Annotated in this window: 50 protein-coding genes (1 of these 50 running past the window's edge); 18 read left to right on the top strand and 32 right to left on the bottom strand. The window is 61.7% G+C overall.

Annotated features, from left to right (window positions below):
• The 3 genes from phaZ to CAF90_RS21425 all read left to right on the top strand — a co-directional run.
• Positions 1-33, top strand: partial view of a poly(3-hydroxyalkanoate) depolymerase gene (gene phaZ / locus CAF90_RS21435; RefSeq protein WP_007952412.1) — the 3' end only. 822 nt of this gene lie to the left of the window's left edge; the window shows 33 of its 855 coding nt (coding positions 823-855); its start codon lies beyond the left edge, outside the window; the stop codon is at positions 31-33.
• Between the two features lie 153 nt (positions 34-186).
• Entirely contained in the window at positions 187-1,869 is a 1,683-nt protein-coding gene (gene phaC, locus CAF90_RS21430) for a class II poly(R)-hydroxyalkanoic acid synthase (protein WP_085608406.1), read from the top strand.
• Between the two features lie 28 nt (positions 1,870-1,897).
• Complete coding sequence (locus CAF90_RS21425; RefSeq protein WP_085608405.1) at positions 1,898-2,518, top strand: TetR/AcrR family transcriptional regulator; 621 nt, start codon at positions 1,898-1,900, stop codon at positions 2,516-2,518.
• Positions 2,519-2,587: 69 nt separating this feature from the next.
• Here the strand turns inward: CAF90_RS21425 and CAF90_RS21420 are convergent, their stop codons facing one another.
• From CAF90_RS21420 to CAF90_RS21410, 3 genes are all read right to left on the bottom strand, one after another.
• On the bottom strand, positions 2,588-3,454 hold the full coding sequence (locus CAF90_RS21420) for a phasin family protein (RefSeq protein WP_085608404.1): 867 nt from the start codon (positions 3,452-3,454) through the stop codon (positions 2,588-2,590).
• A gap of 10 nt (positions 3,455-3,464) precedes the next feature.
• A complete protein-coding gene (locus CAF90_RS21415; protein WP_007952416.1) occupies positions 3,465-3,887 on the bottom strand; it encodes a phasin family protein in 423 nt (140 codons plus the stop codon).
• Positions 3,888-4,145: 258 nt separating this feature from the next.
• The gene (locus CAF90_RS21410) at positions 4,146-4,421 is read right to left on the bottom strand and encodes a polyhydroxyalkanoic acid system family protein (RefSeq protein WP_007952417.1); all 276 of its coding nucleotides are present in this window, start codon (positions 4,419-4,421) and stop codon (positions 4,146-4,148) included.
• Positions 4,422-4,586: 165 nt separating this feature from the next.
• Between CAF90_RS21410 and ubiE the strand changes: the two genes are divergently transcribed.
• The 10 genes from ubiE to CAF90_RS21360 all read left to right on the top strand — a co-directional run bounded on the left by ubiE (position 4,587) and on the right by CAF90_RS21360 (position 12,646).
• Positions 4,587-5,357 (top strand): bifunctional demethylmenaquinone methyltransferase/2-methoxy-6-polyprenyl-1,4-benzoquinol methylase UbiE, encoded by a 771-nt coding sequence (gene ubiE / locus CAF90_RS21405; protein WP_007952418.1) that lies wholly within the window; start codon positions 4,587-4,589, stop codon positions 5,355-5,357.
• Positions 5,357-5,980, top strand: coding sequence for an SCP2 domain-containing protein (locus CAF90_RS21400; protein WP_007952419.1), 624 nt, complete (start codon positions 5,357-5,359; stop codon positions 5,978-5,980). Before ubiE ends, CAF90_RS21400 begins: the two co-directional genes overlap by 1 nt.
• On the top strand, positions 5,977-7,581 hold the full coding sequence (gene ubiB / locus CAF90_RS21395; RefSeq protein WP_007952420.1) for a ubiquinone biosynthesis regulatory protein kinase UbiB: 1,605 nt from the start codon (positions 5,977-5,979) through the stop codon (positions 7,579-7,581). The genes CAF90_RS21400 and ubiB overlap by 4 nt, the downstream gene beginning before the upstream one ends.
• 80 nt (positions 7,582-7,661) lie before the next feature.
• On the top strand, positions 7,662-8,063 hold the full coding sequence (hisI, locus tag CAF90_RS21390; protein ID WP_007909357.1) for a phosphoribosyl-AMP cyclohydrolase: 402 nt from the start codon (positions 7,662-7,664) through the stop codon (positions 8,061-8,063).
• Positions 8,056-8,388: a phosphoribosyl-ATP diphosphatase gene (locus tag CAF90_RS21385; protein WP_007952422.1), complete on the top strand. Its 333-nt coding sequence runs from the start codon at positions 8,056-8,058 to the stop codon at positions 8,386-8,388. Before hisI ends, CAF90_RS21385 begins: the two co-directional genes overlap by 8 nt.
• Before the next feature lie 25 nt (positions 8,389-8,413).
• Positions 8,414-8,692, top strand: coding sequence for a twin-arginine translocase TatA/TatE family subunit (locus tag CAF90_RS21380; RefSeq protein WP_007952423.1), 279 nt, complete (start codon positions 8,414-8,416; stop codon positions 8,690-8,692).
• A gap of 10 nt (positions 8,693-8,702) precedes the next feature.
• Positions 8,703-9,149, top strand: coding sequence for a Sec-independent protein translocase protein TatB (gene tatB, locus CAF90_RS21375; protein WP_085608403.1), 447 nt, complete (start codon positions 8,703-8,705; stop codon positions 9,147-9,149).
• Positions 9,146-9,934, top strand: coding sequence for a twin-arginine translocase subunit TatC (gene tatC, locus CAF90_RS21370; RefSeq protein ID WP_085608402.1), 789 nt, complete (start codon positions 9,146-9,148; stop codon positions 9,932-9,934). The genes tatB and tatC overlap by 4 nt, the downstream gene beginning before the upstream one ends.
• Positions 9,931-10,638: a 16S rRNA (uracil(1498)-N(3))-methyltransferase gene (locus CAF90_RS21365; protein WP_085608401.1), complete on the top strand. Its 708-nt coding sequence runs from the start codon at positions 9,931-9,933 to the stop codon at positions 10,636-10,638. Before tatC ends, CAF90_RS21365 begins: the two co-directional genes overlap by 4 nt.
• A 91-nt stretch (positions 10,639-10,729) precedes the next feature.
• A complete protein-coding gene (locus CAF90_RS21360) occupies positions 10,730-12,646 on the top strand; it encodes a methyl-accepting chemotaxis protein (protein WP_085608400.1) in 1,917 nt (638 codons plus the stop codon).
• Positions 12,647-12,813: 167 nt separating this feature from the next.
• Here CAF90_RS21360 and CAF90_RS21355 read toward each other — a convergent pair whose 3' ends face one another.
• From CAF90_RS21355 to hutC, 20 genes are all read right to left on the bottom strand, one after another.
• Complete coding sequence (locus tag CAF90_RS21355) at positions 12,814-13,548, bottom strand: amino acid ABC transporter ATP-binding protein (protein ID WP_085608399.1); 735 nt, start codon at positions 13,546-13,548, stop codon at positions 12,814-12,816.
• On the bottom strand, positions 13,541-14,500 hold the full coding sequence (locus CAF90_RS21350; RefSeq protein ID WP_007952431.1) for an amino acid ABC transporter permease: 960 nt from the start codon (positions 14,498-14,500) through the stop codon (positions 13,541-13,543). The genes CAF90_RS21355 and CAF90_RS21350 overlap by 8 nt, the downstream gene beginning before the upstream one ends.
• A 141-nt stretch (positions 14,501-14,641) precedes the next feature.
• On the bottom strand, positions 14,642-15,439 hold the full coding sequence (locus CAF90_RS21345) for a transporter substrate-binding domain-containing protein (protein WP_085608398.1): 798 nt from the start codon (positions 15,437-15,439) through the stop codon (positions 14,642-14,644).
• Positions 15,440-15,686: 247 nt separating this feature from the next.
• Positions 15,687-18,257: a glucans biosynthesis glucosyltransferase MdoH gene (mdoH, locus tag CAF90_RS21340; protein WP_085608397.1), complete on the bottom strand. Its 2,571-nt coding sequence runs from the start codon at positions 18,255-18,257 to the stop codon at positions 15,687-15,689.
• A complete protein-coding gene (locus CAF90_RS21335) occupies positions 18,250-20,064 on the bottom strand; it encodes a glucan biosynthesis protein G (protein ID WP_085608516.1) in 1,815 nt (604 codons plus the stop codon). The genes mdoH and CAF90_RS21335 overlap by 8 nt, the downstream gene beginning before the upstream one ends.
• A 321-nt stretch (positions 20,065-20,385) precedes the next feature.
• Complete coding sequence (gene dtd / locus CAF90_RS21330) at positions 20,386-20,823, bottom strand: D-aminoacyl-tRNA deacylase (protein ID WP_064592873.1); 438 nt, start codon at positions 20,821-20,823, stop codon at positions 20,386-20,388.
• On the bottom strand, positions 20,820-21,791 hold the full coding sequence (gene pip / locus CAF90_RS21325; protein WP_085608396.1) for a prolyl aminopeptidase: 972 nt from the start codon (positions 21,789-21,791) through the stop codon (positions 20,820-20,822). The genes dtd and pip overlap by 4 nt, the downstream gene beginning before the upstream one ends.
• Before the next feature lie 104 nt (positions 21,792-21,895).
• Positions 21,896-22,813 (bottom strand): alpha/beta hydrolase, encoded by a 918-nt coding sequence (locus tag CAF90_RS21320; protein ID WP_085608395.1) that lies wholly within the window; start codon positions 22,811-22,813, stop codon positions 21,896-21,898.
• Positions 22,813-23,760 carry a choline ABC transporter substrate-binding protein gene (locus tag CAF90_RS21315; protein WP_085608394.1) on the bottom strand — a complete coding sequence of 316 codons (948 nt, stop codon included), beginning with the start codon at positions 23,758-23,760 and terminating at the stop codon, positions 22,813-22,815. Before CAF90_RS21315 ends, CAF90_RS21320 begins: the two co-directional genes overlap by 1 nt.
• 263 nt (positions 23,761-24,023) lie before the next feature.
• Positions 24,024-24,824: an N-formylglutamate deformylase gene (gene hutG, locus CAF90_RS21310; protein WP_085608393.1), complete on the bottom strand. Its 801-nt coding sequence runs from the start codon at positions 24,822-24,824 to the stop codon at positions 24,024-24,026.
• Positions 24,825-24,834: 10 nt separating this feature from the next.
• Positions 24,835-26,040, bottom strand: a complete 1,206-nt coding sequence (hutI, locus tag CAF90_RS21305) for an imidazolonepropionase (protein ID WP_085608392.1) — start codon at positions 26,038-26,040, stop codon at positions 24,835-24,837.
• 59 nt (positions 26,041-26,099) lie between these two features.
• Positions 26,100-27,632, bottom strand: a complete 1,533-nt coding sequence (hutH, locus tag CAF90_RS21300; RefSeq protein WP_007952448.1) for a histidine ammonia-lyase — start codon at positions 27,630-27,632, stop codon at positions 26,100-26,102.
• A 116-nt stretch (positions 27,633-27,748) separates the two neighbouring features.
• A complete protein-coding gene (gene hutH / locus CAF90_RS21295) occupies positions 27,749-29,272 on the bottom strand; it encodes a histidine ammonia-lyase (protein ID WP_085608391.1) in 1,524 nt (507 codons plus the stop codon).
• Positions 29,273-29,406: 134 nt separating this feature from the next.
• Positions 29,407-30,237, bottom strand: a complete 831-nt coding sequence (locus tag CAF90_RS21290; protein ID WP_085608390.1) for a glycine betaine/L-proline ABC transporter ATP-binding protein — start codon at positions 30,235-30,237, stop codon at positions 29,407-29,409.
• Positions 30,234-31,085: a proline/glycine betaine ABC transporter permease gene (locus CAF90_RS21285; protein WP_007952475.1), complete on the bottom strand. Its 852-nt coding sequence runs from the start codon at positions 31,083-31,085 to the stop codon at positions 30,234-30,236. The genes CAF90_RS21290 and CAF90_RS21285 overlap by 4 nt, the downstream gene beginning before the upstream one ends.
• An 84-nt stretch (positions 31,086-31,169) precedes the next feature.
• Positions 31,170-32,138 carry an ABC transporter substrate-binding protein gene (locus tag CAF90_RS21280; protein WP_007952476.1) on the bottom strand — a complete coding sequence of 323 codons (969 nt, stop codon included), beginning with the start codon at positions 32,136-32,138 and terminating at the stop codon, positions 31,170-31,172.
• A gap of 70 nt (positions 32,139-32,208) precedes the next feature.
• The gene (locus CAF90_RS21275; protein ID WP_085608389.1) at positions 32,209-33,681 is read right to left on the bottom strand and encodes a cytosine permease; all 1,473 of its coding nucleotides are present in this window, start codon (positions 33,679-33,681) and stop codon (positions 32,209-32,211) included.
• 77 nt (positions 33,682-33,758) lie between these two features.
• Complete coding sequence (hutU, locus tag CAF90_RS21270; RefSeq protein ID WP_039764719.1) at positions 33,759-35,441, bottom strand: urocanate hydratase; 1,683 nt, start codon at positions 35,439-35,441, stop codon at positions 33,759-33,761.
• 462 nt (positions 35,442-35,903) lie between these two features.
• Entirely contained in the window at positions 35,904-36,473 is a 570-nt protein-coding gene (locus CAF90_RS21265; RefSeq protein WP_085608388.1) for a HutD family protein, read from the bottom strand.
• Positions 36,474-36,482: 9 nt separating this feature from the next.
• A complete protein-coding gene (gene hutC, locus CAF90_RS21260) occupies positions 36,483-37,193 on the bottom strand; it encodes a histidine utilization repressor (protein WP_170844914.1) in 711 nt (236 codons plus the stop codon).
• 146 nt (positions 37,194-37,339) lie between these two features.
• Here hutC and CAF90_RS21255 point away from each other — a divergent pair, with 146 nt between their 5' ends.
• Positions 37,340-38,704 (top strand): formimidoylglutamate deiminase, encoded by a 1,365-nt coding sequence (locus CAF90_RS21255; RefSeq protein WP_085608387.1) that lies wholly within the window; start codon positions 37,340-37,342, stop codon positions 38,702-38,704.
• Positions 38,705-38,841: 137 nt separating this feature from the next.
• Here CAF90_RS21255 and CAF90_RS21250 read toward each other — a convergent pair whose 3' ends face one another.
• Together CAF90_RS21250 and CAF90_RS21245 are read right to left on the bottom strand one after the other, a co-directional pair.
• Positions 38,842-39,411 carry a lipocalin family protein gene (locus CAF90_RS21250; protein WP_007952485.1) on the bottom strand — a complete coding sequence of 190 codons (570 nt, stop codon included), beginning with the start codon at positions 39,409-39,411 and terminating at the stop codon, positions 38,842-38,844.
• 31 nt (positions 39,412-39,442) lie between these two features.
• Positions 39,443-39,697: a hypothetical protein gene (locus CAF90_RS21245; RefSeq protein WP_007952486.1), complete on the bottom strand. Its 255-nt coding sequence runs from the start codon at positions 39,695-39,697 to the stop codon at positions 39,443-39,445.
• A gap of 282 nt (positions 39,698-39,979) precedes the next feature.
• On the opposite strand from CAF90_RS21245, the gene CAF90_RS21240 reads away from it, so the two are divergent.
• Both CAF90_RS21240 and CAF90_RS29595 read left to right on the top strand, forming a co-directional pair.
• Positions 39,980-41,872: a methyl-accepting chemotaxis protein gene (locus CAF90_RS21240; protein WP_207252705.1), complete on the top strand. Its 1,893-nt coding sequence runs from the start codon at positions 39,980-39,982 to the stop codon at positions 41,870-41,872.
• Positions 41,873-42,056: 184 nt separating this feature from the next.
• On the top strand, positions 42,057-42,212 hold the full coding sequence (locus CAF90_RS29595) for a hypothetical protein (protein WP_170929418.1): 156 nt from the start codon (positions 42,057-42,059) through the stop codon (positions 42,210-42,212).
• Here the strand turns inward: CAF90_RS29595 and CAF90_RS21235 are convergent.
• From CAF90_RS21235 to CAF90_RS21215, 5 genes are all read right to left on the bottom strand, one after another.
• Positions 42,201-42,803 (bottom strand): DUF924 family protein, encoded by a 603-nt coding sequence (locus CAF90_RS21235; protein ID WP_085608385.1) that lies wholly within the window; start codon positions 42,801-42,803, stop codon positions 42,201-42,203. The genes CAF90_RS29595 and CAF90_RS21235 overlap by 12 nt on opposite strands.
• 3 nt (positions 42,804-42,806) lie before the next feature.
• Positions 42,807-43,817 (bottom strand): class 1 fructose-bisphosphatase, encoded by a 1,011-nt coding sequence (locus tag CAF90_RS21230; protein ID WP_007952492.1) that lies wholly within the window; start codon positions 43,815-43,817, stop codon positions 42,807-42,809.
• Positions 43,818-44,012: 195 nt separating this feature from the next.
• Positions 44,013-45,377, bottom strand: a complete 1,365-nt coding sequence (locus CAF90_RS21225; RefSeq protein WP_085608384.1) for a DUF3999 domain-containing protein — start codon at positions 45,375-45,377, stop codon at positions 44,013-44,015.
• Positions 45,374-48,970: a DUF2339 domain-containing protein gene (locus tag CAF90_RS21220; RefSeq protein WP_085608383.1), complete on the bottom strand. Its 3,597-nt coding sequence runs from the start codon at positions 48,968-48,970 to the stop codon at positions 45,374-45,376. The genes CAF90_RS21225 and CAF90_RS21220 overlap by 4 nt, the downstream gene beginning before the upstream one ends.
• A gap of 102 nt (positions 48,971-49,072) precedes the next feature.
• Positions 49,073-51,523 (bottom strand): glycogen/starch/alpha-glucan phosphorylase, encoded by a 2,451-nt coding sequence (locus tag CAF90_RS21215; protein ID WP_007952498.1) that lies wholly within the window; start codon positions 51,521-51,523, stop codon positions 49,073-49,075.
• A 258-nt stretch (positions 51,524-51,781) separates the two neighbouring features.
• Here CAF90_RS21215 and CAF90_RS21210 point away from each other — a divergent pair, with 258 nt between their 5' ends.
• On the top strand, positions 51,782-52,219 hold the full coding sequence (locus CAF90_RS21210) for a YkgJ family cysteine cluster protein (protein WP_007952500.1): 438 nt from the start codon (positions 51,782-51,784) through the stop codon (positions 52,217-52,219).
• 111 nt (positions 52,220-52,330) lie between these two features.
• Here CAF90_RS21210 and typA read toward each other — a convergent pair whose 3' ends face one another.
• Positions 52,331-54,151: a translational GTPase TypA gene (typA, locus tag CAF90_RS21205; protein WP_007952502.1), complete on the bottom strand. Its 1,821-nt coding sequence runs from the start codon at positions 54,149-54,151 to the stop codon at positions 52,331-52,333.
• A 139-nt stretch (positions 54,152-54,290) separates the two neighbouring features.
• The gene (gene thiI / locus CAF90_RS21200) at positions 54,291-55,745 is read right to left on the bottom strand and encodes a tRNA uracil 4-sulfurtransferase ThiI (RefSeq protein WP_011332034.1); all 1,455 of its coding nucleotides are present in this window, start codon (positions 55,743-55,745) and stop codon (positions 54,291-54,293) included.
• 327 nt (positions 55,746-56,072) lie between these two features.
• Here thiI and glnA point away from each other — a divergent pair, with 327 nt between their 5' ends.
• Positions 56,073-57,479 (top strand): glutamate--ammonia ligase, encoded by a 1,407-nt coding sequence (glnA, locus tag CAF90_RS21190; RefSeq protein WP_011332032.1) that lies wholly within the window; start codon positions 56,073-56,075, stop codon positions 57,477-57,479.
• Positions 57,480-57,671: the final 192 nt, after the last annotated feature.

The following is a 57,671-nucleotide window of genomic DNA, read 5'->3' as shown; positions in this document are numbered from 1 at the left end:
ATGCATCCGCACCCGACACCGCTGGGCGGATAACCGTCCCGGCACGGATTTCTGGACAGCGTCTTGCAGCGCTTCCGCACAGGTGCGTGGCAGGGAGCCTGCGCAGGCAACAACCCGCAACAGCGTCTATGGTGTTCTGGTTCGGTGTGTTTGTTTTTTTGCCTGAAGACGAAGGAGTGTTGAGTCATGCGTGACAAACCAGCGACGGGCGTCGTGCCCAGCCCCGCCGTGTTCATCAATGCACAGAGTGCCATGACCGGTCTGCGCGGCCGGGACCTGATCTCGACCTTGCGCAACGTGGCTGCCCACGGTTTGCGCAATCCGATCCACAGTGCAAAACACGCCTTGAAGCTGGGAGGCGCGCTCGGACGCGCGCTGCTCGGCGAAACCCTGCACCCGACCAATCCGCAGGACAGCCGCTTCGCCGATCCGGCGTGGAGCCTGAACCCGTTCTATCGGCGCAGCCTGCAGGCTTATCTGGCCTGGCAGAAACAGGTCAAGAGCTGGATCGACGAGAGCAGCATGAGCGACGACGACCGCGCCCGCGCGCACTTCGCCTTTACCCTGCTCAACGACGCCGTGGCGCCTTCCAACACCCTGCTCAATCCGCTGGCCGTCAAGGAGCTTTTCAACTCTGGCGGCCACAGTCTGGTGCGTGGGTTGAGTCATCTTTTTGATGACCTGCTGCACAACGACGGCCTGCCACGTCAGGTGACCAAACAGGCTTTCGAAGTCGGCAAGACCGTCGCCACCACCACCGGCTCGGTGGTGTTTCGCAACGAAATGCTCGAGCTGATCCAGTACCGGCCGATGAGCGAGAAGCAGTATTCGAAACCGCTGCTGGTCGTGCCGCCGCAAATCAACAAGTACTACATTTTCGACCTCAGCCCGAGCAACAGCTTCGTCCAGTTTGCGCTGAAGAACGGCTTGCAGACCTTCATGATCAGCTGGCGCAACCCGGATGTGCGCCATCGCGAATGGGGCCTGTCGACCTACGTCGAAGCCGTGGAAGAAGCGATGAACATCTGCCGGGCGATCACCGGTGCCCGCGAGGTCAACCTGATGGGTGCCTGCGCCGGCGGGCTGACCATTGCGGCGCTGCAAGGGCATCTGCAGGCCAAGCGGCAGTTGCGGCGGGTGTCCAGCGCCACCTATCTGGTGAGCCTGCTCGACAGTGAAATGAACACCCCGGCCACCCTGTTCGCCGATGAGCAAACACTCGAAGCGGCCAAGCGGCGCTCCTATCAGAAAGGCGTGCTGGACGGTCGCGACATGGCCAAGGTGTTCGCCTGGATGCGCCCCAACGATCTGATCTGGAGCTACTTCGTCAATAACTACCTGCTGGGCAAGGAGCCGCCGGCCTTCGACATCCTCTACTGGAACAACGACAGCACCCGCCTGCCCGCCGCGTTTCACGGCGACATTCTGGACTTCTTCAAGCACAACCCGTTGACCCATCCGGGTGGTCTGGAAGTGTGCGGCACGCCGATCGATCTGCAGAAGGTCACAGTCGACAGCTTCAGCGTGGCCGGCATGAACGACCACATCACGCCGTGGGACGCGGTGTATCGCTCGACGCTGTTGCTGGGCGGTGAGCGGCGCTTCGTGCTGTCCAACAGCGGCCACGTGCAGAGCATCCTCAACCCGCCGGGCAACCCGAAAGCCAATTACGTCGAGAACGGAAAGCTCAGCGGTGATCCGCGCGCCTGGTACTACGACGCCAAGAAAGTCGACGGCAGCTGGTGGCCGCAATGGCTGGAGTGGGTGCAGCAGCGCTCCGGCACCCTGCGAGAAACCCAGATGACCCTCGGCAACGCCAATTATCCACCGATGGAAGCGGCACCCGGCACCTATGTGCGTGTGCGCTGACTGACTCAAGCCCTTTTAAGAAGACTGGATGAAAACAAGCGAACGGATCCTCGAATGTGCCCTGCAGTTGTTCAATGAAAAGGGCGAGCCGAACGTCTCCACCATGGAGGTTGCCAATGAAATGGGGATCAGCCCCGGCAACCTCTACTACCACTTCCATGGCAAGGAACCGCTGATTCTCGGACTGTTCGAGCGCTTCCAGAACGACCTCGCCCCGCTGCTCGACCCGCCCGCCGATGTTGAACTGGCGCCGGAGGATTACTGGCTGTTCCTGCACCTGATCGTTGAACGGCTGGCGCAGTACCGCTTCCTGTTCCAGGACCTGTCGAACCTGGCCGGGCGTCTGCCGAAACTGGCCAAGGGCATACGCCAGTTTCTCAACGTGCTCAAGCGTACGCTCGCGTCATTGCTGGCGCGCTTGAAAGCGTCGGGGCAACTGGTCAGCGACACCCAGGCGCTGGGGCAACTGGTGGAGCAGATCACCATGACGTTGCTGTTCTCGCTGGACTATCAGCGGATTCTCGATCGCGAAGGGGAAGTGCGGCTGGTGGTGTACCAGATCATGATGCTGGTGGCGCCGCATTTGTTGCCGCCTGTGAAGATGGCGACGGAGAGGATGGCTTTGCAGTACCTCGAAGATCACGAGTAATCCGACGGCTTTTACCCAAACAAAAACGCCCGACCTTCACAGGCCGGGCGTTTTTTGAGCCCTGACAAATCAGGACTGACTGGTTGGCGTCGACGGCGTCGATGCAGCAGTCGGAGCAGGCGCCGGGGTTGGAGCCGAGGCGGAGTTCGACGTGCTTGCCAGTGCTTGCGGTGTGGTCACCGGTTTTGGTGCTGCGGCTTTCGGCGCAGCGGCTTTCGGCGCGGCCGGCTTTTTCACTGCAGGCTTTTTCGCCGCAGCAGGCTTGGCAGCGGGTTTGGCGGCAGCGGTTTTCGCTGCTGGCTTGGCTGCCGGTTTGGCAGCTGGTTTTGCTGCCGTTTTTGCAGCTGGCTTGGCGGCGGCCTTGGCGGCAACCGGTTTGGCCGCGGCTTTCGCTGCAGGCTTGGCGGCAGCGGTTTTGGCTGCTGCTTTTGCGGCCGGTTTGGCGGCGGCTTTAGCCAGTGGCTTGGCTGCGGTTTTGGCCGCAGGCTTGGCTGCTGCGGTTTTGGCCGCGACAGGCTGAGCTTTCAGGCCGGTGAGTTTTTCGATCTGCCTGGTCAGGGTATCGACCTTCTTGTGCAGATCCTTCACCTCGTTGCGGCTTGGTACGCCCAGGCGCGAAATCGCACTGTTCAGGCGCTTGTCGAAAGCCCCTTCCAGCTGATCCCAGGTGCCCAGTGCGCGATCTTTCACGCCGCTGATGCGCGATTTTGCCGAGCTTGCAGAGTCCTTGGCAGCATCGACTTTCTTGCCGACTGCAGCCTTGGTGAGCTTCTCGGCTTTCTCGCCGTCTTTGACCAATGTATCGAAGAGCTTGCTGCCGTCAGTGTCGATCTTCGAGTACACGCCTAAACCAGCCAGCCAGATCTTGCGGGAATAGTCTTCGACTTTTCCGATCCACGAGCTGCCTTCTTTATCGGTGTTCTTTTTACCAGCCATCCCGTTCTCCTTAAGATTTACGCGCGACGCGTTCGAGCAATGCCGTCAGCTCATCGAGCTTAGCAGAGAGTGCCTCAACGTCATGTTTAGACGGAATGCCGATACGATTCAAGGCACTGGCGACACGCGTGTCGAACGCCTTCTCGACCTTGTCGAGCTGAACTTCGACCCGGCCTTTGAAAGAGCTGACTTCGCTCTTGGCTTCATCGATCTCGGCGTTGGCCGCTTCGAGTTTTTCCGTGACGGCTTTTTTGCCTTTCTTTTCAACAGTTTGACCAGCCTTGATCAACTCCTGAAAGTACTCGCTGCCCTCCTGACCGACCTTGGTGTAGGCACCTAGGCCTGCCAGCCAGATCTTGCGGGCATAGGATTTGACGTCGCTCAGAGCGGAAGTCGAAGCGTCGATTTTTTTCTTCAAAATGACTTTGGCCATGGTGCACCTCACGCGCAGAAGGTTTGAGGAACTGCCCTGACGAGTGTCGGGCTCAGGCACAAAGTAGGGAGAAAAATTAGAAACGGCACCCTAACAACTGACATAAACAGGTGGGCACACTACAAAACAAATGTGGGAGCGAGCTTGCTCGCGAATGCGGTGTGTCAGTCACGGAAATGTCGGCTGATACAACGTATTCGTCGGATCGCCGCCCGGAGCAAGCTCGCTCCCACAGGGGGATTTCATTTCAGGCAGAAATCAGACCAGCGCTTTATCCAGCGCCTTTTCGATCTCGGCTTTGATCATGCCGCTCATGGCCGACATCATCAGGCCCAGTTCCACGTCGACCCGGATCGAATCCTCGGCCACATGCACCGCGCCCTTCACGCCCGACCGTTTGAGGTTCAGGACATCGCCCGACCACTGCGGCTCGAGGCCATATTGATCGGAGAGTTTCTGCGCCAGTTTGTCGGCTTTCTCGCGGGCTGCTTCCTTGCCCAGGCTGTGGGCACGCTCAACACTGATATGGGCCATTGAATGACTCCTGCTTTTTGAATGGGGCTATGAATGCCTGCAACGAATCTTGACCGCCACTGCGGCAAATCGTCCCGAAGGTTGCCCATCTTACCTTTAGCCATTCCAAGACAAAGCATGGCTTGGGGATTAGAATGTCGCGCATTCTCTTTTGGTGACAGCGATATGACTGATCAGCGCAAAGGCAGCGATGCCGAACCCACCACTCACTTCGGCTTCAAAAACGTTCCGGAAAGCCAGAAAGCGGAAAAAGTCGCTGAGGTGTTCCACTCCGTGGCCGCCAAGTACGACCTGATGAACGACCTTCTGTCGGGCGGCATGCACCGTCTGTGGAAGCGCTTCGCGATCGAACTGTCGGGCGTGCGCGCCGGCAACCGCGTGCTGGACATCGCCGGCGGCACGGGCGACCTGACCAAGAAATTCTCGCACCTGGTCGGCCCGACCGGTCAGGTGGTGCTGGCCGACATCAACGAATCCATGCTCAAGGTCGGTCGTGACCGCCTGCTGGATGTCGGTGTTTCGGGCAACGTCGAGTTCGTCCAGGCCGATGCTGAAAAGCTGCCGTTCCCGGACAACCATTTCGACTGCGTGACCATCGCCTTCGGCCTGCGCAACGTGACGCACAAAGAAGACGCCCTGCGCTCGATGCTGCGCGTACTCAAGCCGGGCGGTCGCCTGCTGGTGCTGGAATTCTCCAAGCCGACCAACGCGCTGATGTCCAAGGCCTACGACGCCTACTCGTTCGCCTTCATGCCGCTGATGGGCAAGCTGATCACCAACGACTCGGAAAGCTATCGCTACCTGGCCGAATCGATCCGCATGCACCCGAATCAGGAAACCCTGAAGTCGATGATGGTCGACGCCGGTTTCGATCGCGTGACCTATCACAACATGACCGCAGGCATCGTCGCCCTGCACCGCGGCATCAAACCCTGATGCTGCTGACCGGGCTGCTCGCCAGCGTCGAACTCGGCCTGAACCGGGTGCTGCGTCTCGACAGCACGGCGCTGCCGCGACTGGCGCATCTGACCGGCAAAGTGATTGCCGTGGATTGCCGCAGCCCGGCGCTGCAACTGTTCATCCTGCCGAGCGACGAAGGCCTGATGCTGGCGTCCCACTGGGAAACCGGCGTCGACTGCACCCTGCGCGCCCCGGCCTCGAGCCTGGTGAAACTGGCCCTGAGCAAGGACAAGACGGCGGTGCTGCACGCGCCGGAAGTCGAACTCGACGGTGACAGCGGCGTGCTGCTGGAGCTGGCGGGCGTGCTGCAGGATCTGGAGCTGGACTGGGAGTACGAACTCTCGCGCTGGCTGGGCCCGGTCGCCACGCAACTGGTCGGCGGTCACCTGCGCAGCCGCGCCCGCTGGTATCAACAAGGATTTGCCAGCCTCAACCAGAACCTCGCCGAATACCTGGCCGAAGAATCGCGTACCCTCGTCGGTCAGCGCGAAGCCGAAGCCCGCTTCAGCGAACTGGACCGGATCAAACTCGATCTGGAACGTCTCGAGGCGCGCTTCGAGCGCCTTTCCCGATCCCTCGACCCAAGCGATAACGCATGAAGCTGCTCGCCGTCCGCCGTCTGTTGCGCATCCAGCGCGTCGTGATCCGCTACCGCCTCGATGACCTGCTGTTCGACCTGCCTTTGCCGTGGTTCCTGCTGGCGCTGCGCTACGTCCTGCCGTGGCGCTGGTTCCCGCGCAAGCCGCTGGACCTGAGCCGTGGCGCACGCCTGCGCCTGGCCTTGCAGGACCTGGGACCGATCTTTATCAAGTTCGGGCAGATCCTTTCGACCCGCCGCGACCTGCTGCCGGAAGACATCGCCGATGAGCTGATGCGGTTGCAGGACCGCGTGCCGCCGTTCGATTCGCAGCTGTCGGTCAAGCTGATCGAAGAGCAACTGGGCAAGAAGATCAGCGAAGTGTTCAGCCGCTTCGACGTCGAACCGCTGGCCTCGGCCTCGGTGGCGCAAGTACACGCCGCGCAACTGAAGACCGGTGAAGAAGTGGTGGTCAAGGTGATCCGCCCGGGCCTGAAGCCGATCATCGCCCAGGATCTGGCGTGGCTGTTCATCCTCGCCCGCGCCGCCGAAAAGGTCTCCGCCGACGCCCGTCTGCTGCACCCGGTGGACGTGGTCAGCGACTACGAAAAAACCATCTACGACGAACTCGATCTGTTGCGCGAGGCGGCCAACGCCAGCCAGTTGAAGCGCAACTTCGAAGGCTCGCCGCTGCTTTACGTGCCGCAAGTCTATTGGGACTGGTGCCGGCCGAAAGTGCTGGTGATGGAGCGCATCTACGGGATTCAGGTGACGGATCTGGCGACCCTCGCCGACCAGCGCACCGACATGAAGATGCTCGCCGAACGCGGCGTGGAGATCTTCTTTACCCAAGTGTTCCGCGACAGTTTCTTCCACGCCGACATGCACCCGGGCAACATCTTCGTCAGCACTGTCAACCCGTGGAGCCCGCAGTACATCGCGATCGACTGCGGCATCGTCGGCAGTCTGACCCCGGAAGACCAGGACTACCTGGCGCGCAACCTGTTCGCCTTCTTCAAGCGCGACTACCGCCGCGTGGCGCAATTGCACATCGATTCGGGCTGGGTACCGGCGGAAACCAAGCTCAACGAATTCGAAGCGGCGATCCGTACCGTGTGCGAGCCGATCTTCGAAAAACCATTAAAAGATATTTCATTTGGCCAGGTGCTGATGCGCCTGTTCCAGACTGCGCGCCGCTTCAACATGGAAGTGCAGCCACAACTCGTATTGCTGCAAAAGACCCTGCTGAACATCGAAGGCCTGGGCCGCCAGCTGTACCCGGACCTCGATCTGTGGAACACCGCACAGCCGTTCCTCGAACGCTGGATGCGCGAGCGCGTCAGCCCGAAAGCCTTGATCGGCAACGTCCAGAGCCAGTTCGAACAACTGCCGCACCTGGCCAACATGGCCCGCGACCTGCTCGAACGCATGTCCCAGCCCCACGCCAACGACCCGCCGCCACCATGGAAAAAACGCAAGGACGACTGGTTCCTGCGCCTGCTCGGCAGCGCCCATCTGGCGGGCGGTACGATCCTCGCCGCCGGGGGCCCGATGCACGAACTGGGGCATTGGCCCGCCGGAATCATGGTGGCAGTCGGCTTGTATCTGGTCGTTCGCCGATAGCCAGTTCCGTGATCGGCTGGCACACTGTTTCAACGCCTGAACCCGACTATTGAAGTGTGGGTTCGCTGTCGGAGTCGAAGATGAAAAACTGGCTGGACGAGATCAAGTGGGACGCCGATGGCCTGGTGCCGGCGATTGCCCAGGATCACAAGACCGGACGCGTATTGATGATGGCCTGGATGAACCGCGAAGCCCTGGAGCTGACCGCGGCGGAAAACCGTGCCATCTATTGGTCACGTTCCCGTGGCAAGCTGTGGCGCAAGGGCGAAGAGTCCGGCCACGTACAGACGCTGCATGAAATGCGTCTGGACTGCGACGCCGACGTCATCATCCTGATGGTCGAACAGATCGGCGACATCGCTTGCCATACCGGCCGTCAAAGCTGCTTCTACCGCGTCTTCGAAAACGGCGACTGGAAAACGGTCGACCCGGTCCTGAAAGACCCGCACGCTATTTACTCCGCAGGACACAAACATGAGTGACACCCTGACCCGCCTTGCTCAGGTGCTGGAAGAGCGCAAGGGCGCAGCCGCCGACAGCTCGTATGTCGCCAGCCTGTATCACAAGGGTCTGAACAAGATTCTGGAGAAAGTCGGCGAAGAATCGGTCGAAACGATCATCGCCGCCAAGGACGCCGCCGTCAGCGGCGACTGCAGCGACGTGATCTACGAGACCGCCGACCTGTGGTTCCACAGCATGGTCATGCTCGCCCAGCTGGGGCAGCATCCGCAGGCAGTGCTGGATGAACTGGATCGCCGTTTCGGCCTGTCCGGACACGTCGAGAAAGCCTCGCGCCCGTCCGCCTGAACAACTATTAGAGAGGAACAGCAACATGGGCATTTTTGACTGGAAACACTGGATCGTCATCCTGGTGGTCGTGGTACTGGTGTTCGGTACCAAGAAACTGAAAAACCTCGGCACCGACGTCGGCGAATCGATCAAGGGCTTCCGTAAAGCCATGAACGACGACGAAAAACCGGCCGATCCGACCGTCACGCCTGCGCAGCCGGTTCCACCGGTTCAGCCGCAAGCCACCGCTCAGGCCAACCCGCCGCACACCATCGACGTGCAGGCGCAGAAAGTCGAAGAGCCGATCCGCAAAGACGTGTGAGCACTGACTAATGTTTGGTATCAGCTTCTCTGAACTGCTGCTCGTCGGCCTCGTTGCCCTGCTGGTGCTGGGTCCCGAGCGTCTGCCGGGCGCTGCGCGCACCGCCGGCCTGTGGGTCGGACGGCTGAAGCGCAGCTTCAACGCGATCAAACAGGAAGTTGAGCGTGAAATCGGTGCCGACGAAATCCGTCGGCAACTGCACAACGAGCACATCCTGTCGCTGGAGCAGGAGGCGCGGAAGATTTTCACGCCGGTTCAGCAGGAGCCGACGCCGGTCGAGCACGTGGGTGAGCAGACGATTCACAGCCCTGCAGCTCCAACGCCTGTGGCACCTGCTGTAGCGCCAACCGAACCAGCGCCTGTCGTCGCGCCAGCCCCGGTTGAACACGTAGCTCCAACCGCCGCGCCGACCACACCAGCGCCTCACGACACCACTCTGCCGCCGCGAGCCCCATGAGCGATCTCCCCGAAAACGACCAGCACATGCCGCTGGTTTCGCACCTCACCGAGTTGCGCACCCGCCTGCTGCGTTGCGTGGCGGCGATCTTCATCATCTTCGCCGGGCTGTTTGCCTTCACCCAGCAGATCTACACCTTCGTCTCGACGCCGTTGCGCGAATACCTGCCAGCCGGCGCGACGATGATCGCCACCGACGTGTCGTCGCCGTTCCTGACGCCGCTGAAACTGACGATGATGGTCTCGCTGTTCCTGGCGATCCCGGTAATCCTGCATCAGATCTGGGGCTTCATCGCACCGGGCCTGTACAAGCACGAGAAGCGCGTCGCAGTGCCGTTGCTGATCTCCAGCATCCTGCTGTTCTACACCGGCATGGCGTTCGCCTACTTCTTCGTGTTCCCGCTGATCTTCAAGTTCTTCGCCTCGGCCACCCCGGCCGGCGTGGAAATGATGACCGACATCACCAGTTACCTCGATTTCGTCATGACGCTGTTCTTCGCTTTCGGCGTGGCGTTCGAAATCCCGGTGGCCGTGGTGCTGCTGGTGTGGATCGGCGTGGTCGACGTCAAATACCTGAAGAAGATTCGTCCGTATGTGATCATCGGCTGCTTCGTGGTCGGCATGATCCTGACCCCGCCGGACATCTTCTCCCAGACCCTGCTGGCCGTGCCGATGTGGATGCTGTTCGAAGTGGGCATCCTGTTCGGCAGTCTGGTCAGCAAACGCGAGCGCCCGGAAGAAACCGTCGACGATCACAACGACCAGCCGCCAGCGACTCAGCCATGAACCTGCTGCTGCTCGAAGAGGCCGACTTCATCGCGGCCGACCGCGTCGTGCTGCGTGATCGGCGCCTGACCCACATGCAGGAAGTCCACCGTTCGGAAGTCGGCGACAGCCTGCGGGTCGGGCGGATCGGCGGGCTGGTGGGCTCGGCCGAGCTGCTGCGTCTGGACGCGGGCGAAGCCGAACTGCGGGTCACCCTCGATCAACCGCCGCCGGCCAAACTGCCGCTGACCCTGGTACTCGCCCTGCCACGCCCGAAAATGCTGCGCCGGGTGTTCCAGACCGTGGCGACCATGGGTGTGTCGAAGGTGATTCTGGTCAACAGCTACCGGGTCGAGAAAAGCTTCTGGCAGACGCCATTCCTGGAGCCGGAAGCGATCCGCGAACAACTGATCCTTGGCCTCGAACAGGCACGGGACACCGTGTTGCCGGAAATCATCATCGAGAAGCGCTTCAAGCCGTTCGTCGAAGACCGCCTGCCGGCCATCACCGACGGCACCCTCGGCCTGGTCGGCCATCCGGGCAACTTCCCGCCCTGCCCGCGTGCCCTGAGCGAACCGGTGACCCTGGCCATCGGCCCCGAGGGTGGCTGGATTCCCTACGAAATCGATCTGCTGGCCAAGGCCGGGCTGCAACCGGTGCAGCTTGGCGAGCGAATCCTGCGGGTCGAAACCGCCGTCACCGCGCTGCTCGCCCGGCTGTTCTGAAGTCTTCGCCAGACAAAAGGCGTTACAGATTGCCATCATGCGGCCGATACCCTCCCCATAAGTCCAATTAGTGGTCCGAGGGAGTCGTCGCATGTACCGTTGGTTAGCCGAGAGTCTTGGAAACGTCAGCGTCAAACGTAAGCTTGGAATCGGTTTCGGCCTGGTGCTGCTGCTGACCCTGTTGATCACCTTCACCGGCTGGACCGGCATGAGCGGCATCATCAGCCGGGGCGACAAACTCGGCTTCATCTCCAGCCTCAACGAGCTGACCAAGGACCTGCGCCTGGCGCGCCTGGACTATGAAGCCCGCCGTGGCGAACAGGGCCCCGGTGCGGTCAACGACCTGCTCGGCAAACTCGACGCCGGCCTGCAAAGCGCTCGCGGCATGATCGAGCAACCGTCCGACGTGGCCATGATCGATCAGCAACTGGCGGCGGTTGCCGAGTACAAACGCGCCTTTGGCGACATGACCCAGGCCACCGTGCAGCGTGAAGACGCCCGCAGCAAACTCGGCGCCAGCGCCGATAACGCCGTGGCCAAGGTCAGCGAAGTCGAGAAATCACTGCTGCAAGGCGACAGCGTCGCGCAATTCAACAGCGTGATCGAGCTGAGCAAACTGCTGCAGCAGGCGCGCTATCAGGTGCGCGGCTACACCTACAGCGGCAAGGCCGAAGCCGAACAACCGGCGCTGGATGCCATCGCCGCCGCCCTGAACAATCTGGAAAGCCTGCCGAGCAAACTGCCCGAGCAACACATCGCCAACCTGCAGCAGGCCACCGAATCGCTGAAGGCTTACCGCGCTGCCGTCAGCCAGTTCCGCGACTCCCAGGTGAACAACGCCAAGGCACTGGCTCGCATGTCGGCCCAAGGCGACATCCTGCTCGACGTCAGCAAGAAGCTCACGGTGTCCCAGACCATCGTCCGCGACACCGATGCTGCCAGCGCCAAGAACCAGCTGCTGATCGCCACTCTGCTGGCCGTGGCCTTCGGCCTGCTCGCCGCCTGGGCGATCACCCGCCAGATCATCATTCCGCTGGAGCAAACCCTGAAAGTTGCCGAGCGCGTCGCCGCTGGTGATCTGACCCACAACCTGGTGTCCCTGCGCCGCGACGAACTCGGTCAACTGCAACGCTCGATGCAGAGCATGACCCAGGGCCTGCGCGAATTGATCGGCGGCATCAGCGACGGCGTGACCCAGATCGCCAGCGCCGCCGAAGAACTGTCGGCCGTGACCGAGCAGACCAGCGCCGGGGTGAACAATCAGAAAATCGAGACCGACCAGGTCGCGACCGCCATGAACGAAATGGCCGCCACCGTGCAGGAAGTCGCGCGCAACGCCGAGGAAGCTTCGGAAGCAGCCGTCGCCGCTGACCAGCAGGCCCGTGAAGGCGACAAGGTGGTTGGCGAGGCCATCGCCCAGATCGAACGTCTGGCTGCTGAAGTCGGGCATTCCACCGAGGCCATGGGCGAGCTCAAGCGCGAAAGCGACAAGATCGGCAGCGTGCTAGACGTGATCAAGTCCGTGGCTCAGCAAACCAACCTGCTGGCCCTCAACGCCGCCATCGAGGCCGCTCGTGCCGGTGAAGCCGGACGTGGTTTTGCGGTAGTTGCCGACGAAGTCCGCAGCCTGGCCCAGCGTACCCAGAAGTCCACGGAAGAGATCGAAGAGCTGATCGTCGGCCTGCAGAACGGCACCCAGCAAGTGGCGACGATCATGGACAACAGCCGCACACTGACCGACAGCAGCGTCGAGCTGACCCGTCGCGCCGGCGGATCGCTGGAAAGCATCACCCGCACCGTTTCGGCGATTCAGGCGATGAACCAGCAGATCGCCGCGGCGGCCGAGCAGCAGAGCGCCGTGGCCGAAGAGATCAACCGCAGCGTGCTGAACGTGCGGGATGTCTCGGACCAGACCTCGGCGGCCAGTGAAGAGACGGCGGCCTCCAGCGTCGAGCTGGCGCGTTTGGGCACTCACCTGCAAACGCTGGTGGGCCGGTTCAAGGTGTAAGTGGACGCCCGATCGTTCCCACGCTCCGCGTGGGAATGCATCCTGTGACGCTCCGCGTCACGCTTGCGAAGGGACGCAGAGCGTCCTGGGCGGCATTCCCACGCAGAGCGTGGGAACGATCAGTGATAAAAAAACGCAGCCTGTGGCTGCGTTTTTTTGCCCTGCGTTTAGAGGACTTGCCGCAGGAACGCCTGGGCTCGCGGATCCTTCGGTGCATCGAAGAACTCTGACGGCGAGGCGTCTTCCAGCAGTTTGCCGTGATCGAAGAACAGTACCCGATCCGCCACTTCCCGGGCGAAGCCCATTTCGTGGGTCACGCAGACCATGGTCATGCCTTCCACGGCCAGGTTCTTCATCACGTCCAGCACCTCGCCGACCATTTCCGGGTCGAGGGCCGAGGTCGGTTCGTCGAACAGCATGACCTTCGGATCCATCGCCAGCGCCCGGGCAATCGCCACGCGCTGCTGCTGACCGCCGGACAGGCGCGATGGATATTCGCGGGCCTTCTGGGCGATGCCGACCTTCTCCAGCAATGCCAGAGCCTTGGCCTCGCTTTCCTTCTGGCCGCGCTTGCGCACGACTTTCTGCGCCAGGCACAGGTTTTCCAGCACGGTCATGTGCGGGAACAGATTGAAATGCTGGAACACCATGCCGACTTCGCGGCGGTAGGCGTTGACGTCGGTTTTCGGGTCGGCCAGTTGCAGGCCGTCGATGCTCACCGAGCCGGAATCGAATTCTTCCAGACCATTGAGGCAACGCAGGAACGTCGACTTGCCGGAACCGGACGGGCCGATCACCACCAGCACTTCACCCTTGGCGACGGACGTGCTGACGTTATCCACCGCGCGCACCACTTGCCCACGGGTGTCGAAGACTTTTACCAGATCGCGGACTTCAATCACTTTGCGCGAGCCTCCGCTCAAGCCGGCTGGCGATTTTCGACAGCGGCAGGTTGATCAACAGGTACAGGCCGGCGACGCAGAACAGGATCTCGAACGGCGAGAACGACGTGGTGATGACTTCACGGCCGCTTTTCAGCAGCTCGGTGATGGCGATCACCGACACCAGCGAGGTGTCTTTGACCAGACTGATGAACTGCCCGGCCAACGGTGGCAGCACGCGCTTGAACGCTTGCGGCAGCACCACATGACGCATCGACTGGCCGGCGCTCAGACCCAGCGAACGCGCCGCTTCGTTCTGGCCACGGGCAATCGACTGCACACCGGAACGGATGATTTCCGCCACGTAGGCGCCGGTGAACAGCGACAGCGCGGCGATCCCGGCGAACTCTCGGGACAGGTTCATCACCGTGCCGATGAAGAAATAGAAAATGAAGATCTGCACCAGCAGCGGCGTACCGCGCACCAGTTCGACATAGATCGTCGACAGGTCGCGCAGGGTCGGGTTGCTCGACAGCCGGCACAGCCCGGTGGCCAGACCGATCAGCAGGCCCAGCACGCCGGACACCACCGACAGCCAAAGCGTCGTCCACAGGCCCCACAACAGCGGACCCGCCGCCCAATGCCGCGTCACGCCCACGACGTCGCCCTCGGCCACATCGTCGCCCTGAGCGAATTGCAGGCTGTTTTCGTCGACGGTCAGGTGCTGCTCGTCACCGGCATCGTTGCGCAGGGTGACCTGCGCGCTGCCGCCCTTGCGCACCAGTTCGCTGACGGTGGAAATGTCGGTCGCGCGCTGGGTTTCCTCGGCCTGATAGGCGAAGTACTGCGGCACGCGATTCCAGCGCCATTCATAGGACATCAGCGACGTGGCGTAATACAGCGCGCCGGCCAGGCCGACCAGCACCAGCACGGTCAGGACGTGCCAGGGCCATTGGGCTTTTTTCTGTTTCATTGAATGTTTCTCTGATTCGCTCGTTCCCACGCTCTGCGTGGGAATGCATCCTGTGACGCTCTGCGTCACGCTTGCGAAGGGACGCGGAGCGTCCCGGGCGGCGTTCCCACGCAAAGCGTGGGAACGATCAGCGGGCGGGCCTTATTCCATGTTCTTGAGCCACTCGGTGCTCTTGAACCACTTGTCATGGATGCGATCGTAGGTGCCGTCTTCGTGGATCTGGTGCAGGAAGTTGTTGATGAAGTTGATGCTGTCGTAGTCACCCTTCTTCAGACCGAAGGCCAGCGGCTCGTAGGTGAACGGCTTGTCGAGGAACACCAGTTTGCCGGCGCCGACCTTGTTCACTGCAACGACGTTGTACGGCGCGTCGTAGATGAAGGCGTCAGCCTTGCCGTTGACCACGTCGAGCACGGCTTCCTGCTCGTTGTCGTAGCCGTGGTACTTGGCCTTGGAGATCAGCTTCTTGGCGACCATCTCGCCGGTGGTGCCGAGCTTGGAGGTGATGCGGTAGTCGGCGGTGTTCAGGTCTTTATAGGACTTGATGGTGCCTTCCAGCTCTTTACGGATCAGCAGGGTCTGGCCGACCACGATGAACGGTTCGCTGAAGTTCAGGCGCAGGTTGCGTTCCTGGGTCAGGGTCATGCCACTGCCGATCATGTCGAACTTGTCGGTCATCAACGCCGGGATGATCCCGTCGTAACCGGTGGAGACCAGCTCCAGCTTGACGCCCATGGCCTTGGTCATGGCTTTGAGGATGTCGACTTCGAAACCGATGATTTCGCCGCGCTTGTTGGTCATTTCGAACGGCATGTAGGTCGGATCCATACCGACTTTCAACGAGCCGCGCTTGACCGCGTCATCGATTGCGCCGGCCTGCGCCGCATTGACTGCAACCAGTGCCGTGACGCCGACCAGCAGCATCGACAGATACTTCTTCATCTTCAAGTCCCCAAAACCATTGCGTTTGCGGCGCGAAAACCGACAGAAATGGACAAGATTGTCCGGGTGCGCCAATTCGGGGACGGATGCTAACGCACTCGTCCGTTTGCACAAGGTTTTTTGATCGGTTGGTGCCGGATGGGACGCAGAGCGTCTCGGGCTGCATTCCCACGCAGAGCGTGGGAACGAGTGATCCGCGACGGTAATCGGCAGGCAAAAAAAACCCCGCTTTCGCGGGGTTTCTTCATCAGGCCGGTTGCGCCTGCAAGCTCACCGGCTTGAGCGGCAGCAGCGGTGCATGAGGGTCGGCTTTCACCGAAGCCCGCCATGCATCCAGCCACTCGGCGTGACCTTCGGCCCACACCTGCTCGTGCAGACGGGCCAGGGCCACCGGATCGCTCAGCAGTTGCAGGCGATCATGGTTGTTCAGCCCGGCCGGGCCGACCTTGATCGCGTGACGCACACGTTCCTGGCGCAGCCATTCGATCGGCTCGGCCTCACCGTGACGCGAGGTCGCCAGCGAGCACGCCAGGGCGTTCTGCTGCGGATCGACCACGGCGCGGACGAAGCCGTCGTTCAGCGCGTGCCAGCGGTTTTCGTGGGTGTACTGATCGGTGGCCAGCAGCGCCTGTGGCGGATTGTATTCCTCGGGGATGAGGAACAGGCTCTCGTCACGGGATTTGAGGCCCAGACCGACGCGACTGGAAATCACCGACACCGGAATCGACAGCATCAGCGAACCGACGATCGGCACCAGCCACCACAGGAAGCTTGGGTTCAGCCAGATCACCAGCAGCGCCCAGAAGAAGCCCAGCAGGGTCTGCGGACCGTGACGCTTGACCGCTTCGCTCCATGGCGTCGAGTCGTCGTCACGCTGCGGCGAGTTCCAGGTCGCGGCCCAGCCGAGGAACGCGGCCAGAACGAAACGGGTGTGGAAAATCATCCGCACCGGCGCCAGCAGCATGGAGAACAGCATCTCCAGCAGCATCGACAGGGTCACCTTGAACTTGCCGCCGAACTCTTTCGCGCCCTTGGCCCAGATCAGGATGATGCTCAACAGCTTCGGCAGGAACAGCAGCACGATAGTCGTCGAGAACAGCGCGATCGCCTTGTCCGGGTGCCATTGCGGCCACAGCGGATACAGCTGACGCGGTTCGAGGAAGTACTGCGGCTCCATCAGCGTGTTCACCGCCAGCAGCGCGGTCGACAACACCAGGAAGAAGAACCACAGCGGTGCCGACAGGTAAGACATCACGCCGGTCAGGAACACCGCGCGGTGCACCGGGTGCATGCCTTTTACCAGGAACAGACGGAAGTTCATCAGGTTGCCGTGGCACCAGCGACGGTCACGCTTGAGTTCGTCGAGCAGGTTCGGCGGCAGTTCTTCGTAGCTGCCCGGCAGATCGTAGGCAATCCACACGCCCCAGCCGGCACGGCGCATCAGCGCAGCTTCAACGAAGTCGTGAGAGAGGATCGCACCGGAGAACGCACCCTTGCCCGGCAACGGCGCCAGGGCGCAGTGGTCGATGAACGGCTTCATGCGGATGATCGCGTTGTGACCCCAGTAGTGGGATTCACCCAGCTGCCAGAAGTGCAGGCCGGCGGTGAACAGCGGACCGTAAACGCGGGTGGCGAACTGCTGCATGCGGGCATACAGCGTGTCCATGCCCGAAGCACGCGGCGCGGTCTGGATGATGCCGGCGTCCGGAGTGGCCTCCATCAGGCGTACCAGACTGGTCAGGCACTCGCCGCTCATGACCGAGTCGGCGTCGAGTACGACCATGTACTTGTAGTCACCGCCCCAGCGACGGCAGAAGTCATCGAGGTTGCCGCTCTTGCGTTTGACGCGGCGGCGACGGCGGCGATAGAAGATCTTGCCGAAACCCTTGGCTTCGCGGCAGACGTCCAGCCAGGCCTGCTGCTCGGCAACGCAGATGTCGGTGTCGTTACTGTCACTGAGGACGAAGAAGTCGAAACGGTCCAGGTCACCGGTAGCGGCGACCGACTCGAACGTCGCGCGCAGACCGGCGAACACCCGAGGCACGTCTTCGTTGCAGATCGGCATCACCAGTGCGGTGCGCGCATCCTTCGGAATCGGCTCGTTACCGGCACTTTTACCGGAGATCCGGTATTTATCGTGGCCGGTGAGCAATTCGAGGAAGCCCATCAGCGCGGTCCAGAAACCGGCCGACACCCAGCAGAACAGAATCCCGAACATGATCAGGATGCTGGTCTGCAGCGCATACGGCAGCACTTGCGTGGCGGTTTGCAGCAGCGGTTGATGCAGGACTTCTTCCAGATCGACGAACGACCAGCCCTGGTACGGCATGATGCCTTTCATGTACCAGCCGGCGACGATGGTCTGACCCAGCATCAGCACCAGCAGAATGTAGCGACGGATCGAACCGACCGTGCGCCAGCGCGCCGCCGGCAGCACGTTGGCGTCCTTCGGCGGTTGCGGCGGGTTGGTCCGGCCGGTCAGGCGGCGCCAGCCACGCACCAGAATGTTGGTGCGCCACGGCTCCGGCACGACCTTGGTCCGACGGATCGGCGGCGTGGCCTTCATGCTGACCCGGCCGCTGGCGTCGAGCACCAGCATTTCCGCGTCTTGCAGCTCTTCGGCGGTGCTCAGGGTCAGGCGCTTGCCCACCGAAGCCTGGGCGGCTTCGGTCGGAGCGTCAAAGGTCTTGGACGACAGGCGTTCATGCAATTCGCTGAAGGACTGGCAGCCCGCGAGTTCCGCGCGCTGCTCGTCGGTCATCGGCAGATGCGCCAGGTACTCGGACAGAGTCTCTGGCTGTACTTGAGAGTTACTCATCGGCAGGCAACTGATAGCTCCAGGTCTCGGTCAGGACTTCTTCAGTCGGTGCCGATTCCGGTGTGGCTGGGGCCGCGTCCGCAGCGGCTGGCTGCTTGGCGTCTTTGTTGGCCTTGTCCTTGGCATCTGCAACCGGCTTGGCGTCGGCCTGTTTAGCCTCGGCGGCCTTGGCTTCCTTGTCGGCTTTCTCTTGTTGCTTGGCGGCAACCTTGTCGGCTTTGGCTACCGACGAGTTGGACGTCGGCACCGAAGACTTGGCCAGATCAGCGGTCACCACTGGCTGAACCAGAGCCGCGCGCATCTCGGTGGACTTGCTCGCGTCCTTGATCTTCATCCGCAGGGTCAGGCGCCAGCCCTTGGTTTCAGGGTTGTAGCGCACGCTGTTCTCGACCAGCTCGGCGTTGTCGCCAACGCTGACCTGGCTGCGAACGTCCGCATCCGGGGCCAAAGCGGCCAGAGACGGGCCTTCGAAGTCGACCAGGTAGGCAACGCTGCCATCCGGCTGACGGATCAGGTTCGATTGCTTGACGTCACCCGTGGAGCGCAGGGTCTGGTTGACCCAGGCGCTGTCCGGCGCGTGCAGTGCGGCTTCGTCGATGGTCCAGTGCATGCGGTAGGCGAAGTCCAGCGGCTGGCCAGGCTCCGGCAGTTTTTCCGGGCTCCAGAACGCAACGATGTTGTCGTTGGTTTCGTCGGCGGTCGGGATCTCGACCAGATCTACGGTGCCTTTGCCCCAGTCGCCCTTCGGCTCGATCCAGGCGCTTGGGCGCTTGTCGTAGCGGTCGTCGAGGTCTTCGTAGTGGCTGAAGTCACGGCCACGTTGCAGCAGACCGAAACCACGCGGGTTCTCGACGCTGAACTGGCTGACAGCCAAATGTTTAGGGTTGTTCAGCGGACGCCAGATCCACTCGCCGTTGCCGGCATGGATCGACAGACCGCTGGAGTCGTGCAGTTCACGACGGTAGTTGAGCACTTTCGACGGCTGGTTGGCGCCGAACAGGAACATGCTGGTCAGCGGCGCGATGCCGAGCTTGCCGACCTTGTCACGCAGGTACATCTGGCCCTTGACGTCGACAATGGTGTCGCTGCCCGGACGCAGGATCAGACGGTAGGCGCCGGTCGCACGTGGCGAATCCAGCAGGGCGAAGATCACCAGGTGCTTGTCGCCCGGCTTCGGCTGCTGAATCCAGAACTCGCGAAAACGCGGGAATTCTTCGCCGGACGGCAAAGCGGTGTCGATTGCCAGACCACGGGCCGACAGACCGTAGGTGTGACCCTTGCCGACGACGCGGAAGTAGCTCGCGCCCAGCATGGTCATGATTTCGTCTTGCTTGTCAGCCTTGTTGATCGGGTACAGCACACGGAAACCGGCATAGCCCAGTTGTTCGGTGGCCTTCGGATCGAACTGCAGGTCGCCGAAATCGAAACGGCTCGGATCGTATTTGATCTCTTCGACGGTGTTCGCGGTGATTTCGTTGATTTTCACCGGCGTATCGAAGTGCATGCCCTGGTGATAGAAGGACAGCTTGAACGGGTTCTTCTGGTCGGCCCATTCGGCTTTTTCGGTGCGGAAACGAATCTTCTGATAGTCCGCGAATTTCATTTCACGGAATTCGTTCGGCAGGTTGCTGCGCGGGGCTTCGAACTTCTGCCCGGCCAGCTCTTTGGCCTTGGCCGACACATCGTCAAGATTGAATGCCCAAAGCTGGCCGGCGCTGAGCAGGCAGAGTACTGCCGAGCCCGCTACCAGAGCGCTGCGCAAGCGTTTGGCAGACAATTTTGCTGCATTACAGGGACTAACAATCACGAGCAACCCTCGCCGAAAACAGATCAATAAACCAACGGCCAGATGAAGTGCCTGTGAGGGATTCGGTACAAAAAAACCGACCTTTCAGGGCACCCTTGCCAAGTTGGCGAGCATTGTTCCGACTCCGCTGGGTCAAAATGATTCCCCAATCGGATCCGGACAAGTCTCTACCTAAGTCAAAATGGACCAACGAACGCTGATCCCCGTAGCGCGCGATTATCTAGTAGCCCGCGTGACAACGCATCAGGGGTAACAAAGTATTTATCGCGAAAATTCCCTGTTTTCAGTCGAAAAGCCCTTAAAAAGATGTTTCAAGCGCTTTCATGTCTGTAACAGGAAGGTTACCGGGCCATCGTTGACCAGGTGCACCTGCATATCCGCGCCGAATCTACCTGATGCCACTGTGCCATGCATCTGTTTCGCTTTGCTTAATAGATAGTCGAATAATTCTTCACCCAGCGCCGGAGGGGCGGCGGTCGAGAAACTCGGGCGCAACCCGCTTTTGGTGTCGGCAGCGAGGGTGAACTGAGAGACCAGCAGCAACCCGCCGCCCACATCCGCCAGGGACAGATTCATCTTGCCCTCGGCGTCACTGAACACTCGATAGTTAAGCAGCTTATGCAGAAGTTTGTCGGCGCTGGCCGGCGTGTCGTCGGGTTCGACCGCCACCAGCACCAATAAACCCTGATCGACACTGCCGACCACCTCTCCCGCCACTTCGACCCGCGCGCCTTTCACGCGCTGCAAAAGACCCTTCATGCTTCTTCGGGCGGCAGGTCGAGCAGACGACGGGCCATTTTGCTGGCGGCGCGCACCAGTGCATCGGTGATGCCCGGCTCGGACGCGGCGTGGCCTGCATCGCGGATCACCTGCAGCTCGCTGTTCGGCCAGGCCTGATGCAGTTCCCAGGCGTTGTCGAGCGGGCAGATCACGTCGTAACGACCATGGATGATCACGCCGGGCAGATGGGCGATCTTGCCCATGTCGCGGATCAGCTGGTTTGGCTCAAGGAACGCATTGTTGGTGAAGTAGTGGCATTCGATCCGCGCGATCGACAAGGCGCGCTGCGGCTCGGAGAAGCGGTCGACCACCAGCGGATTCGGACGCAGGGTCGCGGTGCGCCCTTCCCAGGTCGACCAGGCCTTGGCCGCGTGCATCTGGGCGATCTGGTCGTTGCCGGTCAGGCGTTTGTGGAAAGCGCTGAGCAAGTCATCACGCTCGTCCAGCGGGATCGGCGCGATGTAGTCCTGCCAGTAATCGGGGAACAGACGGCTGGCACCAGCCTGGTAGAACCATTCGATTTCCTGCGGGCGGCAGAGAAAGATCCCACGCAGGATCAGCCCATGCACACGCTCCGGGTGGGTCTGCGCGTACGCCAGCGCCAGGGTCGACCCCCAGGAACCGCCGAACAGCACCCATTTGTCGATGCCCAGGTGTTTGCGGATGCGCTCGAGGTCTTCGACCAGATCCCAGGTGGTGTTGTTTTCCAGGCTGGCGTGGGGCGTGGAGCGACCGCAACCGCGCTGGTCGAAGGTGACAATGCGATACAGGTTCGGATCGAAGTAGCGGCGACTCTGGGCGTCGCACCCGGCGCCGGGACCTCCGTGGATGAACACCACCGGCAAACCTTCCGGTGAACCGCTTTCGTCGACGTACAGTGTATGGGTGTCATCGACGGCCAGATCGTGCCGTGCGTGAGGTTTGATCTGCGGAAACAAAGTCTGCATTGCGCGCTCCGTAAGGGGTCGAGGTCATCCCTGGGGGGACTTCTATTATTCTGCCGTCCGGCATCATAAACCCGATTTACGTCAATGAGCATGCCCGCACGCTGTCACAATTTGTCAGCCATGAACCCCAGCAGGTTCTCAAAGAGACGATCCACCTCGGCGACCTGATGCCGCGCCCGCAGACAGCCGTGAACCAGCCCTTCGCCGTAATACAGCGCCGCGTCGATGCCCGCTGCGTTAAGCCGTTCGGCGTAGCACACGCCGTCGTCACGCAACGGATCGAACTGCGCCACGGCGATCCAGGCCGGGGGCAAGCCACTGAAGTCTCCGGCCAGCAACGGCATCGCATAAGCGTTCGGCTTCGCGGTGCCGCGCAGGTACAAGGCGTGATAGCAATCGACATCGCTGCTGGCGAGCAACGGCGCATCGGCGCATTCGCTGCGCGACGCTAACTGTGCGTCGCCCCCAAGCCCCGGATAGATCAAGACCTGCGCACCCGGCAGCGGCTCGCCGGCATCGCGCAGCGCCAGGCACAGCGCCGCCGCCAGATTGCCGCCGGCGCTGTCGCCCGCCACCAGCATCCGCCCGGGATCGAACCAGAACGGCCCGCTGCGCAACGCGCGCCAGACGCTCAGGCAATCCTCGAAACCGGCCGGGAACGGATGCTCCGGCGCCAGCCGGTAATCCACCGCCACCACCATTGCCCCGAGCGCCATCGCCAGCTCGCAGCAGATGAAGTCATGGGAATCCAGCCCGCCGACCACCCAACCGCCGCCGTGCAGATACAGCACGCACGGCCAGCCACTGGCCGATGGCCGGACAGGCGGACGATACGAACGCACCGCCACCCCGCTCAACTGGAAATCCACCACCTCCAGACCCGCCGGCCGTTCGGGCGTGAAGGCGCGGCACATGGCGTCATAGGATTTGCGCAATCCGCCGAGGCTGCTGTCATCGCTGGCAAAGCCTTCGGTTCTGGCGACGAACGCCGCCATCGACGGCGAGAGTGGATAAGTGCCCATCAGTTTTTCAGGCTGGCCTGAACCGTGGCCACGCCGTCCTTGCCGTCGAAACTGCTGACACCCGCCAGCCAGCGTTGCAGGTCTTCGGGATGCTCACGCAGCCAGGTCTTCGCCACTTCCTGAGGGGTCTTGCGCTCCATGATCGGCACCATCAACTGGCTTTCCTGGGCGGCGGTGAAGGTCAGGTTTTCCAGCAGTCGATGGACGTTCGGGCAGCGCTCGGCGTAGTCCGGCGCGGTGACGGTGGAAACGGTGGCGGCGCCTTCGTTCGGGCCGTAGACGTCTTCGCTGCCGGTCAGGTAGGTGATTTTCATGTTGATGTTCATCGGGTGCGGGGTCCAGCCGACGAATACCACGAACTCTTTGCGGTTCACCGCTCGTTGCACGGCGGCGAGCATGCCGGCCTCACCGGATTCGATGATCTTGAAATCCTTCAGGCCGAAGTGGTTGGTTTCGATCATGGTCTTGATCGTGGTGTTGGCGCCGCTGCCGGGCTCGATGCCGTAAATCTTGCCGCCGAGCTGATCCTTGAATTTTGCAATGTCGCCGAAGGTTTTCAGCCCTGCCGCCGCGACGTAGTCCGGCACTGCCAGCGTCGCCTGTGCGTCGGCCAGGCTTGGTTTGTCCATGACCTTGACCTGATTGGCGGCGAGGAACGGCGCGATGTTCTTGTCCATCGCCGGTTTCCAATAGCCGAGGAAGATATCGAGGCGCTTGTCGCGGATGCCGGCGAAGATGATTTGCTGCACGGCGCTGGTCTGTTTGCTTTCGTAGCCGAGGCCGTTGAGCAACACGTCGGCCATGCCGCTGGTGGCGATCACGTCGGTCCAGTTGACCACGCCCATGCGCACGGTTTTGCAGGATGCATCGTCGGAAGCCATGGCGCCGGCGCTGAGCAGCGCACTGCCGGTAAGGATTAACGCACAACGAGTGAACAGTCTTTTCATGTGGGATCGTCTCGTGCGGCAGCGGTTTATTGTTCGGATCGGTGTCTTCTTGCACCGTGGCCGAAACATTACGCAGCAGACGAGCGGGAAAAGCGAACTGTGGCGACCAGGATTTGCACGGTGGCGACTGTTTGGTTCCACCCCCCCAGCTAGATCGTTCCCACGCTCCGCGTGGGAATGCAGCCCGTGACGCTCTGCGTCACTGGACGCGGAGCGTCCCTAGAGGCATTCCCACGCGGAGCGTGGGAACGATCAGATCAGACTCAGTTGTAGTGCTTTTTGCCCCAGGCGAGCAGCCCTTGCAGCAATTCCTTCAGCACCAACCGCGTCGGCTCCGCCAGATCGGCGCGGTAGCGGAACGGCTCGAACTCCTCCATGTACGTGCACTGGCCCAGCTCCAGTTGCACGGCGTGGATGTTCTCGGCCGGGTTGCCGTAGTGACGGGTGATGTGGCCGCCCTTGAAGCGCCCGTTGAGCACATGGCTGTAATCGGCGTGGCGTGCGCAGATCGCTTCCAGTTGCGTGGCCAACTGCGGATCGCAACTGGCGCCGTTGAAGGTGCCGAGGTTGAAGTCCGGCAGCTTGCCGTCGAACAGGTGCGGGATGATCGAACGGATCGAATGCGCATCGAACAGCAGCGCGTAACCGAACTCGGCCTTCAGCCGCGCCAGTTCTTCCTGCAGGGTGCGGTGGTACGGCGTCCAGATCTGCTCCAGGTATGTCGCACGTTCTTCTTTCGACGGCTCCTGCCCGTCCTTGAACAACGGAATGCCATCGAACAGCGTCGCCGGGTACAGACCGGTGGTGGCGCCGGCGTAGAGCGGTTTGTCGTCGGACGGCCGGTTCAGGTCGATGACGAATCGCGAGTATTCGGCCGCCAGCGTGCTGGCGCCCAGTTCGGCGGCGAAATCGTAGAGCTGCGGAATGTGCCAGTCGGTGTCCGGCAGGCTTTTCGCGTCCGCGATCAACCCGGCCTCGACCGCCGGGGTCAGGCGCACACCGGCGTGGGGCATGCTGATCAGCAGCGGCACGCGACCTTGTTTGAAGTTCAGAACCTTATCCACAACCGCTCTCCTACAGACTTGATTCAACGCCGTGACGCACGACGCGTTTGTCCAGTTCACCACCCAGCCAGTACGCCAGGTCCGCCGGGCGATCGATCTGCCAGGCGACAAAATCCGCGACCTTTCCGGCTTCCAGTGAGCCGTGGGTATGAGCCATGCCCAAAGCTTGCGCCGCGTGAATCGTGGCGCCGGCCAAGGCTTCTTCCGGGGTCATGCGGAAACAGGTGCAGGCCATGTTCAGCATCAAACGCAACGACAGCGCCGGCGAGGTGCCGGGGTTGAGGTCGCTGGCGATGGCGATTTTCACTTTGTGTTTGCGCAGGGCTTCCATCGGCGGCAACTGGGTTTCGCGCAGGAAGTAGAACGCGCCCGGCAACAGCACCGCGACGGTGTCGGACTCGGCCATGGCGATGGCGTCGGCTTCATCCATGAACTCCAGGTGATCGGCGGACAACGCGTGGTAACGCGCGGCGAGGCTGGAACCGTGCAATGACGACAATTGTTCGGCGTGCAGCTTCACCGGCAGCCCGAGTTTTTGCGCGGCGATGAACACCCGCTCGACTTGTTCCGGGGAGAACGCCAGGTATTCGCAGAACGCATCCACCGCATCCACCAGGCCTTCGGCGGCCAGCGCGGGAAGCATCTCGGCGCAGATGTGATCGATGTAATCGTCGGCGCGGTCCTTGTATTCCGGCGGCAAGGCGTGAGCGGCCAGGCAGGTGCTGCGCACGCTGATCGGCAGCTCGGCGGCGAGGCGACGGATGACCCGCAAAATCTTGCGCTCGCTGGCCAGATCGAGGCCGTAGCCGGATTTCATTTCGACCGTGGTCACGCCGTCGCGCATCAGGCTTTTCAGGCGTTTGGCGGCGCTGGCGAACAGCTCGTCTTCAGAGGCTTCACGCGTGGCGCGCACGGTGCTGGCGATGCCACCGCCGGCCGCTGCGATCTCCGCGTAGCTGACGCCTTGCAGGCGCTTCTCGAATTCGCCGCTGCGGTTGCCGCCGAACACGGTGTGGGTGTGGCAGTCGATCAGGCCGGGGGTGACCCACGCGCCTTGCAGGTCATTGACCGCCGGGTATTCGCCTGACGGCAATTGGCTGCGCGGGCCGATCCACTCGATGAGTGCACCGGACGTCACGATGGCCGCATCCTCGATGATCGAGTAGACGCCTTGCGCCATGGTTGCGACGTGGCAGTGTTGCCAGAGGGTTTTCATCCCAAGTCCTCGTCTTGTGATCGTTCCCACGCGGAGCGTGGGAACGATCAGTGGTGGGGTTAAAGGCTCGGCAGCAACTTCGCCGGAACCAGTTCAGTCAGAACCCGCGAAGCCAGCAGTTCGGTCGCTGCATTGATGTCCGGCGCAAAGAAGCGGTCCTTCTCGTAGAACGGCACTTCGCGACGCAGAATCCCTCGGGCCTGTTCCAGCTTGGTCGAGGTCTTCAGGCCGTTGCGCAGGTCCAGTCCCTGCACCGCCGCCAGCCATTCCACCGCGAGAATCCCGCGCGTGTTCTCGGCCATTTCCCACAGGCGCTTGCCGGCAGCCGGGGCCATCGACACGTGGTCTTCCTGGTTGGCAGAAGTCGGCAGGCTGTCCACCGAATGCGGATGGGACAGCGCCTTGTTTTCGCTGGCCAGGGCCGCAGCGGTCACCTGGGCGATCATGAAGCCGGAGTTCACGCCACCGTTGGCCACCAGGAACGGCGGCAGTTGCGACATGTGTTTGTCCATCATCAGCGAGATACGGCGCTCGCTCAGGGAGCCGATTTCGGCGATGGCCAGGGCCATGTTGTCAGCGGCCATGGCCACGGGCTCGGCGTGGAAGTTGCCGCCGGAAATCACGTCGCCTTCAGCCGCGAACACCAGCGGGTTGTCGGATACGGCGTTGGCTTCGACAGCCAGCACTTCGGCGGCCTGACGGAACTGGGTCAGGCACGCGCCCATGACTTGCGGCTGGCAGCGCAGCGAGTACGGGTCCTGCACCTTTTCGCAGTTCTGGTGCGAGTCGGAGACTTCGCTGCGCTCGCCCAGCAGATCGCGGTAAGCGGCCGCGGCGTCGATCTGGCCTTTCTGGCCACGGGCAGCGTGGATGCGTGCGTCAAACGGCGAGCGCGAACCGAGCACTGCTTCCACCGTCAGACCGCCCAGCGCCAGTGCGCCGGCGAACAGGTCTTCACCTTCGAACAGACCGCGCAAAGCGAATGCAGTGGAAACCTGCGTTCCGTTGAGCAGCGCCAGACCTTCTTTGGCCGCCAGGGTCAGCGGCGTCAGACCGGCGACTTTCAGCGCTTCGGTCGCTTCCATCCACTCGCCCTTGTAACGCGCCTTGCCCTCGCCCAGCAGCACCAGCGACATGTGCGCCAATGGCGCGAGGTCACCGGAGGCACCGACCGAACCTTTCAGCGGAATGTGCGGGTAGACCTCGGCGTTGATCAGGGCGATCAGCGCATCGATCACCACCCGACGGATGCCGGAGAAACCACGGCTGAGGCTGTTGACCTTGAGCACCATGATCAGGCGCACCAGCTCATCGCTGATCGGCTGGCCGACGCCGGCGGCGTGGGACAGCACCAGCGAGCGCTGGAGGTTTTCCAGGTCTTCGCTGGCGATGCGGGTCGAGGCCAGCAGGCCGAAACCGGTGTTGATGCCGTAGGCGGTGCGGTTTTCCGCGAGGATCTGCTCGACGCAGGCCACGCTGGCCTCGATCTGCGCGCTGGCGCTGTTGTCGAGGGTCAGCTTGACCGGATTCTGATAAACGTCACGCAGTTGGGCCAGGCTCAGTTGGCCGGGGATCAGGTTCAGCGCAGTCATTTTGTGCTCCTTTTGAGAGTTTATTGTTAACTCGCCAGACGCTCCGGAGATGTCCGTTGTCCGTCGCGTCTGCCCTTTTGGGGAGCCGCGCCTTGGCACGCTGGCGTGGGTAGTTTTCAGTGCAGATTCGGTAATGCGTTGTGCAGCAGATCCGTGTCTTTTAGAACGCTTGCAGCTGCGGCGATATCCGGCGCCAGCCAGCGGTCCTGATCGTAGGCCGGGACCTTCTCGCGCAGCAGTCGCCAGGCGGTATCGGTGCCCGCGCCGAAGCGCTGCTCCTTGAGGAATTCAAACGCCTGGGCCGCCAGCAGGTACTCGATGGCGAGGATCTGCGTGCAGTTTTCCAGCGCGCGGTGCAGCTTCAGCGCGGCGTTGGTGCCCATGCTCAGATGGTCTTCCTGCAAGCCCGAGGTGACGTAGTTGTCGAGTACCGCCGGCTGCGCCAACTGGCGGTTTTCCGCGCACAGCGAAGCGGCGACGTATTGCACGATCATCATCCCGGAGTTCACCCCCGGATTGGCCACCAGAAACGCCGGCAGACCGCTGACGTGCGGGTTGATCAGGCGATCCAGACGCCGCTCGGCAATCGAGCCGATTTCGGCCATCGCAATCGCCAGCAGATCCGCCGCCAACGCCACCGATTGACCGTGCGGGTTGGCCTGGGACATCACCCGGAAATCGTCCGGAGTGCCCAGCAGCAACGGGTTGTCGGTGCAGCCGTTAAGTTCGGTTTCGATCTGCTTGATCGCGTGTTCCAGTTGATCGCGGGCGGCGCCGTGCACCTGCGGGATCGAGCGGATGCTCAAGGCATCCTGCGTGCGAATGCCCTTGCTCGCGGCAATCACTTCACTGCCATCGAGCAAGGCGCGCAGATTGACGCCGACCTGCTGCATGCCCGGATGCGGCTTGAGCGCGATGATCTCGGCATCGAACGCGGCGATCTGGCCACGCTGAGCCTCGAAGCTCATGGCGCCGATCACATCGGCCCATTGCACCAGACGCGTGGCGTCGGCAATCGCCAGGCAACCGAGGCCGGTCATGCACGGCGTACCGTTGACCAGACACAGACCGTCCTTCGCCCCGAGCTGCACCGGTTGCAGGCCCTCTTCGGCCAGCGCCTGCTGTGCAGACACGATCTGCCCGCGATAGCTGACATTGCCCACGCCCAGCAGCGCGATGCCGATGTGCGCCATGTGGGTCAGGTAACCCACCGACCCCTGGGACGGCACTTGTGGGGTGATGCCGCGATTGAGCAGCGCCAGCAGCGCTTCGACCACCCGGCGATGAATGCCGGATTTGCCGTGGCTGTAGTTGCGGATCGCCGAGCACATGATCGCCCGGGTCTGCTCATCGGCCAGCACCGGACCGACGCCGCAGGCATGGCTGAGCAAGGTGTTGCGCGACAGCTGGCTGAGCTGTTCGTCTTTTAGAGAAACGTTGCACAGCGCACCGAGCCCGGTGTTCACGCCATAGGCGCGCTCGCCGCTGGCAACGATGCGCTGGACGATGCCCTGTGCGTTTTCAATGCGCGCCCAGGTCTGCGCCGACAGCTCGAGCTGCGCGCCGTGACGGGCGACTGCGACCACATCCTGCCAACGCATCGGAGCGTCGGCGATAACGATTTTTTCAACCTGGGACATCTTCAACCTCATCCGAACCTTGATGCAGCTTTGCCGACGCTATCGCGAGCAGGCTCGCTCCCACAGGGGACCGCATTCCAACTGTGGGAGCGAGCCTGCTCGCGAAGGGGCAGGCCCAGCCAACACAAATCTGTTTAAACCACCGCCGCCCGCCGCTGCACAAAACGGTCGACATACTCGTCCGCCGGCGAATGCAGGATCTCTTTCGGCGTGCCGACCTGGATCAGGCGGCCGTCCTTGAGGATCGCGATGCGGTTGCCGATACGCACGGCCTCGTCGAGGTCGTGGGTGATGAAGACGATGGTCTTGTGCAGGGTCTTTTGCAGCTCCAGCAACTGGTCCTGCATCTCGGCGCGGATCAGCGGATCCAGCGCACTGAACGCTTCGTCCATCAGGATAATGTCGGTGTCCGCCGCCAGGGCGCGGGCCAGACCGACCCGCTGGCGCATGCCGCCGGAGAGCTGGTGCGGGTATTTGTTTTCGTAGCCCTTGAGGCCCACGGTGTTGATCCAGTGCAGCGCGCGTTCGGCGCACAGCTGCTTGGTCTCGCCACGCACTTTCAGGCCGTAGGCGACGTTCTCGAGCACGGTCTTGTGCGGCAGCAGGCCGAAGCTCTGGAACACCATGCTGATCTTGTGCCGGCGAAATTCGCGCAGGGCTTCCATGTCGTATTGCAGGATGTCCACGCCGTCCACCAGGATCGCGCCGCTGGTCGGGTCGATCAGGCGGTTGAAGTGGCGCACCAGCGTCGATTTGCCCGAGCCGGACAGGCCCATGATCACGAAGATCTCGCCGGTGCCGATGCTCAGGGACAAGTCGTTGACCCCGACCACGCAACCGGTTTCGTTCAGCACCTGATCCTTGGTCTTGCCCTGGCCGACCATCGCCAGAGCGTCCTTGGCGCGGTTGCCGAAAATCTTGAAGACGTTTTTGACTTCGATCTTGCTCACGGTTGCGTTGCTCATTTGCTCACCTCATGCCGTGGCCGACCATACGCCTGGGTAATGCGGTCGATGACCACTGCGAGAATCACGATCGCCAGACCGGCTTCCAGGCCACGTCCGACGTTGAGGGTCTGAATGCCCACCAGCACATCTTCACCCAGGCCACGGGCGCCGATCATCGAGGCGATCACCACCATCGACAGGGCCATCATGGTGGTCTGGTTGATCCCGGCCATGATGCTCGGCAGGGCCAGCGGCAGTTGCACGCCGAACAGTTGCTGCCAGCGGTTGGCGCCGAAGGCGTTGATCGCTTCCATCACTTCGCCGTCGACCTGGCGGATGCCCAGATCGGTCAGACGGATCAGCGGCGGCGCGGCGTAGATCACGGTGGCGAAAATCGCCGGCACCTTGCCCAGGCCGAACAGCATCAGCACCGGAATCAGGTACACGAAGCTGGGCATGGTCTGCATGATGTCGAGCAGCGGCATCAGCACCGAACGCAGGCGATTGCTGCGCGCCGAGAGAATCCCCAGCGGTACGCCGATCAGCACCGAAATGACCGTCGCCACCATCATCAGCGCGAGGGTCTGCATCAACTTGTCCCACAGGCCGACAGCGCCGACCAGGAACAACAGACCGACGATCACGGCGGTGGTCACGACCTTGCGCGTTGCGTGCCAGGCCACGACGCCGACAATGGCCAGCATCAACCACCACGGCGCGGCGCGCAGCAGGCCTTCAAGATTGACGATGGCCCACAGCAGGGTGTCGGAGATATGGCGGAACACATCGCCGTAGTTGGTGACCAGCGCATCGACCCAACCGTTGACCCAGTCGGCGATGGAAAAGGTAAAGCTTTCGGGAAACATAAGCGGCTCTCAATCAGGAAACTCAATCAAGCGATTGCGGCGAACACCCCGGCCAGCCTCTCGGTTGGCCGGGAGGAATTCGACCTACAGCGCCGCGTCGATTTTCTTGGCAGCGTCTTCACTCACCCACGCATGCCAGACCTCAGGATGTTCCTTGAGGAAGATTTTCGCCAGTTTTGGCGACTCGATACGTTCCTTCGCCATGCGGCCCAGGTTCTGGTTCAGCAGGTCGATCGGCAGGTTGACCTTTTCCAGCACGGCCACCAGCTCAGGCGCCTGTTCGTGGAAGGTCTTGGACAGGCCGACCTTGATGGTCACGGTCTTGTCGACGCCCGCTTTCTCTTCCAGTTTCACTGCGTCGATCTGGCCCATCAGCGGGGTTGGCGACCAGTAGTAGAACAGGATCGGCTCGCCACGCTTGTAGCTCGACAGCACCGCCGCATCCAGCGCCGGACCGGTGCCCGGGCGGAAGTTGGTATAGCTGTTTTCCAGGCCGTAGCTTTTCAGCATTTCGCTGTTGTCCAGCTCGCAGGTCCAGCCGGCCGGGCAGTTGTAGAAGCGGCCCTTGGAAGGCTCTTCGGCGTCCTTGAAGACGGCGGCGTATTTGCCCAGGTCGGCGATGTTTTTCAGGTCCGGCGCCTTGGCTTCGAGTTTGCGTTTGGCGTCGCCTTCGATCACGTAGCGCGGCACGTACCAGCCTTCGATCGCACCCACCACCGGCGCGCCGACACCGACGACCTTGCCGGCCTTCTCGGCCTTGTTCCAGACCTCGCTGCGGCCGACCCATTCTTCGGCGAATATCTGGATGTCGTTGCTGCTCAGGGCGTTTTCCATGGTGATGGAGTTGCCCGGCAGGCTGTCGGTCTTGCAGTCGTAACCTTTCTCCAGCACCACCTGCAGAACGTCGGTCAGCAGCATGCCGCTTTCCCAGTTCAGGCCGGCGAATTTCACCGGTTTGCCGGACTCGCACCAGCCGGCTGCCTGGGTCGCGCCGGCGCTGGCCAGCAGGCCCATGGAAAGCAATGTGGTCAGCAGGGTCTTGTTCGATTTCATTGTTGTGACGCTCCTAATCATGAATTGGCTTACGGCAGTCAAGAGGCATCCAGCCCTGTCCACGTCCAAATCAGGCCTGCGCCGCAGCGCGACCGGCCCCGCTTGTTTTAGGTTGTACAACGCTGTCCTGCTCGACGGGCAGAATCAGTCGATCGGGTACGGTGCCGTGCCATTTTTTCGCGCAGACGTAGTACAGCGCTGCGGGCAGCACGAGACCGATGATCCAGGAAATATCCACATCCCCCAGGGCCGCTACCAATGGACCGGTATAGAACTTGGTGGAAATGAACGGCAGTTGCACCAGCACCCCGAACACGTAAACGCTGATACCGAGGATGTTCCAGCGGCCGTAGCGACCGTTCGGATCCGCCAGCGCCGGTACGTCGTAGCGCTCGCGGGTGATGCAGTAGTAGTCCACCAGGTTGATCGCGCTCCACGGCGTGAAAAACGCCAGCAGGAACAGGATGAAGGACTTGAACGCACCGAGGAACGAGTGCTGGCCGAGCAGCGCGATCAGGGTCGCCGCGCCGACGATCACCAGCACGAACACCAGACGCTGCATGCGGGTGACCGTCAGGTGGCCACGGAAGCCGCTGATGATGGTCGCGATGCACATGAAGCTGCCGTAGGAGTTCAGGGTGGAGATGGTGACCTTGCCGAACGCGATGCTGAAATACAGCAGCGCGGCGGTGGCACCGGTCCCGCCCAGACCGACGATGTAGGCGACTTCATGACCGGCGAATTGCCCGTTGGCCGAAGCGGCCGCGAACACACCGAGGATCATCGCCACCTGCGCACCAATCACCGAACCGGCACCGGCGGCGAAGAAGGTTTTCACCGAAGACACCTTGCTCGGCAGGTAACGCGAGTAGTCCGCCACGTACGGGCCGAAAGCGATCTGCCAGGAGGCCGCGAGCGACACCGCCAGCAGGAAACTGCTCCAGCTGAAGTGACGGATTTCCAGAAGTGCGCCGACGTCCACCTGACTCATCAGACGGCTGAACAGGTACACGAAAGCAATCACGCCAATGACACTGGCGATGCGGCCGATCCAGTGAATCACCCGATAGCCGAGCACCGTGACCACGACGATGACGCTGGCGAAAAGCAGGATGCCGACGGTGTCGCTGACCCCGAACAACTGGCCCAGCGCCTGACCGGACAACACGGTCCCGGTGGCGGTGAAGCCCAGGTACATCAGGCACACCAGCACGATCGGAATCGCCGCGCCGTAGACGCCGAACTGCACCCGGCTGGAAATCATCTGCGGCAGGCCAAGCTTCGGCCCTTGCGCCGCGTGCAGCGCCATCACCCCGCCGCCCAGCAGTTGACCGATCAGCAGACCGATCAATGACCAGAACACATCGCCGCCCAGCACCACGGCCAGGGCCCCGGTGACAATCGCGGTGATTTGCAGGTTGGCACCCATCCAGAGGGTGAACTGACTGAACAGACGACCGTGTCTTTCCGCTTCCGGGATGTAGTCGATCGAACGCCTTTCGATCAACGGTTTACTGCCTGCACGATCGGTGTTGCCCGCCATGATTCAACCTCTGTGGATTGTTCTGGTTATTGTTGTTGTGGCCCTGCGGGAGCGAGGGTGCCCGCTCCCGCAGATGTTCACTTGCCGGTGATCATCGGCAGGTTCAGCCCTTGTTCCTTGGCGCAGTCGATGGCGATCTGGTAACCGGCATCGGCGTGACGCATGACGCCGGTGCCCGGGTCGTTGTGCAGCACGCGAGCGATACGCTCGGCCGCTTCGTCAGTACCGTCGCAGACAATCACCATGCCCGAGTGCTGGGAGAAGCCCATGCCGACGCCGCCGCCGTGGTGCAGGGACACCCAGGTCGCACCGCTCGCGGTGTTCAGCAGCGCGTTGAGCAGCGGCCAGTCGGAGACTGCATCGGAGCCGTCCTGCATCGATTCGGTTTCACGGTTCGGGCTGGAGACCGAGCCGGAGTCGAGGTGGTCGCGACCGATCACGATCGGAGCCGACAGCTCGCCGCTGCGGACCATTTCGTTGAACGCCAGACCGAGCTTGGCGCGCAGGCCCAGGCCGACCCAGCAGATACGCGCCGGCAGACCCTGGAAGCTGATGCGCTCGCGCGCCATGTCCAGCCAGTTGTGCAGGTGGGCGTCGTCCGGGATCAGCTCTTTGACTTTGGCGTCGGTCTTGTAGATGTCCTGCGGATCACCCGACAGCGCAGCCCAACGGAACGGACCGATGCCACGGCAGAACAGCGGACGGATGTAGGCCGGTACGAAGCCCGGGAAATCGAATGCGTTTTCGACGCCCTCTTCCTGAGCCATCTGACGGATGTTGTTGCCGTAGTCGAAGGTCGGCACGCCCATTTTCTGGAAGTCGAGCATGGCTTTGACGTGAACGGCCATCGACTGTTTGGCAGCCTTGACCACAGCGGCTGGCTCGGTCTTGGCGCGGGCGCGGTATTCGTCCCAGGTCCAGCCGGCCGGCAGGTAACCGTTGAGCGGGTCGTGGGCGCTGGTCTGGTCGGTGACCATGTCCGGGCGCACGCCGCGCTTGACCAGTTCCGGGAGGATTTCAGCGGCGTTGCCGCACAGGGCGATGGAAACGGCCTTGCCTTCGGAGGTGTATTTGGCGATGCGGGCCAGCGCGTCGTCGAGGTCTTTGGCCTGCTCGTCGACGTAGCGGGTCTTGAGGCGGAAATCGATGCTGATCTGCTGGCATTCGATGTTCAGCGAGCAGGCACCGGCGAGGGTCGCGGCCAGTGGCTGGGCGCCGCCCATGCCGCCGAGACCGGCGGTCAGTACCCACTTGCCGGTGAGGTTGTCGTTGTAGTGCTGGCGACCGGCTTCAACGAAGGTTTCGTAGGTGCCCTGGACGATGCCCTGGCTGCCGATGTAGATCCAGCTGCCGGCGGTCATCTGGCCGTACATGGCCAGGCCTTTGGCGTCGAGTTCGTTGAAGTGTTCCCAGGTCGCCCAGTGCGGCACCAGGTTGGAGTTGGCGATCAGTACGCGCGGGGCGTTGCTGTGGGTCTTGAACACGCCGACCGGCTTGCCCGATTGCACCAGCAGGGTTTCGTCTTCGTTGAGGTTGGTCAGGCTCTCGACGATCTTGTCGTAGCACTCCCAGTTACGCGCCGCGCGGCCGATGCCACCGTAGACCACCAGCTCTTTCGGGTTCTCGGCGACTTCCGGGTCGAGGTTGTTCATCAACATGCGCAGCGGCGCTTCGGTCAGCCAGCTCTTGGCGGTCAGCTTGTTGCCGCGGGCGGCACGGATTTCGACGTCACGAAACTTAGTGGTTTTGTTGTCAGTCACGAAAAAGACTCCTCAGCGATCAATTCAAACCAACCCTGGCAGTGGGCAAGCAGCCTGTGCGCATCAGTGCGCGACAAGCGAATCAGTGGACGCTGCGGAGAGTCTCGATCGACTCATACGCATACGTCTTTACTTGTACATACAAGCATATGCAATCGAGCGGCCAACTTGTTGGAGGGTCGTTCAACAAAAATCCAGGACAGGGCTGGAGAGCGCCTGAATCAAGGGCTCTGGCGTTCATGAAATTTTTCGCGGGGTGGATTGAGGGTAGCGAGAGGTTGTTACGAAAGCGTGGTTTTGCGCCACGCTGGGGCGTTCGGTAACAAGTTGGTGCGCATTTCGGGAACGTCGGGACGAAAAAAAACCGCTGCTTTCAAAGCAGCGGTTTTTGATCGTTGATCGTTAGATCGTTCCCACGTCGAGGCGTCGAACCGTCTGCGTGGGAACGATCAGAAGGAAGGATCAGCGCGGAGACAGTTCGATCACGCAGCAGCCGGCATTGACGGCAATCTCGGTCAAACCGGTGTTACCGCCCAGTTGCAGGCAGTCATGGCGGCCGAGTTGCGACGCACTGTCACCGACCGTGACCTCCAGCAATTCGCTGACGCTGAAGACCAGCACGGTGCTTGCCGAACTGAAAAACCGCTGTTCGCCGTCCAGCCATTGCAGGCGTGCGCTGTAACGCTGGGGTGAGTAGATCAGGTTGAAGTCGCGGATCGAGCTGCCGAGCAAGGTGCAGGACACCTGGCTCTCGCCGCTGAAGGCAAACGGGTCGAGGGGTAACAACGGCCGGGTATCATCGCCGTCGACACACAGGGTCATGCCGTCGCCCTGCAATACCGTGATGACCCGCTGGTAACCGGCGAAGGTCGAAAAGCCGCCGGATTCGGCGATGTCGGCAATCGACAGACGCCAGCCAAAACCGTCGAGGCCGGCGCCGGCGTCACGGGTGATTTCCTCGGTGCTGCCGCCGCCGTTTTTCCACGGCATGCGCGGGTAGCCTTCAGCGCGTAAAACCTTCACTTCACTCATTTATGCTCTCTATTTATGGAACCGTCCTTCCAGACGATGACGGGAACCGGGGTGAATCAGGCGCGCCGCCGTCACCGGCTGACGACCCGACCACGTACGCCGGCGGATCAACAGGCAAGGCTCGCCTTTTTCGATCTGCAGCAATTTGCATTCGGACGCTTCGGCGAGGATCGCTTCGACCACGTGCTCGCCTTCGGTCAGCGGCGCGACCTGGTTCAGATAGGCGTAAGGCGTTTGCAGGGTGAAGTCCTGCTTGAGGTATTCCGGGGCGACCAGCGCGTTGACGAAGCGGTCTTCGATCTGCACCGGAATGTCGTTTTCGTAATGCACGATCAGCGAGTGAAAGACCTTCTGCCCTTCGCGCATGTCCAGCGCCAGCGCGCGCTCGGAACCGGCAGCCTCTTCTTCCAGGGTGATCACCTGGCAAGTGTGGCGATGGCCACGGGAGGCGATTTCGTCGGCGATGTTGTGCACTTCAAACAGCGCGGACTGGCTCTTCGGTTCAGCAACGAAAGTACCGACGCCTTGCATGCGTACCAGCAGACCGTCGGCGGTCATTTCCCGCAGCGCGCGGTTGATGGTCATGCGGCTGAAACCCAGCTGGCTGACCAGCTCGCTTTCCGACGGCACGCGGTAATGCGGCGGCCAGTTACCGCTGTCGATCTGCTGGGTGATCATCTGTTTGACGCGGGCGTACAAGGGCGCCGGACTGTCGCCCATGTTCGCGGCCAACGGGGAGACTGGAGGCGGAGTCGGCACGGTGGATCCCTGTTCATTGGATGAAAGTTGCTAGCTTGCCGGAGTTTACCGGGCAGGCAAACGTCTGTATATGTATATACAAATAACACACGATGGGGTGCTGAACCATGTCCGCCTTCTTTGCCGAACGCGCGCTGCTGCCTAACGGATGGGCCAACAATGTACGTCTCGAGGTCAGCGCCGATGGCGTGTTGACCCGAATCCAGGCCGATTCCACCGCAGATGGCGCCGAACGGCTGAGCGGTCCGCTGCTGCCGGGGATGCCGAATCTGCACTCCCACGCGTTCCAGCGAGCGATGGCCGGACTTGCGGAAGTGGCCGGCAATCCCAACGACAGTTTCTGGACCTGGCGCGATCTGATGTACCGGCTCGTCGGAAAAATCAGCCCCGACCAGCTCGGTGTGATTGCCCGTCAGCTGTACATCGAGATGCTCAAGGCCGGTTACACCTCGGTCGCCGAATTCCATTACGTCCACCACGATCACAACGGCCAGCCTTACGCCGACCCGGCCGAACTGGCGTTACGCATCAGCCAGGCGGCCAGCTCCGCCGGCATCGGCCTGACGCTGTTGCCGGTGCTCTACAGCCACAGCGGTTTCGGCGGCCAAACGCCGAACGAAGGCCAGCGTCGTTTCATCAACAGCACCGAAAACTACCTGAAGCTGCAATCGCGCCTGCAACCCCTGCTGGCGCAGCAAAAGGCGCAGTCGCTGGGCCTGTGCTTCCACTCGTTGCGCGCGGTCACGCCACAGCAGATCAGCGAAGTGCTGGCAGCCAGCGACCAGCAATGCCCGGTGCACATCCACATCGCCGAACAGCAGAAGGAAGTCGACGACTGCCTGAGCTGGAGCGGTCGTCGTCCGCTGCAATGGCTGTACGAAAACACCGAAGTCGATCAGCGCTGGTGCCTGGTCCACGCGACTCACGCCAATCCGGAAGAAGTCACGCTGATGGCCAAGAGTCGCGCCATCGCCGGCCTGTGCCTGACCACCGAGGCCAACCTCGGCGACGGTATTTTCCCGGCGGTGGATTTCCTCGCTCAGGGTGGGCGCATGGGCATCGGCTCCGACAGCCATGTGTCGTTGAGCGTGGTGGAAGAATTGCGCTGGCTGGAATACGGCCAACGTCTGCGCGATCAGCGGCGCAACCGTTTGTATGGCGCGGATCAGCCGATGGTCGGCCGTACGCTGTATGACGCAGCGCTGGACGGTGGCGCTCAGGCGCTGGGCCAGCCGATCGGCGCGCTGGAAGTCGGCAAGCGGGCTGACTGGATTGTGCTCGATGGCAACGATCCGTATCTGGCCACGGCCAGCGGTGACGGGATTCTCAATCGCTGGCTGTTTGCCGGTGGCGATCGTCAGGTACGCGACGTGCTGGTCAATGGTCAGTGGGCTGTGCGCGAGGGGCGACATGCCGGGGAGGAGGACAGCAATCGCGCCTTCACCCAGGTCCTGCGAGAGCTTTTGGGCTGACACAAACCTCTGTTACTGATCGTTCCCACGCTCTGCGTGGGAATGCAGCCCGGGACGCTCCGCGTCCCGAAAGCGGACGCAGAGCGTCCATTGAGGCATTCCCACGCGGAGCGTGGGAACGATCAGAACAGGAGACATCAGTTGGACGTCTTGGCCATCTGCTGATCCGACGTGCGCCAGATCAGGCGCGTAGTGTCATAACCCTGCTGACGCGCCTTGCTCAGCAGTTCCTCACGCACCACGCCGTTGACGGTCGGCGTGCGGGACAACAGCCACAGGTAGCGACGACTCGGGTCGCCCACGAGCGCGGTCTTGTAGTCATCGCTGACGTACAGCACCCAGTATTGCCCCTTCGCCACACCCGGAATCAGGCGCGAAAACCAGGTATCGAACTCGACCCACAGCTTGTCGGTCTTGCCCGGCACCTGTGGATAAGCCGTGCCTTTGACTTCTTCCCACTGCCAGTCCGCCGTCAGGCAGCGGTTGTACACCGCGACATTGCCGTCGGGCTTGAGGGAGTAACGGGCTTCGGATTGCGCGCAATTGCGCTGGAAATACATCGGCAGACGCGCCAGTTCGTACCAGGTGCCCTGGTAACGCTTGAGATTGACACTGTTGACCGTCTTCGGCGCCAGCGGATCTTCACCGGACGTGGCGCAGCCGGCCAATACCAGGCCGGCCAAAAGGACAAGCAATAACCGCTTCATTGTTTTTCTCCCGTGGGCGCGTAGCCCCGGTTTACTTCAGGCCTTGGCCGGAAAACATCAGCACTTTGTCACCGGCGTACTGCACGCTGATAAAGCTGTTCTTGTCGCCCCAGGTGCAACTGGACATGCCGAGCGCGCCCGAGCAATCGGTGGGCTTGCCAAGCAGTGTCTCCACTTCGGCCTTGGCCATGCCGGCCGAGAGCTTCGAATAGTTTTCCTGATTGACCTTGCTGCATGCGGCCAACAGCACGCAAAACGACAGCAGGGCGATAGATCGCAGCGACATGGTGTAACTCCTGGAACGGAAGGGGGATGGCATGGCGCCAACCAGAAGCTTAGAAGAGAAAACCCCTGTCTGGTTCCCTGGGAGGCTGGCTATTTGTTAGCCCGCTCGTCCGGCATTCATCGGTAAATCAGACACTTTGTAGGGCTATTGAGCATTTCGTCGACTTTCGCAAAAGGCGCCTAATCTTTGGCGCGCCGCGGTCGAAATAAGAGCAGCGCAAAGCCCGATAGTGTGGCAAATTGCCGCCCTTTCTTGACCAGCCCCTTCGCGGTAGCTCACTTAATGACCAGAAACATGAAATTCAGCCACAAGATCTTGTTGGCTGCCGCCCTCGTGGTGGCCGTTGCGTTCGCCTGTTTCATTTTGTTCAACGACTATCGCCAGCGCGAAGCCCTGCAAAGCAGCACCGAAGCGTCGATGCAGGAACTGGGCAGCCTGACCACCAGCAACATCCAGACCTGGCTGGAAAGCCGCATCCAGTTGCTGCAATCGATGGCGCAACAGGTTGTCGCCGACGGCAACGCCCCGGCCAGCCTGAAACGCATCATCGACCTGCCCGCCTACACCGGCAATTTTCAGCTCAGCTACTTCGGCGGTGCAGACGGTGTGATGTTCTCGGTCCCGGCCGGCAACCGTGCGCCGGATTACGATCCGCGCGCCCGTGGCTGGTACAAGGCGGCCAATGCTGCGCAACAGACCATCGTCACCGAACCGTACATCGCCGCCTCGTCGGGCAAACTGGTGATTACCGTCGCCACCCCGGTGCAGCGCCAGGGCCAGATGATCGGTGTGGCCGGCGCCGACATTGACCTGTCGAGTGTCAGCGCGATCATCAACTCGCTGAACTTCGGCGGCCACGGTCACGCGTTCATCGTCGGTGCCGACGGCAAGATCCTGATCCACCCGGACAGCAAGCTGGTGCTCAAGACCCTCGCCGAGGCCTATCCGAACGGTGCGCCGAAAGTCAGCCCGGGCCTGAAAGAAGTCGAGTTCGACGGCAAGACCCAGTTGATCTCCTTCACCCACGTCAACGGCGTGCCGTCGGCCGACTGGTACGTGGCGCTGGTGCTGGACAAGGACACCGCGTTCTCGATGCTCAGCGAGTTCCGCACCTCGGCGCTGATCGCCATGGTCATCGCCGTGGTAATCATCATCGCCCTGCTCGGCATGCTGATCCGCGTACTGATGCAACCGCTGCTGACCATGGGCCGCGCCATGCACGACATCGCCGAAGGCGAAGGTGACCTGACCAAACGCCTGACCATCCACGGCCACGATGAATTCGGCGCGCTGGGGCTGTCGTTCAACCGTTTCGTCGAGCGCATTCACACTTCGATCCGCGAAGTGTCGTCGGCCACCGGCCAGGTCAACGAAGTCGCCCTGCGCGTGGTCGCGGCGTCGAACTCGTCGATGTTCAACTCCGACCAGCAAGCCTCGCGCACCAACAGCGTGGCCGCCGCGATCAACCAGCTAGGCGCCGCCGCCCAGGAAATCGCCCAGAACGCCGCCCTCGCCTCGCAACATTCCAGCGACGCGCGCAGCCTGGCCGAAGACGGCCAGCAGGTTGTGGATAAAACCATCCACGCGATGCAACAGCTGTCGGCGAAGATCAGCGACTCCTGCGGCAACATCGAAACCCTGAACAGCAACACCGTGAACATCGGGCAGATTCTGGAAGTGATCACCAGCATCTCCCAGCAGACCAACCTGCTGGCGCTCAACGCCGCCATCGAAGCGGCCCGTGCCGGAGAAGCCGGTCGTGGTTTCGCCGTGGTCGCCGACGAAGTCCGCAACCTGGCGCACCGCACCCAGGATTCGGCGCAGCAAGTGCAGAAGATGATTGAAGAGCTGCAAGTCGGCGCGCGTCAGGCGGTCGGCATCATGACCGAGAGCCAGCGTGAGAGCGAAAGCAGCGTCGGCATCGCCAACCAGGCCGGCGAACGCCTGGGCAGCGTGACCCAGCGTATCGGCGAGATCGACGGCATGAACCAGTCGGTAGCGACGGCGACGGAAGAGCAGACGGCGGTGGTCGAGTCGATCAACGTTGATATCAACGAGATCAACACGCTGAACCAGGAAGGTGTGGAGAACTTGCAGGCGACGTTGCGGGCTTGTGCGGATCTGGAGCAGCAGGCTGCTCGACTCAAGCAGTTGGTGGGTAGCTTCCGGATCTGAGGCGCGGTCACTGGCCTCATCGCTGGCAAGTCGAGTCGTCGCACCGTAGCTCCCACAGGTAATGTGTGTTTACACAATTTGTGTTTCACATCAAACACTGTGGGAGCTGGCTTGCCCGCGATAGCGGTATACATGACGCAGAAGGCCGGAAATGTAATCCGCGATTCGCAAGGAGATGTGGCTAATGAACAAGAAACACGATTGCACGGATTCAGATCAAACTACTTTACTGGCAATCCTTGCATTGGGTGCCGACGAGATTGATCAAGAAAAGTACAGAGACGTTGAAGACTTGTTTCTTGAATTGGATAAAGTGAACGCGGACAAGCTAGAAACTTGACCCAGGCTGTTTGAGAAACTCCAACTCCTCAACCGTAGACTCCCGCCCCAACACCGCATTGCGATGCGGAAACCGTCCAAACCGCGCAATCACCCGCTGATGCCGCTCGGCATAATCCAGGTTGTCGGCAAACACCCCGCGCTCCGCTTCCGGCTGTTCAGCCACCAGTTCGATGAATCGCGAAACCGCTTCATTCTGCACCGCGAGGTTTTCGCAGTGTTCGAAGACGAGGTAGATGAAGAGTCGCTGGATCGGTTTCAACTGCCGATCGAAGTCTGCAGCAATCCCCTGGGCAACCAGTTTCTGCGCCCGTAGATCACCGGAAAAAGCCTTGGGCGTATCGCGAAAGATCATTCGCGGGAGTTGGTCGAGCAACAGCACCACCGCCAGCCAACCATCGGGACGTTGCGTCCACTCGGTCAATTCGCCAGCGAGGGCCTGATCGACAAAGACCCCGAAACGCTCACGCGCTTCGAGGTCCTGGCTGTCTTTCTTGCCGAACCACAACCCGCCCTGTTGCGCCGTCACTTCAGTAGCCGATTCGGAGTGACCGAACCACCAATCGAGCAACGGCTGCCAGGGCGCGTTCATGGTTTATTCCTTGTGGTAAGCCGTGGCGCGAGCGACTTCTTCTTTCGAGCCGAGGAACACCGCTACGCGCTGGTGCAGGCCTTCAGGCTTGATGTCGAGAATGCGCTGGTGGCCGTCGGTGGAAGCGCCGCCAGCCTGTTCCACCAGGAACGACATCGGGTTGGCTTCGTACATCAGACGCAGTTTGCCCGGCTTGGACGGCTCGCGGCTGTCGCGCGGGTACATGAACAGACCGCCACGGGTCAGGATGCGGTGCACGTCGGCAACCATCGCCGCGACCCAGCGCATGTTGTAGTTCTTTTTCAGCGGGCCTTCTTCACCGGCCAGCAGTTCCGAAACGTAGCGCTGTACCGGAGCTTCCCAGTGACGCTGGTTGGACATGTTGATGGCGAATTCCTGGGTGGACTCAGGAATGGTGATGTCTTCGTGGGTCAGGACGAAGCTGCCCATTTCGCGGTCCAGGGTGAAGCCTTTGACACCGTGGCCCAGGGTCAGCACCAGCATGGTTTGCGGACCGTAGATGGCATAACCGGCGGCAACCTGCTGAGTGCCTGGCTGCAGGAAGGCCTTTTCATCCAGCGCTTCGTTCTGGCTCAGGTATTCGTTCGGGCAACGCAGCACGGAGAAGATGGTGCCGACCGGAGCGTTGATGTCGATGTTCGACGAACCGTCCAGCGGGTCGAATACCAGCAGGTAGGCGCCTTTCGGGTATTTGCCCGGGATCTGGTAGGCATTGTCCATTTCTTCGGACGCCATGCCGGCCAGGTGACCGCCCCACTCGTTGGCTTCGAGCAGGATTTCGTTCGACAGCACGTCGAGCTTCTTCTGCACTTCGCCTTGCACGTTTTCTGTGCCCATGCTGCCCAGAACACCGCCCAGGGCGCCTTTGGACACGGCGTGGCTGATTTCTTTACAGGCGCGCGCCACCACTTCGATCAGGAAACGCAGATCGGCAGGAGTGTTGTTGCTGCGGGTCTGCTCAATCAAATAGCGACTCAGGGTAACGCGGGACATGGACGGCTCCGGTGGAATGGGGGGCTAAAAACCCGCGCAGTTTACAGGGAGTCTGAAACCGTAGCGAGCAATGACGCCCGGTAACGTGCGTCGGGTGCAATTCCTGCTATCAGACGTGATCGAACCGAGAGAGTTCAGGCACCGGATTCAGCGTAGTTGGAAACCCGACGGGTGTAGAGGCCACACCCGTCATATTCAGGACTTGGCCGGCGGCTTGCGCAGCAGACTGAAAGCCATTGCCGCCAGAAACAGCACGCTGAGCAGCAACACCGCCCACAGGCCGAATTTCTTCCAGTTGGTGTCCGCCGTGGCCGAGGTGGTGGCCATCGAAGTCTGGGTCGCCAGCGCTTCGCCCTGCACCGTGGCCTTGCCCAGCGTGGCCAGTTTCTCCGGTTTGAAATCGGGGATCAGCGTGGTCAGCGGCAGGTTCGCCGTTTTCACGGTCGGATTGCCCAACGCCAGGCTGTAAGGCCCGTCGCCGCGCGCGAGGAAGATCACCTGAGTGGCGCGCACCGCGTATTTCACACTCGGCGCCTGCTCGCCGAGACCGCCGCCACGTTCGTCGACCGTCAGTTTCAACTGCTGCACGGTCTGGCCGTAGAGCTGCAATTCGTTCTGCACGACGTCCTGGCCATTCTGGGTCAGGCGATAGAGCAAGCCGCTGCTCAGCGGTTGCCACGGCAGACTGCTTTCACGACGTCCCGACAGGGTCACCGGTGCCAGGCTGTTGGCCTGCTTCAGTTCGACCTGCACCCGCTCAATGTTCAGCCCCATCGGCAGCTGCCAGGTGTATTCGCCGGACTTGCCGCTGCTGCCGGCCAGCGCCGGGGACCAGACCAGCGGCAGCGGAAGATTGCGCGGATCGCTGCTTTTCAGTTGCGCCGACGTCAGGACCGGCGCCGAAGCCGGCGAATCCCACAGCAGACGCAGATACCGCGCCGATTGCCCCGGCAGCGCCACTTCATGCTGTTCGACCCGTTCGTCGGCAAACGTCAGGCGCGCGACCTGGCCCTCGCCCCAGGCCTGCCAGTGCTGCAAATCATCGCTGGCCTCGATGCTGAAACGCTGGAAGCCGTCGCGCTCGCTGGTCCAGTCGAGGATCAGTTGCTGCAACGGCGCCTTGATCGCACTGGCGTCGAGCAGCCAGCCGCGCAGCACTTCTTCCCCGGCTTCGAGCTGACTGGACGGCTGCACTTCCACCAGCGTGCCGGTGGTGGTGGATTGCACGCGGACGCTCGGCGCCCGCTCGGTGGCATCCGCCGAGTTGTACAGCGGGAACCACTTCACCTCATGCAATTGGCCATCGTCACGGGTCTGCGCTGATTCCCGGGCCAGCGCATAGGCCTGTGGCTCTCCGGCGGCGTTGAACACCCGCAGATCGCTGAGATCGGTCTGACGCGCCTGCAACTGCACGCTCAGCGGCAGTTCGAGGCGATACCACGGGCCTGCGCCACTGACCGACAACGGCACCTGCGCGGCGAAGTCCGCCGGTTTTTCCTGGGCGCCGGCCGCCATGGCCACGCCCAGCAACAGCCACCCGAGATTAAGCTTGCGACTCAAGACGACACTCCTTCGGTTTCCGGGGCCGGTTTGTCCGCCGCCGGTACAGCTTCGACGCGTTTGGGCGGCAGCGGCGCAAAGTAGCCCACCACCAGCAGCAACACGCCGACGCCGATGAACGAGACAATCCGTGCCAGTCCGCCACGGTTGCTCAATTCGACAAAAATCAGTTTCGCCACCACCAGCGCAATCAGCGCCGCGCCGATCAACCAGACTTCGCGGCGATGGCGCAGGTGCCCGCCGATCATCAGCCCGAGCGCCATCAGCGTCCAGACGATGGACAGACCGGCCTGCACCAGCATCGATTCGAGCAACAGGTCGAGCTCGAACGGAATCCCCGCCCAATGGTGCGCAGCGCGGGTGACCAGCGCGGTGCAGAGCGCGAACAGCGAAATACCGGCAATCAGTTGCGTCGCGTATGCCGCGTAATCCTGGCGGATCGACAGCTCGGCAACGGCGCTGCGCGACCAGACGTAAACACCGAACAACGCAAACAGCAAACCCAATTCCAGCGGGTTGAGCAGCGGCACATAAGGCAGCGGCTCGGCATTGCCATCACTCACGCCATTGGCCAGCCAGAACCAGACCAGCATCAGCACCGCCAGCGGCGCGGCCGCGTACAGGCGATATTCGCGAGGGAACGCCGCCACCGGCCATGGCCACTGACGCGGCGCAGCCATCAGCAACAGATACACGCTCGGCAGAATCGCCCAGCCCAGCCAGCGCCAGGCGTTGTACTGCTCGGACAACAGCAGCAGGCCGTAGCGCAACTCCAGCGCCAGCACGCCGATCAGCAGCCAGCAACCGAGCACATGCGCCGTGCTCAAAGACCGCGCCGGCAACATCGGCGCCAGACGCCGCAGGCTGATGAAATGCACGACGAACACCGCCGCCCAGGCCAGCCAGCCGAAATCCGCCGCCGGGTGATAACGCGAGTGCCACGCGCCGAGCAACACCAGTCCGGCCGCCGGAATCAACACGGCGCAGAGCAACCCGAGCGACGGCCATTTCAGGCGCAGGGCCAACAGCGTCCACAACGCGACGCTCAGCGCGGCGACCAGCAGCAACAGCGTTGCCTGCAAATTCAGCGGCGCAAAACGCAGCACTTCGCTGACCCACGCCAGCGTCCACCAACCGGCGCCCCACACCAGCAACACTTCGGACAGGCGCTGCAGACTCAGCACGTCGAACGCCGAGGCGTGATTGCCCAGTTGCAGGCGCCACGCTCCGATCATCGCCGCCAGGCCCAACACCAGTGGCGTCCAGAATCCGCCATGGGCCAGTGGCCGCAGCCCCTCGCCGGACAACGGCCCGAGCAGCTCGGGGCCGGCCAACAAAAACGCTGCGCCGCCGATCAGTTGCAACAGCAGACCGAAAACAAAACTCACGCGCTGCTTGAGGTACAGGCTGAGCCAGATGATAAGCAAGCCACTGGCCGCCCACACCGCACTCGCGGTCTGCCACGGCAGCACGAACAACACCGCCAGATTGATCAGCACCAGACCCGCCAGCAGCACCACCGACAAACCGCTCAGCAGACGAACATCGCTGCGCACCATCTCGTCACGTGCCGCCAGCAACATGCCGGCGATCAGCGCCAGACCGATCAACGAGGCGCTGAGCAGACCGCTCCAGCCAGCGCTGAACACCGCCGCCGAATCCTCGCCCGCCCCTTGCAGGCGCAACAGGAACAGCGCCCCGCCGAGCAGTTGCACGGCAAACGCGGTGAACAGGAAGGTGCGCGATTGCAGGCGCAAGCCGACGAACAAGGTCACCAGCCCGGCCAGCGCCCAACTGATCGCCGAGCCCTGAGTGAAGAAGAACAACGGCGCCAGCAGATACAGGAGGGTCAGCCCCAAGCACGCCAGCACCGGCAAGCCCTGACGCTCCCACGGTGAAGTTTGCTCCGGCGACGCCTTGCGCAATTGATAGAAGCTGAACAGCAACGCCGCGCCGAGCATCAATGCCCCCAACGGCGCTCCGTCGAGCAGGCTGCTTTCGCCAACGCGCAACTGACTGAGAAACGCCAGCGCCGAGCCCAGTTGCAGCAGCAACGCGAAGGCCCGGGCCAACGGCCGTTGCTGACGCAAGCCCAGCCAGAAAATCCCCGCGCCCTCCACCGCCCAGGCGGCGGAAGTCCAGCGCGCATCCAGCCCCAGCGGAATCGCCAGGCTGGCGAAAATCACCCCGAGCGCCAGGCAGGTTTCCCCCAGCAACAATGCGCGGCCGCCCATCAGCACTTTGGCGAGGGCCATGTAGATCATGCCCAGCGCCAGTGCGCTGAACGCCGCTGCAAATTCCAGATGCTGCACCAGCGCGAATTGCAGGCCGAAACCCACCAGTGGCGGACCGAACAGCATCGTGCCGTCGACGTAGTCGCCCTTGCGCGCCGACCAGTGCAGCAGCGCCTCACGATCACCGTCTGCCGGGGCGTCCGGCATGTCCAGCAACTTGCGTCGGGCGAACAGCAGGCCGATGGCCAGGTACATCAGGAAGAACAGAATCAGGAACGGCTCGGTGCTCCACAGCAACTCCGGCGTGTACGAGCGCAGGCCCCAGGCGAAACCGATGCCGAAGGTGCCCACGAAGCCGATCAGGTTGAGCAGGCGCCAGGCCTTGAACCAGGCGATGGCCAGGATGCCGGCGTTGAGCAGCGCGAAATAACTGAACAGCGCGACATGGTTGCCGGCGCCGGTCGACGTCAGAATCGGCGCGGCGAAACCGCCCAGCGCGGCGACGCAGGCCAGGGCCAGGGAGTCCTGGGTGATGGCCAGAATGGCCGAGAACACCGTCACTGCCACCAGCAATCCCAGCGCAGCAGACGGATCGAGCAGCGGGTGCAGACGCATCGCCGCAAACACCGTCAGGTACAACACCGCAATCCCGGTGCCTTGCAGCATCAAGGCGTAGCTGTTGTTGCGATGGCGCAACCACCAGCCCAGCGCCAGCAATCCCAGCGCTGCCGCCGCAACCCCGGCGTAACGCAATTCGATCGGCACCACCATGCCTTCGGTGGCGTAGCGCAGCAGGAAAGCCAGACCGAAGAACAACAGCACCACACCGACCCGCAGCACGGTATTGCCACCGAACAGCCAGTTGCGCGCAGCGCTGATGCCGCGTTCGATAAGGTTCGGGCCACGAGGTTCGGCGGGTTGTCGGGGTTCAGGTTCAGGCGTAACGGCGTCCAGACGCCAGACATCGACCGGCAGCGGCTGACCGGGTTCGCTGGCGGCGACGGCGACAGGTTCGAGTTCGGGTGGCAGTTCCCAGACCAGCTCGGGTTCTGCGGCAGCGGGTTGTTCAAATACCGTGACGGGTTCAACGATCGTTTCGCTGGCCGGCGCGACACTCGGCGGCGCTGGCGAATGCGCCGGAGCGCCCTCCAGCAGAAACAGACGCTGTTCGACGCCCTGCAATGCGATCTTCGCGTGATCCAACTGACGCTGTTGCTCGGCGGCTTGTGAACCCAGCCGCGCGATACGCATCGCCTGCCCGATGGCGAGCCCCAGCAACGCGCCCAACAGCGCATCGCTGAACGACTCGTCGAGCAGCCAGCCGAGCAGCAGCCCGATCAACATGAACATCCATTGCATGGTCGATATCCCTGAGCAGCCCCGTGGCGGGGCGGAACCAACGCTCAGTATATCGGCCCGGCCCAACAATCGTGGGGCCGGGCGCACATTTGTCGCTAAAAGTTACTCCAGTGCCTTCCAGATATCCGTGGCGTACTCGCGGATCGTCCGGTCGGAGGAGAACCAGCCCATGCGCGAGGTGTTCAGTACCGCCGAGCGCCACCAGTTGTTGGCGTCGTGCCAATGCGCATCGACACGCATCTGCGCATCCCAATAGGAGTCGAAATCGGCGCAGACGAAGAACCGGTCGTAATCCACCAGCGAATCGATCAGCCCGGTGTAGCGCGACGTGTCATCCGGCGAGAACACCCCGCTGCGGATCGCCTGCAACACATCGTTCAAACGGTGGGACGCAGCGATGTCCGGCAAGGCGCTGAACTCGTGATTCTGCTTGCGCGCCTCGACCTGCTGGGCGCTGAGACCGAAGATGAACATGTGCTCGGCGCCGATGTTTTCGCACATCTCGACGTTTGCGCCATCGAGGGTGCCGATGGTCAGCGCGCCGTTCAGGCCGAACTTCATGTTGCTGGTGCCCGAGGCCTCGAAACCGGCGGTGGAAATCTGCTCCGACAGGTCCGCCGCCGGAATGATGCTTTCCGCCAGGCTGACGTTGTAGTTAGGCAGGAACACTACTTTGAGCAGGCCGCGCACGGTCGGGTCGTTGTTCACCACCCGGGCGATGTCGTTGGTCAGTTTGATGATCAGCTTGGCCTGGTGATAACTGGCCGCCGCTTTGCCGGCGAAGATTTTCACCCGCGGCACCCAGTCGATTTCCGGCTCGGCACGGATCGCCTGATACAGCGCGACCGTATGCATCAGGTTGAGCAACTGACGTTTGTATTCGTGAATCCGTTTGACCTGCACGTCGAACATCGCCGCCGGATTGACCGCGATCCCCAGCCGTTCATGGATCAGGTAAGCGAGGGCCTTTTTGCTGTGCAGCCGCTGCTCGGCGAAGGCTTTGCGGAAGGCTGGTTTTTCGGCGAACGGCTCAAGATCGAGCAGACGCTGTTCGGGGTTATCCAGAACATCCGCGCCGAGGGAATCGACCAGCATCGACGTCAGTTCCGGGTTGGCCTGGTACAGCCAGCGGCGGAAGGTGATGCCGTTGGTCTTGTTGTTGATCCGCTCCGGATACAGCTTGTGCAGTTCGGCGAACACGGTTTTGCGCATCAGCTGCGTGTGCAGCCCGGACACGCCGTTGACGCTGTGAGAACCGAGGAACGCAAGGTTACCCATGCGCACCCGGCGACCGTTGTCTTCCTCGATCAGCGACACCGCGCGCAGCACGTCGAAATCGTGGATACCCTTGGCCCGCAGCGAATCGATGTGCTGGGCGTTGATCAGATAAATGATCTGCATGTGCCGCGGCAGCATGCGCTCCATCAGGCCCACCGGCCAGGTTTCCAGCGCTTCGGGCAGCAGCGTGTGGTTGGTGTACGACAGCGTGTCGACGGTGACTTGCCACGCCGCGTCCCAGGCCACGTCGTAGACATCGACCAGTTGGCGCATCAGTTCGGCGACGGCGATCGAGGGGTGCGTGTCGTTGAGCTGGATCGCCGCGTGATCGCCGAGGGTCAGCACCGAGGTGTGCATGTTGCGGTGACGGCGCAGCAGATCCTGAAGCGAGGCGGCGACGAAGAAGTATTCCTGACGCAGGCGCAGTTCCTGCCCGGCTTCGGTGCTGTCCGCCGGGTAGAGCACGCGGGAAATACTTTCGGCCCGGGCCACTTCGGCGACCGCGCCCAGGTGGTCACCGGCGTTGAAGCGCTCCAGGTGCAGATCCTCCATGGCTCGCGCCCGCCACAAGCGCAGGGTGTTGACGCTCGCGCCGCGCCAGCCGACCACCGGAGTGTCGTAAGCAATCGCCCGGACGGTTTCCGCCGGGTGCCAGACTTGCCGGGACTTGCCGCTGGCGTCGGTGACGGTCTCGACGCTGCCGCCAAAGCCGATCGGATAGACCACCTCTGGCCGCTCGAACTCCCAGGGGTTGCCGAAGTCCAGCCAGTGCTCGGTCTGTTCCTGCTGCCAGCCGTCGACGATGGCCTGGCGAAACAACCCGTGCTCATAACGAATACCGTAGCCGTGGCCGGCGATGCCGAGGGTCGACATGCTTTCCATGAAGCACGCTGCCAGACGTCCGAGACCACCGTTGCCCAGTGCCGCATCCGGCTCTAGGATGCGAATGCGCTCAAGATCGACGCCCAGTTCGGTCAGCGCTTCACGGGCGACGTCCAGCAGGCCGAGGTTGCTCAGGCTGTCGTACAGCAGACGGCCGATGAGGAATTCCAGCGAGAGGTAATACACCCGCTTCTGGCCTTTGCGGTAGATCTGCCGGGTGTGGTCCATCCAGTGCTCGACCATGTGATCGCGCGCCGCCAGGGCGATGGCTTCGAACCAGTCATGGTCGAAGGCGTGATCCGGGTCTTTGCCCACCGCGTAGGTGAGTTTGGTCAGGACGGCGTCGCGGAATGCGGCCACCTCTGCTTCGCGAACTAGTGGTTCTTGAGTCATCGATAGGACCTCGAGCGAGCGGGGAGTTGTCAGAGCCTAGACGGTCTGACCGACGGTAAGGGCTCTGGTTCGGCAGTTTTTACCGAGAGTGTGAGATCGACCGGCAATACTCTGGCGAATGCCTCAATGAATGCAGGGGCCGTGCCGAATTGTCGGACGATGCGGGTGCATGAAGAAAAAATCTGGCGAAAGGTTGTTCAAAAATCCACCAGTCCCGGTATGATCGCGCGCCCTGATGCACACGCCTGGTAAACACCGATGATGAAGCCCAACCTGATCGCCGCAGCCGAGATCGACCGTCTCGATACCTGGGCCAAATATTCGGCCCCGATGTGCGGCTCGTGCGTTTCCAGCTGCTGCACGCTGCCGGTCGAGGTCAAGATCAAGGATCTGGTGCGCATCGGTGTGGTCGACGAGTTCGAACTGGGTGACCCGCCGAAGAACATCGCCAAGCGTCTGCAAAAGGAAGGTCTGGTCGAGCGCTTCAACCAGAAGTCGGGGATCTTCACCCTGCAGCGCATGAGCAACAACGATTGCTACTACCTGGATCGCAAGAGCCGCCTGTGCACCATTTATGACAAGCGTCCGGACACCTGCCGCAACCACCCGAAGATCGGCCCGCGCCCGGGTTACTGCGCGTACAAGCCGAAGGAAGTGGAACGGGTTCAGAATTCGCGGTCGATCGAGCGGTTCTGATCCCGCTTGATCGTTCCCACGCTCTGCGTGGGAACAATACTTCCAAAAGCCAGACAAACAAAAACGCCCCCGGTCTCTCGACCGGGGGCGTTTTTTTAAGCCTGGGCTAAATTACGCCTTGGCTTTCTTGGCAGCGCGGGTACGCTCGCTTTCGTCCAGGATCTTCTTGCGAAGACGGATGGACTTAGGAGTAACTTCGCACAGCTCGTCTTCCTGGATGTATTCCAGAGCCTGTTCCAGTGTGAAGCGAACAGGTGGGACCAGAGCGATGGTTTCGTCTTTACCCGAAGCACGCATGTTGTCGAGCTTCTTGCCTTTGGTCGGGTTCACACCCAGGTCGTTGTCGCGGGAGTTCTGACCAACGATTTGACCGTTGTAGATCTCCTGGCCGTGTTCCACGAACAGCTTGCCACGAGCCTGCAGGGTTTCCAGGGAGTAGGTCAGTGCCTTGCCGGTTTCAACCGAAACCAGAACGCCGTTCTGACGGCCGGACATGTGGCCCGACTTCACTGGAGCGTAACGGTCGAAGATCGAGGTCAGGATGCCAGCACCGTTGGTCAGGGTCAGGAACTGGTTACGGAAACCGATCAGACCGCGAGCAGGGATGTTGTATTCCAGACGAACACGGCCTTTGCCATCCGGCACCATGTTGCTCAGGTCGCCTTTACGCAGACCCATTTCTTCCATGACCTTGCCCTGGGATTCTTCAGGGATGTCGATGGTTACGTTTTCGAACGGTTCCTGCTTCACGCCGTCAACTTCACGGATGATCACTTCAGGACGGCCCAGGGCCAGCTCGAAGCCTTCGCGACGCATGGTTTCGATCAGTACCGAGAGGTGCAGCTCACCACGGCCGGATACCTTGAACTTGTCAGCCGAGTCGCCTTCTTCAACGCGCAGTGCAACGTTGTACAGCAGCTCTTTGTCCAGACGATCCTTGATGTTACGGGAGGTCACGAACTTGCCTTCTTTACCGCAGAATGGCGAGTCGTTTACCTGGAAGGTCATGGAAACGGTTGGCTCGTCAACGGTCAGAGGCTTCATCGCCTCGACATTGTTGATGTCGCACAGGGTGTCGGAGATGAACAGCTCGTCGAAACCGCTGATGCAGACGATGTCGCCAGCTGCAGCTTCTTCAACGTCAACGCGGTGCAGACCGTGGTGACCCATCAGCTTCAGGATACGACCGTTGCGGCGCTTGCCGTCGGCGCTGATAGCGACAACCGGGGTGTTCGGCTTGACGCGACCACGAGCGATACGGCCAACACCGATAACACCCAGGAAGCTGTTGTAGTCCAGAGCGGATATCTGCATCTGGAACGGACCGTCACGGTCAACAGCCGGAGGCGGAACGTGGTCGACTACCGCCTGGTACAGCGCGGTCATGTCTTCGCCCATGGCGGTGTGGTCCAGACCGGCGATGCCGTTCAGGGCCGAAGCGTAAACAACCTGGAAGTCCAGTTGTTCTTCGGTAGCGCCCAGGTTGTCGAACAGATCGAAGATCTGGTCCAGAACCCAGTCAGGACGCGCGCCCGGACGGTCAACCTTGTTGATGACCACGATTGGACGCAGGCCGGCTTCGAAAGCCTTCTTGGTCACGAAACGGGTTTGCGGCATAGGGCCGTCTTGGGCATCGACCAGCAGCAGCACGGAGTCAACCATGGACATTACGCGCTCAACTTCGCCGCCGAAGTCGGCGTGGCCCGGGGTGTCCACGATGTTGATGTGGTAGCCGTTCCAGTTGATGGCGGTGTTTTTCGCCAGAATGGTAATGCCGCGCTCTTTTTCCTGGTCGTTGGAGTCCATCACGCGCTCGTCGTTGAGCTCGTTGCGCTCCAGAGTGCCGGATTGACGCAGGAGTTTGTCTACCAGGGTGGTCTTACCATGGTCAACGTGGGCAATGATGGCGATGTTGCGTAGATTTTCGATCACTTGTGTATCTCGATCAGAGGATTCGGTTTGCTGACAAGTCTTGGCAGCGATTGACAGTAGTGTCCGGCATGGCCGTTACAGCTTGACGGCGGTGTCGGGGGGCCGGTGACGCAGGCCACAGGCAAACAGCCCCGGGCACTTAGCTCGGTCGATAAACGCGCACATTGGCATGCCCCTCACTGAGCAAATGGTGGGCATGCAGGCGACTCATCACGCCTTTGTCGCAATACAGCAGGTACTGGCGAGTAGGGTCCAGTTCCTTGAAACGAGCGTTCACTGCGTAGAACGGCATCGTCTGTACCTCTATGCCGGCGAGTTCCAGCGGGTCATCCTCGGCGGCATCCGGGTGGCGGATGTCGATGACGATCTGACCGGCCAGCGCTTCGCTGACTTCTTCGATCTGCAAATCCTGGCCCAATTCGTCGATCACCCGATCGATCGGCACCAGTCTGGCGTTTGCGAGCGCACGCTCGAGCACCGCCATGTCGAATTCCTGCTCTTCGTGCTCGACCCGGCCACGCTTGGCGGCGGTCTTCGGGTTGACCGAGATGACGCCGCAGTATTCCGGCATGTGCCGGGCGAAATCACCGGTACCGATCTGGTCGGCCGTGTCGATGATGTCCTGCTTATGGGCAACGATCAGCGGTCGCAGCACCAGCTTGTCGGTGACGCAATCGATGACTGACAGGTTCGGCAACGTCTGGCTCGACACCTGGGAAATCGCTTCGCCGGTGACCAGCGCATCGATGTGCAGGCGCTCGGCAATGCTCGACGCTGCGCGCAACATCATACGCTTCAATACGACGCCCATATGACTGTCGTCGACCTTGCCGAGAATTTCGCCCAATACTTCTTCGAACGGAACACTGACAAATAGCACGCGTTGCGAGCTGCCGTACTTCTTCCAGATGAAATGCGCGACTTCCATTACGCCCAATTCGTGGGCACGACCGCCCAGATTGAAGAAGCAGAAGTGCGTCATCAGGCCGCGACGAAGGATCTGGTACGCGGCAACCGTCGAGTCAAAACCGCCGGACATCAATACCAGCGTCTGCTCCAGCGCACCGAGCGGGTAGCCGCCGATGCCATTGTGCTGGCTGTGGATCACGAACAACCGTTTGTCGCGAACTTCGATGCGGACTTCGATTTCCGGCTGTTTCAAGTCGATTCCGGCGGCACCGCACTCACGGCGCAGCTTACTGCCGACGTATTTTTCGACGTCCATCGAGCTGAACGCATGCTTGCCAGCACGCTTGCAGCGCACCGAAAAGATCTTCCCGGCCAGCGCATCGCCGTAGTGCTGCTTGCACTTCTCGGTGATGTCGTCGAAGTCACCCAGCGGGTACTCGTCGATCTGCAGAAAGTGCGCGATGCCCGGCATGCAGGTCAGGCGTTCGCCCATCTCTTTCAGGGCCTTGGGGTCGGTGACGCGGGTTTCCAGCTCGAGATTGTCCCACACACCGTTCACCACCACGGCCGGGTCCAGGTCGCGGAGCACGGTGCGGATGTTCTTGGCCAGCTGGCGGATGAATTTCGTCCGGACAGGTCGGCTTTTGATGGTGATCTCGGGGAAGACTTTTACGATTAGTTTCATGAAAACAGCGCGCGCAGGGCCAGCCGAAAAAGGGGGGCGCGGATTATAGCGGAAATTGCTCAAGGTTTAACCAGTTAATGTGCAGAAGGTTTTGCTCGCACCAAAACGGGTCACTTTTCGATTTGAGCGCTACATTAAAGGGCGAAATTTTCGCCTTTAAGGCGCTTTCGACCTTTAGAAGCGTGAATTTGGGGCAAAAAAACCATGCTGGGGCACTGGCATGCAATTTGCTCCCTTGTGAGGCAGGTTGCCTTGGCAGAGTATTCGCGCCGGCATCACCACTATTAAGGGCATCCACTACCCGCCCTAATTCACCCGGAGGACACTATGTCGAAGTCGGTTCAACTCATCAAAGATCATGACGTCAAGTGGATTGATCTGCGCTTCACGGACACCAAAGGCACTCAGCACCACGTGACCATGCCGGCTCGCGATGCGCTGGAAGACGACTTCTTCGAAGTTGGCAAGATGTTCGACGGTTCCTCCATCGCTGGCTGGAAAGGCATCGAAGCCTCCGACATGATCCTGCTGCCGGACGACGAAACCGCCGTTCTGGACCCGTTCACCGAAGAGCCGACCCTGATCCTGGTCTGCGACATCATCGAACCTTCGACCATGCAAGGTTACGATCGCGACCCGCGCGCCATCGCCCGCCGCGCCGAGGAATACCTGAAGACCACCGGTATCGGTGACACCGTATTCGCCGGTCCAGAGCCTGAGTTCTTCATCTTCGACGAAGTGAAGTTCAAGTCCGACATCTCCGGCTCCATGTTCAAGATCTACTCCGAGCAAGGCTCGTGGATGTCCGACCAGGACGTGGAAGGCGGCAACAAAGGCCACCGTCCAGGCGTGAAAGGTGGCTACTTCCCGGTCCCGCCGTTCGACCACGACCACGAAATCCGTACCTCCATGTGCAACGCACTGGAAGAAATGGGCCTGACCGTTGAAGTTCACCACCACGAAGTGGCAACTGCCGGCCAGAACGAAATCGGCGTCAAGTTCAACACCCTGGTGAAGAAAGCCGACGAAACCCAGACCCTGAAATACGTTGTGCACAACGTTGCCGACGCTTACGGCCGCACCGCGACCTTCATGCCGAAGCCGCTGTACGGCGATAACGGTTCGGGCATGCACGTTCACATGTCCATCTCCAAAGATGGCAAGAACACCTTCGCAGGTGAGGGTTATGCCGGCCTGTCCGACACTGCCCTGTACTTCATCGGCGGCATCATCAAGCACGGTAAGGCCCTGAACGGCTTCACCAACCCGGCCACCAACTCCTACAAGCGTCTGGTGCCAGGCTTCGAAGCGCCGGTAATGCTGGCCTACTCGGCTCGCAACCGTTCCGCCTCGATCCGTATTCCTTACGTCAACAGCCCGAAAGGCCGTCGTATCGAAGCCCGCTTCCCGGATCCGGCTGCCAACCCGTACCTGGCTTTCGCAGCACTGCTGATGGCCGGTCTGGACGGTATCCAGAACAAGATCCACCCAGGCGACGCAGCTGACAAAAACCTGTACGACCTGCCGCCTGAAGAGGCGAAAGAGATCCCGCAAGTTTGCGGCAGCCTGAAAGAAGCCCTGGAAGAGCTGGACAAGGGCCGTGCGTTCCTGACCAAGGGCGGCGTGTTCTCCGACGACTTCATCGACGCTTACATCGCGCTGAAATCCGAAGAAGAAATCAAGGTCCGCACCTTCGTACACCCACTGGAATATGAGCTGTACTACAGCTGCTGATCCGGTAGCGCCGCGTTACGCGGCGTGACAGAAAGAGGCCTCCTTCGGGAGGCCTTTTTTATTGGCCGGAATTCGTTGGCGATGCACCACACAGTGGGAGCAACTGTCTTAACCCTGCCATTCGTCACCGCCATTCGGTGCCGTCACGCAGCATGGCATTTAGTCTGATCAGTAGTATCCGCATGCAGGCGA

Source organism: Pseudomonas sp. B37(2017) (genome assembly GCF_002112885.1).
Classification (GTDB): domain Bacteria; phylum Pseudomonadota; class Gammaproteobacteria; order Pseudomonadales; family Pseudomonadaceae; genus Aquipseudomonas; species Aquipseudomonas paraglycinae.
The sequence above is the reverse complement of the archived record's forward strand: the minus strand, read 5'-3'. Positions and strand labels throughout refer to the sequence as shown.

Coding starts and splice junctions, on each gene's coding strand:
- phaC (WP_085608406.1), top strand. CDS start 187: ATGCGTGACAAACCAGCGACGGGCGTCGTGCCCAGCCCCGCCGTGTTC.
- CAF90_RS21425 (WP_085608405.1), top strand. CDS start 1,898: ATGAAAACAAGCGAACGGATCCTCGAATGTGCCCTGCAGTTGTTCAAT.
- CAF90_RS21420 (WP_085608404.1), bottom strand. CDS start 3,454: ATGGCTGGTAAAAAGAACACCGATAAAGAAGGCAGCTCGTGGATCGGA.
- CAF90_RS21415 (WP_007952416.1), bottom strand. CDS start 3,887: ATGGCCAAAGTCATTTTGAAGAAAAAAATCGACGCTTCGACTTCCGCT.
- CAF90_RS21410 (WP_007952417.1), bottom strand. CDS start 4,421: ATGGCCCATATCAGTGTTGAGCGTGCCCACAGCCTGGGCAAGGAAGCA.
- ubiE (WP_007952418.1), top strand. CDS start 4,587: ATGACTGATCAGCGCAAAGGCAGCGATGCCGAACCCACCACTCACTTC.
- CAF90_RS21400 (WP_007952419.1), top strand. CDS start 5,357: ATGCTGCTGACCGGGCTGCTCGCCAGCGTCGAACTCGGCCTGAACCGG.
- ubiB (WP_007952420.1), top strand. CDS start 5,977: ATGAAGCTGCTCGCCGTCCGCCGTCTGTTGCGCATCCAGCGCGTCGTG.
- hisI (WP_007909357.1), top strand. CDS start 7,662: ATGAAAAACTGGCTGGACGAGATCAAGTGGGACGCCGATGGCCTGGTG.
- CAF90_RS21385 (WP_007952422.1), top strand. CDS start 8,056: ATGAGTGACACCCTGACCCGCCTTGCTCAGGTGCTGGAAGAGCGCAAG.
- CAF90_RS21380 (WP_007952423.1), top strand. CDS start 8,414: ATGGGCATTTTTGACTGGAAACACTGGATCGTCATCCTGGTGGTCGTG.
- tatB (WP_085608403.1), top strand. CDS start 8,703: ATGTTTGGTATCAGCTTCTCTGAACTGCTGCTCGTCGGCCTCGTTGCC.
- tatC (WP_085608402.1), top strand. CDS start 9,146: ATGAGCGATCTCCCCGAAAACGACCAGCACATGCCGCTGGTTTCGCAC.
- CAF90_RS21365 (WP_085608401.1), top strand. CDS start 9,931: ATGAACCTGCTGCTGCTCGAAGAGGCCGACTTCATCGCGGCCGACCGC.
- CAF90_RS21360 (WP_085608400.1), top strand. CDS start 10,730: ATGTACCGTTGGTTAGCCGAGAGTCTTGGAAACGTCAGCGTCAAACGT.
- CAF90_RS21350 (WP_007952431.1), bottom strand. CDS start 14,500: ATGAAACAGAAAAAAGCCCAATGGCCCTGGCACGTCCTGACCGTGCTG.
- CAF90_RS21345 (WP_085608398.1), bottom strand. CDS start 15,439: ATGAAGAAGTATCTGTCGATGCTGCTGGTCGGCGTCACGGCACTGGTT.
- mdoH (WP_085608397.1), bottom strand. CDS start 18,257: ATGAGTAACTCTCAAGTACAGCCAGAGACTCTGTCCGAGTACCTGGCG.
- dtd (WP_064592873.1), bottom strand. CDS start 20,823: ATGAAGGGTCTTTTGCAGCGCGTGAAAGGCGCGCGGGTCGAAGTGGCG.
- pip (WP_085608396.1), bottom strand. CDS start 21,791: ATGCAGACTTTGTTTCCGCAGATCAAACCTCACGCACGGCACGATCTG.
- CAF90_RS21320 (WP_085608395.1), bottom strand. CDS start 22,813: ATGGGCACTTATCCACTCTCGCCGTCGATGGCGGCGTTCGTCGCCAGA.
- CAF90_RS21315 (WP_085608394.1), bottom strand. CDS start 23,760: ATGAAAAGACTGTTCACTCGTTGTGCGTTAATCCTTACCGGCAGTGCG.
- hutI (WP_085608392.1), bottom strand. CDS start 26,040: ATGAAAACCCTCTGGCAACACTGCCACGTCGCAACCATGGCGCAAGGC.
- hutH (WP_007952448.1), bottom strand. CDS start 27,632: ATGACTGCGCTGAACCTGATCCCCGGCCAACTGAGCCTGGCCCAACTG.
- hutH (WP_085608391.1), bottom strand. CDS start 29,272: ATGTCCCAGGTTGAAAAAATCGTTATCGCCGACGCTCCGATGCGTTGG.
- CAF90_RS21290 (WP_085608390.1), bottom strand. CDS start 30,237: ATGAGCAACGCAACCGTGAGCAAGATCGAAGTCAAAAACGTCTTCAAG.
- CAF90_RS21285 (WP_007952475.1), bottom strand. CDS start 31,085: ATGTTTCCCGAAAGCTTTACCTTTTCCATCGCCGACTGGGTCAACGGT.
- CAF90_RS21280 (WP_007952476.1), bottom strand. CDS start 32,138: ATGAAATCGAACAAGACCCTGCTGACCACATTGCTTTCCATGGGCCTG.
- CAF90_RS21275 (WP_085608389.1), bottom strand. CDS start 33,681: ATGGCGGGCAACACCGATCGTGCAGGCAGTAAACCGTTGATCGAAAGG.
- CAF90_RS21265 (WP_085608388.1), bottom strand. CDS start 36,473: ATGAGTGAAGTGAAGGTTTTACGCGCTGAAGGCTACCCGCGCATGCCG.
- hutC (WP_170844914.1), bottom strand. CDS start 37,193: ATGGGCGACAGTCCGGCGCCCTTGTACGCCCGCGTCAAACAGATGATC.
- CAF90_RS21255 (WP_085608387.1), top strand. CDS start 37,340: ATGTCCGCCTTCTTTGCCGAACGCGCGCTGCTGCCTAACGGATGGGCC.
- CAF90_RS21250 (WP_007952485.1), bottom strand. CDS start 39,411: ATGAAGCGGTTATTGCTTGTCCTTTTGGCCGGCCTGGTATTGGCCGGC.
- CAF90_RS21245 (WP_007952486.1), bottom strand. CDS start 39,697: ATGTCGCTGCGATCTATCGCCCTGCTGTCGTTTTGCGTGCTGTTGGCC.
- CAF90_RS21240 (WP_207252705.1), top strand. CDS start 39,980: ATGACCAGAAACATGAAATTCAGCCACAAGATCTTGTTGGCTGCCGCC.
- CAF90_RS29595 (WP_170929418.1), top strand. CDS start 42,057: ATGAACAAGAAACACGATTGCACGGATTCAGATCAAACTACTTTACTG.
- CAF90_RS21235 (WP_085608385.1), bottom strand. CDS start 42,803: ATGAACGCGCCCTGGCAGCCGTTGCTCGATTGGTGGTTCGGTCACTCC.
- CAF90_RS21230 (WP_007952492.1), bottom strand. CDS start 43,817: ATGTCCCGCGTTACCCTGAGTCGCTATTTGATTGAGCAGACCCGCAGC.
- CAF90_RS21220 (WP_085608383.1), bottom strand. CDS start 48,970: ATGCAATGGATGTTCATGTTGATCGGGCTGCTGCTCGGCTGGCTGCTC.
- CAF90_RS21215 (WP_007952498.1), bottom strand. CDS start 51,523: ATGACTCAAGAACCACTAGTTCGCGAAGCAGAGGTGGCCGCATTCCGC.
- CAF90_RS21210 (WP_007952500.1), top strand. CDS start 51,782: ATGATGAAGCCCAACCTGATCGCCGCAGCCGAGATCGACCGTCTCGAT.
- thiI (WP_011332034.1), bottom strand. CDS start 55,745: ATGAAACTAATCGTAAAAGTCTTCCCCGAGATCACCATCAAAAGCCGA.
- glnA (WP_011332032.1), top strand. CDS start 56,073: ATGTCGAAGTCGGTTCAACTCATCAAAGATCATGACGTCAAGTGGATT.